General features: G+C 46.6%; 39 protein-coding genes and 2 rRNA genes. 14 read left to right on the top strand and 27 right to left on the bottom strand.

Features of this window, described 5'->3' with window-relative positions:
* Positions 1-163: 163 nt before the first annotated feature.
* From AK963_RS02830 to AK963_RS02795, 8 genes are all read right to left on the bottom strand, one after another.
* Positions 164-604 (bottom strand): H-NS family histone-like protein, encoded by a 441-nt coding sequence (locus AK963_RS02830; protein WP_066013960.1) that lies wholly within the window; start codon positions 602-604, stop codon positions 164-166.
* A gap of 449 nt (positions 605-1,053) precedes the next feature.
* Entirely contained in the window at positions 1,054-2,556 is a 1,503-nt protein-coding gene (locus AK963_RS02825; protein WP_066013959.1) for a SpoVR family protein, read from the bottom strand.
* Positions 2,553-3,830, bottom strand: coding sequence for a YeaH/YhbH family protein (locus tag AK963_RS02820; protein WP_066013958.1), 1,278 nt, complete (start codon positions 3,828-3,830; stop codon positions 2,553-2,555). Before AK963_RS02820 ends, AK963_RS02825 begins: the two co-directional genes overlap by 4 nt.
* Before the next feature lie 100 nt (positions 3,831-3,930).
* Complete coding sequence (locus tag AK963_RS02815) at positions 3,931-5,853, bottom strand: PrkA family serine protein kinase (protein WP_066013957.1); 1,923 nt, start codon at positions 5,851-5,853, stop codon at positions 3,931-3,933.
* A 494-nt stretch (positions 5,854-6,347) separates the two neighbouring features.
* Positions 6,348-7,439, bottom strand: a complete 1,092-nt coding sequence (locus AK963_RS02810; RefSeq protein ID WP_066013956.1) for a dihydrolipoamide acetyltransferase family protein — start codon at positions 7,437-7,439, stop codon at positions 6,348-6,350.
* A 203-nt stretch (positions 7,440-7,642) separates the two neighbouring features.
* On the bottom strand, positions 7,643-8,626 hold the full coding sequence (locus AK963_RS02805) for an alpha-ketoacid dehydrogenase subunit beta (RefSeq protein ID WP_066013955.1): 984 nt from the start codon (positions 8,624-8,626) through the stop codon (positions 7,643-7,645).
* Positions 8,619-9,743, bottom strand: coding sequence for a pyruvate dehydrogenase (acetyl-transferring) E1 component subunit alpha (pdhA, locus tag AK963_RS02800; RefSeq protein ID WP_066013954.1), 1,125 nt, complete (start codon positions 9,741-9,743; stop codon positions 8,619-8,621). Before pdhA ends, AK963_RS02805 begins: the two co-directional genes overlap by 8 nt.
* Positions 9,744-9,754: 11 nt before the next feature.
* A complete protein-coding gene (locus tag AK963_RS02795; RefSeq protein WP_066013965.1) occupies positions 9,755-10,801 on the bottom strand; it encodes a Leu/Phe/Val dehydrogenase in 1,047 nt (348 codons plus the stop codon).
* Positions 10,802-11,214: 413 nt separating this feature from the next.
* On the opposite strand from AK963_RS02795, the gene AK963_RS02790 reads away from it, so the two are divergent.
* Positions 11,215-11,586 (top strand): PilZ domain-containing protein, encoded by a 372-nt coding sequence (locus AK963_RS02790; RefSeq protein WP_175404417.1) that lies wholly within the window; start codon positions 11,215-11,217, stop codon positions 11,584-11,586.
* 68 nt (positions 11,587-11,654) lie between these two features.
* Here AK963_RS02790 and lrp read toward each other — a convergent pair whose 3' ends face one another.
* Positions 11,655-12,143: a leucine-responsive transcriptional regulator Lrp gene (lrp, locus tag AK963_RS02785; protein ID WP_020582577.1), complete on the bottom strand. Its 489-nt coding sequence runs from the start codon at positions 12,141-12,143 to the stop codon at positions 11,655-11,657.
* Positions 12,144-12,581: 438 nt separating this feature from the next.
* Here lrp and potA point away from each other — a divergent pair, with 438 nt between their 5' ends.
* From potA to AK963_RS02770, 3 genes are all read left to right on the top strand, one after another.
* Positions 12,582-13,742 carry a polyamine ABC transporter ATP-binding protein gene (potA, locus tag AK963_RS02780; RefSeq protein WP_066013952.1) on the top strand — a complete coding sequence of 387 codons (1,161 nt, stop codon included), beginning with the start codon at positions 12,582-12,584 and terminating at the stop codon, positions 13,740-13,742.
* 145 nt (positions 13,743-13,887) lie between these two features.
* Positions 13,888-14,838, top strand: a complete 951-nt coding sequence (locus AK963_RS02775) for an ABC transporter permease subunit (RefSeq protein ID WP_066013951.1) — start codon at positions 13,888-13,890, stop codon at positions 14,836-14,838.
* A gap of 65 nt (positions 14,839-14,903) precedes the next feature.
* Positions 14,904-15,707: an ABC transporter permease subunit gene (locus tag AK963_RS02770; protein WP_083232413.1), complete on the top strand. Its 804-nt coding sequence runs from the start codon at positions 14,904-14,906 to the stop codon at positions 15,705-15,707.
* A gap of 108 nt (positions 15,708-15,815) precedes the next feature.
* Here the strand turns inward: AK963_RS02770 and AK963_RS02765 are convergent, their stop codons facing one another.
* From AK963_RS02765 to AK963_RS02735, 7 genes are all read right to left on the bottom strand, one after another.
* On the bottom strand, positions 15,816-19,910 hold the full coding sequence (locus AK963_RS02765; RefSeq protein ID WP_066013949.1) for a macro domain-containing protein: 4,095 nt from the start codon (positions 19,908-19,910) through the stop codon (positions 15,816-15,818).
* 358 nt (positions 19,911-20,268) lie between these two features.
* The gene (alr, locus tag AK963_RS02760) at positions 20,269-21,387 is read right to left on the bottom strand and encodes an alanine racemase (RefSeq protein ID WP_066013964.1); all 1,119 of its coding nucleotides are present in this window, start codon (positions 21,385-21,387) and stop codon (positions 20,269-20,271) included.
* 276 nt (positions 21,388-21,663) lie between these two features.
* A complete protein-coding gene (locus tag AK963_RS02755) occupies positions 21,664-22,668 on the bottom strand; it encodes a TIGR01620 family protein (RefSeq protein ID WP_066013948.1) in 1,005 nt (334 codons plus the stop codon).
* Positions 22,665-24,113 (bottom strand): YcjX family protein, encoded by a 1,449-nt coding sequence (locus AK963_RS02750; protein ID WP_066013947.1) that lies wholly within the window; start codon positions 24,111-24,113, stop codon positions 22,665-22,667. Before AK963_RS02750 ends, AK963_RS02755 begins: the two co-directional genes overlap by 4 nt.
* Before the next feature lie 13 nt (positions 24,114-24,126).
* On the bottom strand, positions 24,127-24,972 hold the full coding sequence (gene pdxY / locus AK963_RS02745) for a pyridoxal kinase PdxY (protein WP_066013963.1): 846 nt from the start codon (positions 24,970-24,972) through the stop codon (positions 24,127-24,129).
* A 37-nt stretch (positions 24,973-25,009) separates the two neighbouring features.
* Complete coding sequence (locus AK963_RS02740) at positions 25,010-25,852, bottom strand: hypothetical protein (RefSeq protein ID WP_139117214.1); 843 nt, start codon at positions 25,850-25,852, stop codon at positions 25,010-25,012.
* 202 nt (positions 25,853-26,054) lie between these two features.
* The gene (locus tag AK963_RS02735; RefSeq protein ID WP_139117213.1) at positions 26,055-28,064 is read right to left on the bottom strand and encodes a hypothetical protein; all 2,010 of its coding nucleotides are present in this window, start codon (positions 28,062-28,064) and stop codon (positions 26,055-26,057) included.
* A 339-nt stretch (positions 28,065-28,403) separates the two neighbouring features.
* On the opposite strand from AK963_RS02735, the gene AK963_RS02730 reads away from it, so the two are divergent.
* The 3 genes from AK963_RS02730 (at position 28,404) to AK963_RS02720 (ending at position 30,534) form a co-directional block, all read left to right on the top strand.
* Positions 28,404-29,144 carry an outer membrane protein OmpK gene (locus AK963_RS02730; RefSeq protein ID WP_066013944.1) on the top strand — a complete coding sequence of 247 codons (741 nt, stop codon included), beginning with the start codon at positions 28,404-28,406 and terminating at the stop codon, positions 29,142-29,144.
* 242 nt (positions 29,145-29,386) lie between these two features.
* Complete coding sequence (locus AK963_RS02725; protein ID WP_139117212.1) at positions 29,387-29,824, top strand: hypothetical protein; 438 nt, start codon at positions 29,387-29,389, stop codon at positions 29,822-29,824.
* 317 nt (positions 29,825-30,141) lie between these two features.
* Complete coding sequence (locus tag AK963_RS02720; protein WP_066013940.1) at positions 30,142-30,534, top strand: hypothetical protein; 393 nt, start codon at positions 30,142-30,144, stop codon at positions 30,532-30,534.
* Positions 30,535-30,603: 69 nt separating this feature from the next.
* On the opposite strand, the gene AK963_RS02715 is transcribed toward AK963_RS02720, so the two are convergent.
* The 5 genes from AK963_RS02715 to AK963_RS02695 all read right to left on the bottom strand — a co-directional run bounded on the left by AK963_RS02715 (position 30,604) and on the right by AK963_RS02695 (position 34,241).
* Positions 30,604-31,155 (bottom strand): BPSL1445 family SYLF domain-containing lipoprotein, encoded by a 552-nt coding sequence (locus AK963_RS02715; protein WP_066013962.1) that lies wholly within the window; start codon positions 31,153-31,155, stop codon positions 30,604-30,606.
* A gap of 79 nt (positions 31,156-31,234) precedes the next feature.
* Entirely contained in the window at positions 31,235-31,687 is a 453-nt protein-coding gene (locus AK963_RS02710) for an Lrp/AsnC family transcriptional regulator (protein ID WP_066013939.1), read from the bottom strand.
* Between the two features lie 410 nt (positions 31,688-32,097).
* A complete protein-coding gene (locus tag AK963_RS02705) occupies positions 32,098-33,033 on the bottom strand; it encodes an SIS domain-containing protein (protein ID WP_066013938.1) in 936 nt (311 codons plus the stop codon).
* 230 nt (positions 33,034-33,263) lie between these two features.
* Entirely contained in the window at positions 33,264-33,833 is a 570-nt protein-coding gene (locus AK963_RS02700; protein ID WP_066013937.1) for a hypothetical protein, read from the bottom strand.
* A gap of 93 nt (positions 33,834-33,926) precedes the next feature.
* Positions 33,927-34,241, bottom strand: a complete 315-nt coding sequence (locus tag AK963_RS02695; protein ID WP_066013936.1) for a Rieske (2Fe-2S) protein — start codon at positions 34,239-34,241, stop codon at positions 33,927-33,929.
* Positions 34,242-34,341: 100 nt separating this feature from the next.
* Between AK963_RS02695 and AK963_RS02690 the strand changes: the two genes are divergently transcribed.
* Positions 34,342-35,049, top strand: coding sequence for a hypothetical protein (locus AK963_RS02690; protein ID WP_066013935.1), 708 nt, complete (start codon positions 34,342-34,344; stop codon positions 35,047-35,049).
* A gap of 3 nt (positions 35,050-35,052) precedes the next feature.
* On the opposite strand, the gene AK963_RS02685 is transcribed toward AK963_RS02690, so the two are convergent.
* Positions 35,053-35,235, bottom strand: coding sequence for a type II toxin-antitoxin system RelB/DinJ family antitoxin (locus AK963_RS02685; protein WP_066013933.1), 183 nt, complete (start codon positions 35,233-35,235; stop codon positions 35,053-35,055).
* Positions 35,236-35,715: 480 nt separating this feature from the next.
* Here AK963_RS02685 and AK963_RS02680 point away from each other — a divergent pair, with 480 nt between their 5' ends.
* The 4 genes from AK963_RS02680 (at position 35,716) to AK963_RS02665 (ending at position 41,605) form a co-directional block, all read left to right on the top strand.
* Positions 35,716-37,641 (top strand): transglycosylase SLT domain-containing protein, encoded by a 1,926-nt coding sequence (locus tag AK963_RS02680; RefSeq protein ID WP_066013931.1) that lies wholly within the window; start codon positions 35,716-35,718, stop codon positions 37,639-37,641.
* An 89-nt stretch (positions 37,642-37,730) separates the two neighbouring features.
* Complete coding sequence (ispG, locus tag AK963_RS02675; RefSeq protein ID WP_066013930.1) at positions 37,731-38,966, top strand: flavodoxin-dependent (E)-4-hydroxy-3-methylbut-2-enyl-diphosphate synthase; 1,236 nt, start codon at positions 37,731-37,733, stop codon at positions 38,964-38,966.
* Positions 38,967-39,057: 91 nt separating this feature from the next.
* A complete protein-coding gene (locus AK963_RS02670; protein WP_066013928.1) occupies positions 39,058-40,215 on the top strand; it encodes a M20 family metallopeptidase in 1,158 nt (385 codons plus the stop codon).
* A 136-nt stretch (positions 40,216-40,351) separates the two neighbouring features.
* Positions 40,352-41,605 (top strand): MFS transporter, encoded by a 1,254-nt coding sequence (locus AK963_RS02665; RefSeq protein WP_066013926.1) that lies wholly within the window; start codon positions 40,352-40,354, stop codon positions 41,603-41,605.
* On the opposite strand, the gene AK963_RS02660 is transcribed toward AK963_RS02665, so the two are convergent.
* Complete coding sequence (locus AK963_RS02660) at positions 41,602-43,989, bottom strand: penicillin acylase family protein (RefSeq protein WP_066013924.1); 2,388 nt, start codon at positions 43,987-43,989, stop codon at positions 41,602-41,604. The genes AK963_RS02665 and AK963_RS02660 overlap by 4 nt on opposite strands.
* Positions 43,990-44,269: 280 nt before the next feature.
* Between AK963_RS02660 and AK963_RS02655 the strand changes: the two genes are divergently transcribed.
* Positions 44,270-44,929, top strand: coding sequence for a 7-cyano-7-deazaguanine/7-aminomethyl-7-deazaguanine transporter (locus AK963_RS02655; protein ID WP_066013922.1), 660 nt, complete (start codon positions 44,270-44,272; stop codon positions 44,927-44,929).
* A 46-nt stretch (positions 44,930-44,975) separates the two neighbouring features.
* Here the strand turns inward: AK963_RS02655 and AK963_RS02650 are convergent, their stop codons facing one another.
* Entirely contained in the window at positions 44,976-45,362 is a 387-nt protein-coding gene (locus tag AK963_RS02650) for a hypothetical protein (protein WP_139117211.1), read from the bottom strand.
* Positions 45,363-45,582: 220 nt separating this feature from the next.
* On the opposite strand from AK963_RS02650, the gene AK963_RS02645 reads away from it, so the two are divergent.
* Entirely contained in the window at positions 45,583-45,984 is a 402-nt protein-coding gene (locus tag AK963_RS02645) for a PPC domain-containing DNA-binding protein (RefSeq protein WP_139117210.1), read from the top strand.
* Here AK963_RS02645 and AK963_RS02640 read toward each other — a convergent pair.
* The 3 genes from AK963_RS02640 to AK963_RS02630 form a co-directional block, all read right to left on the bottom strand.
* Positions 45,981-46,520, bottom strand: coding sequence for a chorismate mutase (locus tag AK963_RS02640; RefSeq protein WP_066013919.1), 540 nt, complete (start codon positions 46,518-46,520; stop codon positions 45,981-45,983). The two genes, AK963_RS02645 and AK963_RS02640, sit on opposite strands and share 4 nt — an antisense overlap.
* Before the next feature lie 368 nt (positions 46,521-46,888).
* Positions 46,889-47,004, bottom strand: a 5S ribosomal RNA gene (gene rrf / locus AK963_RS02635).
* Between the two features lie 178 nt (positions 47,005-47,182).
* Positions 47,183-47,290 (bottom strand): 23S ribosomal RNA (locus tag AK963_RS02630); the annotation flags it as partial.

The raw sequence follows: 47,290 nt of genomic DNA, 5'->3' as shown, positions 1-47,290 counted from the left end.
GATCATCCTGAGTTTTAATCTGACTGGCTATTTGATCTACCAGTTTTTCGTTGATTTCAACGCTCATTGTTATTCTCCATTTTGGAGTATTAACGACAAGCGTTTACACAATTTAAATTACATTCCCCTTTCTGGCCCTTTTTTACGAAAGATCAAATAGAGCTTACTCTTCGATCTGTTCCAAAGCGCAGTCCAGACGCTTCTTACCAGTACGTTCCAGGTAAGCCTGGAAATCACGTGGCAAACGGCCGGTAGTAGCACCTTCCCACTTGATGCGCTCACCAGATTCATTCTCATATTCAAAAGTATACTTTTGAATATTTCTGCGACGCTTTGGCGCAGCTTCGTCCAGATCCAGGTTTCCCAGCCCCAGGTCATTCATGGAAACACCACGGTCAGCCATAATCTGCTTGATGGCTTCAATGCTTTCCTGCTTCTTCTGACGCTTTTCTTCGTCTTTAGCACGAGCTTCCTGCTTCTCAGTCAGAACATCGTTCAGACGGGAGATGATACGTTCCAGGTCTTCAGCGTGTACATCTTTAAACAGTGAGCGAATACGGGTTTTGCTGCTGAGACGATGCAGAACTTCTTCAAAAATATTCATTTACTCTACGACTCCTTGGTCTTGATAGAACTTCCTACTTAGGAATAAAGATGTTCAATTCGATGAACTTTATACAGCAAGAATTTTTTAGATGGAAGTACCATTATATAAATTTTAAAAATAAAGTGAATCGCTGATAGTAAAAATTTGCCAGTTATTAATCCATAATCAAACGGCAATCTACATCAATCAGGTTATTTTTTTGATCAAATTACTAACAACTCTAATAGGAATAAGTTGTATAAATCAGACAGATAGTTCAAATGAAGTATTTGACTCAGGATAGAAGAGTTTCTCTGGCAATTTTGACATGGTTCATGCCTTTAAAATGCACCAGGCAGAAACATCAAGAAAAGCACCTTTGAGCGACAAAAGTCATTTTACTGATGAATATCTATCAGGAAAAAGTGGTTTGTCTGCACCAAAAAATATCTGCAATCGATAGACTTTTATTTTCTCTTCTTATTCTCACTGCACTGCCAGCTTTGAGTCACTGCATCATTTTCGAACGACTCAATCTCTACATCAAACTGCCAGATCCGGTGTATATGTTTCAACAGTTCATCTGTTTCTTTTCCCAATGGTCGACCTTGATGCTGATAGTGACGGAGCGTCAGCATTCGATCTCCTCGGACATTGACATTATAAACCTGAATATTTGGTTCTCGATTACCCAGATTGTACTGAGCTGCCAGTGACTCACGTATCGCTTTATACCCTGCTTCATCATGAATACTATCCACTTCGAGATAAGATCGGGACTCATCATCCAGAATAGAAAAAAGCCTTAAGTCTCTCATTACTTTGGGGGAAAGAAACTGCAGGATAAAGCTTTCATCCTTAAAGTTTTTCATGGCAAAGTGAACGGTATCCAGCCAGTCACTTCCGGCAATGTCTGGAAACCACTCTCGATCTTCATCCGTAGGATTTTCACAAATACGGCGAATATCCATAAACATATTGAAACCAAGAGTATATGGGTTGATGCCACTGTAATGTGGGCTATCAAAAGAAGGCTGATAGATAACACTGGAATGAGAGTGAAGAAACTCCAGCATAAAGCCATCAGAAACCTTTCCCTCGTTGTATAGCTCATGAAGAAGATGGTAATGCCAGAAACACGCCCACCCCTCATTCATCACCTGAGTCTGCTTCTGAGGATAGTAGTACTGAGCAATTTTTCTGGCAATTCGCAACAGCTCTCTCTGCCACGTTTCCAGCAAAGGCGCATTCTTTTCCAGGAAATAGAGCAGGTTTTCTTCCGGGTCTTTTGGAAATCGCTCTTCCTTTTCCTGCTCTTCTTTCTCAACCTTTGGAATTGTTGTCCAGATATCGTTTAATGTTCTCTGGATATATTCCGCCCTCTCTTCCTGTCTGGCCTGTTCCTGCTCAGCCGATAAGGGCCTGGGTCTTTTATATCTATTTACCCCCTGATTCATTAATGCGTGACAGGCATCCAGTATCTCCTCAACCGCCTCAATGCCATATTTCTCTTCACATTCAGCAATATACTTTTTAGCAAATAACAGGTAGTCAATAATGGACTCTGCATCAGTCCAGGTTTGAAACAGATAATTCCCTTTAAAGAAGGAATTATGCCCATAGCTGGCATGGGCTAATACCAAAGCCTGCATGGTCATCGTGTTCTCTTCCATCAAATACGCAATGCATGGATTCGAGTTGATCACAATTTCATACGCCAGCCCCATTCTTCCCCGTTGATAGTTTTGCTGGGTATGAAGAAAGTGTTTACCAAAACTCCAATGGTTATACATTAATGGCATACCTGTTGAGGCATAGGCATCCATCATCTGCTCGGAGCTGATAATCTCAATTTGATTCGGGTAGGTGTCAAGACGGAAACGGTCAGCAAGACGGGAAAGCTCCTTATCGTATTGTTGAATCAGCTCAAAAGTCCACTCCGGGTCACTTGAGATCAACTTGCTGCTCATGCATTTTCCTTTTTTTCAAACAGTTTGCGGAAAACCGGGTAAATATCACTGGGAGATTTAATCTGCTGCATGGCAAAGTGATCTTTAAACTTCTCGGCGACACTCTGGTACTCACGCCATAAATTCTGATGAGCACGATCAGTGATTTCTACATAACAGTAATACTGAACCTTCTGCATAATCTGTTCAGTCAGAATCTTGGTACAGACACTGGAGTCTCCTTCCCAGTTATCTCCATCCGAAGCCTGAGCAACATAGATATTCCAGTCAGCGGGGCTGTAACGTTTATTGATAACATCCCGAGTCATTTCCAATGCGCTGGAAACAATGGTTCCACCGGTTTCTCTTGAATAGAAAAAGTCATCTTCATCCACCTCTTTGGCCGCCGTATGATGTCGGATAAAGACCACCTCAATCTCTTTGTAATTACGCTGTAAAAACAGATAGAGCAGAATGAAAAACCGTTTGGCCATATCTTTGATGTCCTGAGTCATGGATCCAGACACATCCATCACACAAAACATAACGGCCTTATTACTGGGAGAAGGTACTTTGACCATGTTGTTGTATTTCAGGTCAAAATCATCAATAAACGGTAACTTTTTCAGCTTGGCATTGAGCTCTTTGATTCGTTCCCTTAACTCAATAACCCGTTGCTGATCCGTTTCATCCGGGCTAACTTCCATCTCCCTGAGTTCTTTTTTAAGAGCCCTTATTTCCCGGCGATCACCACCGGATAATGCAATTCGGCGGGCATGGGCAGAGCGTAATGAACGCACAACATTTAACCGATCAGGTGAACCTGCGGTTGTATAACCAGCCTGACGGATCTTGAACTCCGTCATATCCTCAAGCTGCTTTCGAACCAGGTTTGGCAGCTCCAGGTTGTCAAACATATGCTCCAGAAACTCATCATGATTAATCTGGAAACTGAACTCATCCATACCTTCGCCGCTGTTGCCAGCTTTCCCCTTACCACTACCCGAGCCACTACCACCGGATGGTCGCTTTATGCGGTCACCACTGACAAATTCCTTATTGCCTGGATGGACCTGCTTATAACGTCCACCCTGACCATGGTGAAATGTTGGTTCAGAGAGATCTTTGGTGGGAATGGTGACTTCACTGCCAGAAACGACATCAGTAATGGAGCGTTTATTCACAGCATCGGACACTGCTTTCTTGATATGCTTCTTGTATCTTTCAAGAAACCGCTGGCGATTGACGGTACTTTTGTTTTTTCCATTCAACCGTCGATCGATAATAATACTCATGAACACGCTCCTTGTGTGCTCTTTATGAAGAACAGGGCAGAGAGCAGACAGGGTGATAATCCTTTCACCCTGTTAAGCTAGTACTCTGCCTGGACTGCAGTTACTGCGACTTGCGGACGCGAATATACCATTCAGCCAGCAGTCGAACCTGCTTCTCGGTATACCCTCGCTCTACCATGCGTTTTACAAACTCATTGTGTTTACGCTGATCATCCTGGCTGCCTTTGGCATTAAAAGAGATAACCGGCAGAAGATCTTCAGTATTTGAGAACATTTTTTTCTCAATCACTGTGCGCATCTTTTCGTAGCTAAGCCAGCTTGGGTTTTTCCCATTGTAATTAGCCCTGGCCCTGAGCACGAAATTGACTACCTCGTTACGGAAATCTTTTGGATTTGCGATACTGGCAGCCTTCTCAATTTTTTCCAGTTCGTCATTTATAGCCGAACGATCCAGAATATCGCCGGTTTCAGGGTCACGATACTCCTGATCCTGAATCCAGAAGTCAGCATAAGTAATGTATCGGTCAAAAATATTCTGACCATACTCTGAATATGACTCAAGGTAGGCAGTCTGTATCTCTTTGCCCAGTGACTCAATATATTTGGGAGCCAGGAACTCCTTCACATAGCGCAAATAACGCTCGTGCACCTCTTTTGGATACTGCTGCTGCTCAATCTGCTGTTCCAGGACATACAGCATGTGTACTGGGTTAGCTGCAATTTCCGTGGGGTCAAAGTTAAAGACCTTTGAGAGAATCTTGAAAGCAAAACGGGTAGACAAGCCTTCCATGCCCTCATCAACACCGGCTGAATCCTTGTACTCCTGCAGTGGCTTGGCATTGGGGTCCGTATCTTTCAGGTTCTCGCCATCATAAATCCGCATCTTTGAATAAACATTGGAATTTTCCGGCTCCTTGATTCGCGACAAGACCGTAAACTTTGCCAACATTTTCAGCGTATCTGGCGCACAAGGGGAATCTTTCAGAGAGCTGTGAGCAAGAAGCTTCTCATAGATATGAATTTCTTCGGTCACCCGGGTACAGTAGGGCACCTTGACGATATTCACCCGGTCAATAAAAGCCTCATTGGTCTTATTGTTTCTGAACGTTTGCCACTCTGATTCATTGGAGTGAGCCAGAATAATCCCATTATAAGGAATGGCCCCCATACCTTCGGTACTGTTGTAGTTACCTTCCTGAGTTGCTGTCAGCAGCGGGTGCAGTACCTTGATGGGCGCCTTGAACATTTCCACAAATTCCATCATGCCCTGGTTAGCACGGCAGAGTGCACCGGAGAAGCTATAGGCATCAGGGTCGTCCTGGGAATATTCTTCAAGCTGGCGTATATCAACCTTACCCACAAGACTGGATATATCCTGATTGTTCTCATCGCCAGGTTCAGTCTTGGCAATAGCAATCTGGTTGAGAATACTCGGATGCAGCTTCACCACCTTAAATTTGGTGATATCACCGCCAAATTCATTTAACCGCTTAACCGCCCAGGGTGACATGATGCCACCAAGGTAGCGATTGGGGATACCATACTCTTTCTCAAGAATGTCGGCATCTTCACCAGGATTAAAAAGATTTAGAGGGGACTCAAAAACAGGTGAACCTTTTATTGCGTAGAACGGAACTTTCTCCATCAACGCCTTCAGCCTTTCAGCCAGAGAAGACTTACCACCACCGACGGGCCCAAGAAGGTAAAGTATTTGCTTCTTCTCTTCTAACCCCTGAGCAGCGTGCATGAAGTAGGAAACGATCTGTTCAATCGCCTCTTCCATCCCATAAAATTCACGGAACGCTGGATAACGCTTGATCAATTTATTGGAAAATATACGACTGAGCCTTGGGTCCCTAGAGGTATCAACCATCTCAGGCTCACCAATGGCCATAAGCATACGCTCAGCCGCATTAGCATAAGCAGAAGGATCTTTCCTGCACAGTGCCAGATACTCTTCGATGGTCAGCTCTTCCTGCTGGGTTGATTGAAATCTCTGCTGATAATTATTGAAGATGTCCATGCCTTCACCCGCCTTTGTCTGCTTGATTTCCTGGAATAGTTACCAGGAACGTTTGACCGATAGCTAATCTGGAAGCCCACCCTTCTCAAGTACGCTATCGGCAGAGTCAGAACTTTGACCACATTTTTTTATAACTTTTATCGAGCAGCTCTGAATGCCAGAAAGCAGTTCATACTGATCAAAAATGCTATAGAAAAAGGTGACATATAACGCCCGTCAGACAAACCAGAGAACTCTGTGTCATGACCGGCAAAAGCGGGATACGAAAATTCAGTCTAAAAAATCTGGCCTACATTGATGCACTATTTATAACAACTGACTTCCTTGCAGCATGCTGGCAGAGATATTATCCTTCATCGCTCGCAACTTCTGATGGTCTCGCACTTAGCCTTCTCGTCCTGGAAAAGCTGCCCGACAAACATTGCACTATCAAAACATCCCCTGTTTGATAGCGCATTTTTTCTTGCCCCAGATTTTATAATGTGGATTTTTGACTACTTCTGCAACTGTTGAATCATTGCATGGAGGAAACGTGTTGCTTCACCACCCGTTGCTGCACGGTGATCAAACGACAGTGACAAAGGTAAAGTACGGTGACTCTCAGGCTTACCATCAACGCTGACTATTTCTTCTCTCAACCTGCCAACACCGATAATACAAACGGTTGGAGGCACAACTACCGGCGTAGCATATTTCCCGGCAAAGACACCAAAATTACTCAACGTGATAGTTGCACCCTGAAGCTCTGAGCTTGGCAGACTTCTGTCTTTCACTCCTTCTCTAAGCTTATTAATACTTTCACGTACATCCTCTTTCTTCATTCTTGCGACGTCACGCAAAACTGGAACAAACAACCCTTCTTCACTGTCAACCGCCAGTCCCAGGTTAACAGAATCATGAAGCTCCCTGCTCATTGAAGCGCCATCAAACCAGGCATTAAGCGCAGGCTCGACTTCACTGGCACTGGCAATCGCCTGAATCAGGCGAACAGTGATGTCTTCCTGATCTTCCCAGTGATCAATATCCACATCATCAAACAACGTGACCTGGACGACTGAAGCATGAGACTCTGCCATGGTGCGGGCCATATGCTTACGGACACCTTTCAATGGCTCCGGATTTTCCAGGGGGTAGGAAATTGTATTTTGTACAGCGTTTCTACGGTTTGTTACAGCGCCAAGATCTACCTGAAACTGCTCAGCCAGTGATTTAAGTCCACTTTGTGCAATATGAGATGAAGACGATTGCTGAGCCTGTCCATCTGCTGGTGAGCCAATAATAAAAGAATCATCTCTATTGGTGCTGAAATCATCACTGGCCAGTTTACCAACTACAGTACCGCTATCTTCTTCATCGGTTACAAATTCAACCAGAGGAGCTCCTGTGAGAATAGTGTCTCCAGGCTGACCACAGAGACGGGCAATCACTCCTGTGCAGGGTGCAGGAACTTCAACAATGGCTTTGGCTGTCTCGACAGAGACCATGGGCTGATCTTCCTTGATGCTATCCCCTTCTCCCACATGCCATTCGACAATGTCTGCTTCAGGAATACCTTCCCCTAAATCTGGTAAATTGAAAAAGCGCATGACTGTACCCTTTTATTATAAAAATACTGTCTGTTTTCAGTTCTACAGTTCTACAGTTCTACAGTTCTACAGTTCTACAGTTCTACAGTTCTACAGTTCTACAGTTCTACAGTTCTACAGTTCTACAGTTCTACAGTTCTGACAGTATTTGCCGCTCAGGGCTATTAAAATAATGATGCAGGTATTAGTAATAATCTGCATGACTAGTGTCTGGCAAGGCTCTTGATTGATGCTCTGACAATATCATCTACCTGTGGCAGATAATGATCCTCCATTCGGTAGTAGGGCATCGTCGTATCAAAACCAGTGACACGCTCAACGGGGGCCCTTAGATCATCAAACGCCCTTTCCATGAGACCGGCAGAAATCTCAGCTCCCACACCAAAACTCCGGCAAGCTTCATGAACAATTACACAGCGCCCAGTCTTCCTGACTGAAGTCAGAATAGTCTCCATGTCGAGGGGCTTGATGGTAGCGACGTCAATCACTTCTGCAGCAATGCCATGACCCTCCAGAACGTCGGCTGCCTCCATGGTTTCACGAACTGATGCTCCCCAGCTGACCAAAGTCACATCCTGACCCACTTTTAAAGTGAAACAGGTATCCAGTGGCAGAGGATCACTGGAAGCGTCAATCACCTGCTTACTTGCCCGGTATATACGCTTTGGCTCCAGGAAGATCACCGGATCAGGTTCATTAATAGCAGAACGAAGCAAACCGTAGGCTCTGACGGGTGATGATGGGATTACCACTCTTAACCCCGGAATATGGGCAAACAGCGCTTCAGTGCTTTCCGAATGATGTTCCGGGGCATGGATACCACCACCGAAAGGGGCCCGCAGCACCAGAGGACACGCCAACCGTCCCCGGGTTCTGTTTCTCATGCGTGCCGCATGGCAGATTAACTGTTCCATTGCAGGAAAGATGAACCCCATGAACTGTATTTCCGCCACTGGTTTCATCCCCTGGGCAGCCATACCCACACTGATACCCGCAATAAGGGTTTCAGCCAGTGGTGTATCCATAACCCGCTTCAGACCATACTTATCCCGCAATCCCTGAGTTGCCCGAAAGACACCACCATTGACCCCAATATCTTCACCAAGCAACACAACATCCGGATCAATGTCCATAGCATGATCAAGCGCCAGATTGACGGCCTCAACCATGGTCAGTTTATTATCCATTTAGATGACCTCCGGCTGAATTCATGCTTCCCTGACGCTGCTTTTCTCTGGCAAGTGCATCGTTTTTCTGCTGTTCCAGCTGAGCTGGCATATTCGCGTAGTGATAATCAAACAGGTCTTCAATAGCAGGAAGCGGCGTGTTCAGGTAGGTTTCCACCGCCTGCTCAATAATACGATCAGCTTCTTCTTTTAAAGCCTGCTCTTTCCTCTCATCCCACAAACCTCTGTGATGCAGGAAGTTACGAAGACGTTTGATGGGCTCTTTATGCCAGGCATCCTTGAGTTCTTCACTACCACGGTAACGACTGGCATCATCAGCAGTGGTGTGATCGCAAAGCCGGTAGCTGACAGCTTCTATCACGGTAGCCCCCTTACCCTGCCGGGCACGATCAATAGCAGCGCTGACCACTTCATGAAGGGCTATGACATCATTTCCATCGACTTGAAAAGAAGGTAACCCAGCGGCCAGCCCTTTCTGTGCCAGCGTCGGCGCACCTGACTGAATTTTTCTGGGGACCGAAATAGCCCACTGATTGTTATTAATGATATAAACCACTGGCAGCTGCCAGGCACCTGCCAGATTCAACGCTTCACCAAAATCCCCTTTAGACGTAGCACCATCGCCCAGTGCACATAATGCGACCTTCAAAGGGTCACCGGCCTCGTGCCGGATTTTAATGGCTGTTGCTATACCTGCTGCGTGGCCAGCCTGAGTAGCAATGGGTACACAATTGGGTAAATCCTGCCCCCAGGCCGGGCTGGCACTCCCTCGCTCATCACCGCCCCAGTAGAGCATGACATCACTGAGAGGGATGCCTCTTCTCATCAATCCCGGAAGGTCTCGATAATAAGGAATCAGAACATCTTCTTTTTCCAACAGGGCAGCACAAACCGTACTGATTGCTTCCTGTCCAAGACAGGAAGGGTAAGTACCCATCTTACCGGTTCGCTGCAACGCTACCGCTTTATGGTCCCCCTGACGGGCTATCACCATGGTTCGATAATAATCAATGAGAGTCTCTTCATTACTGACCCAAGACGGCAGTTTTTTTATGACTTCGCCTTCAGCATCCAGAAACTGCTCCATAGAGAGCGACGTGTTTTCTGCTAAATCCATTCCTGCTCCCCCTATGCCGTCAACTGTGAAGCGTCATCACCATAAACAATGGCTTCTGCCATTTGATCAGCGATAACACTGGCGGGTAACCCAGCCTGATTCTGTCGGCTGAAAATCTGCAGCAGGGTGTCATGAATGCCACGAAGGCGCCGGTGCATATCATTCTGACTGCTTTGCAGGTAAGTCATGGCAACAAAAATCAGTCCACCAGAATTAATCAGGTAGTCCGGGGCAAAGAGAATTTCACGGTCAAAGAGGGCAATACCGTCTTCCTCAGTCAGCAGCTGATTGTTCGCTGAGCCAGCAACAGCAGCACACTGTAACTGACCAATGGTGTCGCTATTAAGAATGCCTCCAAGGCCACATGGGCTGAACAGGTCGCAGGGAACAGAATATATTTCATCCGGTGCAACCGCTTTGGCACCAAACTCGCGGACACACTGATCGACACGATCTTGATTGATATCTGCAACAATCAATTGTGCGCCATCGTTAGACAGGCGCTCACAAAGGGAATACCCAACATTACCCAGCCCCTGAACGGCAACGCTTAAGCCTTTCAGGTGATCAGGCAGCGCAGGATGCGCTTTAAGGCAGGCAAGCACACCATAATAAACCCCTTCCGCGGTAAACGGTGCCGGGCTTCCGCAGGAGGAAGTACAGGTCACATGGGGTGACTGAGTGGCGATGGTGTCCATATCTGCCACCGTTGTGCCACTGTCCATAGCGGTGGCATATCGACCTCCAAGTTCATTGAGAAAGCGCCCGAAAGCTTCGAAAAGTGCTTTTCGGTCATAGTCACCTTCCGGTTCCATAATAACCGCTTTTCCTCCCCCGAGATCCAGGCCAGCAAGTGCTGATTTGTAGCTCATACCACGGGCAAGGCGAATGGCATCAGTGATGGCTTCGTCAGAAGAAGAGTAAGGAATGATTCGACAGCCACCGAGGGCAGGCCCTCTACGGGTACTGTGAATAGCGATGACGGATTTGAGGCCGGATTCTTCATCAAATTTACAATGAAGATCGTTAATACGCGCCTCGGTAATCTGTCTGAACATGACGGGATCCCTCCGTATGTTGCAGAGCAGCAGGCTCTGGTTTAATGCCATATCTATCGGCATCCCCAGGGTTAGGGCAAGCTGACAAAAATGGCTATTTATTTTTATTCTATACGTTAGAACTTTAATCACGGTCAGATCTTAAAGCTCTATCAACTACCAGGCTTTCTTATAACGCCTTATTCGATTACAGAGGAAGTTAAGTACTATTGTCAACAGTCAATAAGTTATAAAAAACTTCATCCCTTGCCGCTATTGGCCGCTATTTAAATCAAGTATTTGACTTAAAATCTCACAACTCTTAAAGCACGTTTTCATCAGAATCTGTTTTCGCAAAATCATGTAAAAGATGCATTTTGAAAACAAAAGGTGATAACTTAGTCCTTCCTTCCCTCTAATGCATGGAGGCCAAAATGTCGCAAATACAACAAGAAAAGCGTCGATTTCCTAGAAAAACACTGGAAAAAACCGCAGAAGTCCTCGATAACGACACCGGTCTGTCTCTTGGCATTCTTGAAGATGTCTCAAAAGGAGGGTTCAGCATACTGACAGATCAGGGTGTAAGACCCTCAGAAACCCGAAATGTCACGCTGATCCTTCCCGGACCACAGGAAAGTGCTTATCGAGTATCCATGACTGCAGAGTGCGTCTGGTGTCAAACCATCAGTGAACAGGCTGATTTTGCTGCGGGTTTTGTGTTACGCAGTATTAAAGACCAGGATGAGGTCGCACTGAACTACTACATAAGGGATTATCAGGTAGCGGGCGAACTCCAGGAAGGGTAAATACCTTCCTGAAGCCCTCAAACAAGAAGTAAGCACTCACTACAACCCTTTAACAAGTTAAATACTGGTTAGTCTGCAATTGGCAGACTGAGCGTTTCCTTGAGTTCTTCCATCACGATATAGCTCTTGGACTCCCTGACACCTGGCAACTTCAGAAGAATATCCCCTAACAGCTCGCGGTAAGAGGCCATCTCTGAAATCCGGGCTTTGACCAGATAGTCGAAGTGGCCAGATACCAAATGGCACTCCAGTACATTTGGCAGCTTGATGACCGCTTTCCGGAAGTCATCAAAAATATCAGCTGATTTGGTATAGAGGCTGATTTCAACAAACACAAGAAGCCCTGCCTGAAGATACTTCGGGTTCAAGCGTGCAGAATAACCCTGAATAATGCCTTCCCTTTCCAGGCGTTTGACTCGTTCCATACAGGGCGTCGTACTCAACCCGACCTTATCCGCCAGCTCTACATACGATATACGCCCCTGCTCCTGCAGGGTACGGAGAATATTGCGATCGATACGATCCAACTGGCGGACAACTTCTTTTCGGCTTCTCATGATTTCAGTCGTTTTTTGACAATGCGTGTTCAGACACTAACGAAAGTGGAACACGATAGCATAAGGGATTAGTGAGGTTTGTATTCATCTTTTTTAAGACAGGCCCTGATTAAGACAACCGTTCTTCTAATGTCAATGGGCAAATCACCTCCAGCTGAGGGAGGTTAGGGTACGAATGATGAATCTGCAAGTGAGCATTACTAATATCTTCTATCAGGGTTTATCGCAAAACCATTTTCAATCCCTGCATTTTTATGGACAATGCGCGGGCTTTTCACTTCCTTGAGGGTTTGAAGGCTCTTTTCATAAGCAAAAAACGCATGATCGCAGCAAGCGATCCTGAGTTTCTGACGATAAACTTATGTCAGCAGAGCCTATTAAAGCACACTCACCGGGTTCTACCCTGTTCTTTATATTCCGGGCTGGAGAAAATTTTAGATGAGTACAGCATCTGTCTCCCCGAAACATTCCCCAACGCCGTCGACACCACCGACAAAGGGTCGCTCAGGCAATGAGATACTGGTCAAAATCGACCAGGTCACCAAAAAGTTCGATGACATTATCGCTGTTGATAATGTCAGTCTGAATATTAAAAAGGGTGAGATTTTTGCGCTGCTGGGTGGCTCTGGATCTGGAAAATCCACGTTACTAAGGATGCTGGCAGGCTTCGAAACACCGTCTGAGGGCAATATTTACCTGGATGGGCAGAATATTACTCACCTGCCACCGTATCTGCGCCCCATCAATATGATGTTTCAGTCTTACGCTCTCTTCCCTCATATGACGGTGGAACAGAATGTTGCGTTTGGATTAAAACAGGACCGCCTGCCAAAAGACATCATTGCTCAGCGCGTCGAAGAGATGCTGAAACTGGTGCATATGGAAAAGTATGCCCGCCGCAAGCCACACCAGCTCTCAGGTGGCCAGCGCCAGCGTGTAGCCCTGGCCCGAAGCCTGGCAAAACGCCCTAAACTGCTGCTACTGGACGAGCCCATGGGTGCGCTGGATAAGAAGCTGCGCAGCCGCATGCAGCTTGAGGTGGTGGATATCATCGAAGAGGTGGGGGTAACCTGCATTATGGTGACCCATGATCAGGAAGAAGCGATGACCATGGCTGAGCGCATTGGCATCATGGACGCCGGCTGGATTGTCCAGGTCGGCACCCCTATCGATATCTACGAAAACCCGAACAGCCGTATGACCGCCGAGTTCATCGGCTCCGTCAATATGTTTGAAGGCGAAATCACCGAAGAAGAAGCGGGTTACGTCATCATTCAATCACATCAGGTTCAACAGCCTATCTACATCGGCCACGGTATAATGGCGCCACTGGAAGATCGTAAGGTCTGGATTGCAGTACGCCCTGAGAAAACCATGGTGACCCGAGAGCAGCCCGAAGGGAACTACAACTGGAGCAAAGGTGTGGTTCACGACATTGCCTATCTGGGTGGTCATTCGGTTTATCATATCCGGCTTCCATCAGGCATGATGGTGCAGTCCAACATGGCTAACGTGATCCGTACTGCTGATAACCCGACCTGGGGCGATGAAGTCTATATCAGCTGGGATGACGACAGTGGTGTCGTCCTGAATAGCTGATCACCGCTAATCTTATTCAGTATATTTTGTGTTTGAGAACAGTCTGAAGGCACTTCTGAGCTGAAGGCTTTCTATTTCGTAAACTATTCAGGCTTACCACCGTTTAATGTAAGCCACTGGTAACGGATATTTTGTGGAATCTGTCATGTCCAACCTGTTAACAAAAGGCGCCTCCGCGACAGCGTGGGGACCAGAGAGGGTAAACGCCTTAAGGGAACTTTGGGGACGTCGCCTCGTTCTTGGCGTCCCCTATCTCTGGCTGCTGTTATTCTTTCTTGTCCCCTTTCTGATTGTGGTCAAGATCAGCTTTTCATCGGCAGAAATTGCCATTCCGCCCTATTCGGCCATCGTTGAGTACTTCGATGAAGTACTGACGTTTAATTTAAATCTGGGCAATTACCTGTTCCTGGCCGACGATGAGATGTACCTGCAGGCCTATCTGACCTCGATCAGGCTGGCTCTGGTTGCGACCTTCTTCTGCCTTCTGCTGGGCTATCCTATGGCCTACGCCATGGCTCAGGCACCCGGAAGAAAACAAAGTTTCCTGCTCATGCTGGTGCTGCTGCCATCATGGACCTCTTTCCTGATCCGCATATACGCCTGGATGGGAATACTGAAAAATAACGGGTTACTGAACAACCTGTTGATGTGGTGTGGCATTATTGACCAGCCCCTGCAGATCCTGAACACCAATATCGCCGTTTACATAGGCATCGTTTATGCCTATCTGCCATTTATGGTGCTCCCTATTTATGCCAACCTGACCCAACTGGATAAATCACTGCTGGAAGCAGCCAACGACCTGGGCTGCCGTCCATGGGAGACCTTTTTCAGGGTTACCCTGCCTCTGTCCAAGGGTGGCATTATCGCAGGCTGTATGCTGGTCTTTATCCCTGCGGTAGGAGAATACGTGATTCCTGAGCTGCTGGGAGGACCTGAAAGCCTGATGATCGGTAAAGTGCTCTGGCAGGAGTTCTTCAACAACCGTGACTGGCCACTGGCCAGCGCCCTGGCCATGATCATGCTGCTGATCCTCTGTCTGCCTATTGCCTTCTTTAATCGCCAGCAGGCGAAGCAACTGGAGGCCAGCCTGTAATGACCACTGCAACTGAGCACACTAACCGCTTTGGGCGAATCAAAAAACCAGGCTATTCCACCATCATGCTCATACTTGGGCTGATTTTTCTCTATCTGCCCATGTTCATCCTCGTGATTTATTCCTTCAATGCTTCACGGCTGGTGACCGTCTGGGCAGGCTTCTCAACCAAGTGGTACGTGGAGCTGTTTCAGGATGAACAACTGATGGGCGCCGTATGGACCAGCTTGAGAATTGCTTTCTATAGCGCCTCCATGGCCGTGATTCTGGGCACGGTCTCTGCCTTTGCCATTGACCGTTTTGGCAAATTCCGTGGCAGAACCGCCTTTAACAGCATGTTAACAGCTCCACTGGTGATGCCGGACGTGATCACTGGCCTGTCGCTGCTGCTGCTGTTTGTCACCATGGCAGACCTGATCGGCTGGCCCATGGAGCGGGGCATGTTGACCATCTGGATCGCCCACGTCACCTTCTCCACCGCCTATGTTGCCGTTGTAGTTGGGGCAAGATTGCGGGAAGTGGATCGCTCAATTGAAGAGGCTGCGATGGACCTGGGAGCCACCCCATTCAGAACGTTCTTTCTGATCACAATCCCAACCATTGCTCCATCATTGGCAGCAGGCTGGTTACTGGCATTCACCCTGTCTCTGGATGATCTGGTTATTGCCAGCTTTGTCTCCGGCCCGGGCTCAACCACTCTGCCAATGGTGGTATTCTCATCCGTGCGTCTGGGGATCTCGCCCAAAATTAACGCCATGGCAACTCTGATCATTCTGGTCGTGTCTCTGGCTGCGCTGTTTGGATGGTGGTTTATGCGCCGTTCAGAAAGGGAAAGAAGAGCCAGTTTGGAGAGGTTTGGAACCAGCTAAGTAGTCTATGATAAACGTGATACCCCGAATTAAGGTCTGGGGTATCACATTCGCAATCGACATTAGGTAGCAACGCTTGGAGAGTTTTAATCCATCCAAGCTTTTTTATTAATAAATACCTCTGTCATTCACCTCTCCTTTTACTCGCTCCAAGTACCCAGAGTCAGGATAACCAAAATTTGCGGGCCCGCCATGGGTATTTGTTTTATGATGAATATCATTCCATGTTATAACACCTTCTTTCCCTGAAGTTGTTGACCTTCCAATCGTAAATGTTTGCCTTTGATCGAATGCTTTCCGTAATAAGCGTAAGACATCTCTTCCCTCACTATCATCAGGCAGGTAAGTCGTTCGGCTAATTCCTTTGTAGGATGCGCCCGGCTTAGGATGACCTGCTCCCTGTACTCCATCAGGAAAAGAGTAAGTAATGGTAATTATTCCCTTCCCCTCATAACCGGGTAATGAGGATGAAGCATCGAAATTCCATGACATTTTTCCACCAATAGGCTGATTACCTATCCAAGTTCCAGAAACGATCTTCTTGGTTACAGGACACTGAAAACACTGCTTCTTAAGGTATGAGTCTTGAACAGCGTCGACTGAAATATAGTAATTCTTGCCACCAATTTTATAGCTAAGCAGCTGACCATATTCAAAATCCTCGTATTCCATAAGCAAAGTGGGCTCTCTAACTTTTTCATCACCCTCAGGGCCTCTCTCATATGCTTCAATTGCTGGAATACGACGTACTATCTGAAATCTATGACTATCGCTAATAAGTCTTTCCACATTACTTTTCAGAGGATGGCTAGGGTTGACACATTTGAGCACCCCATCTCCATCAAGTATCACATCCTTTTTACGATCTGCCCGAGAATTTGCTGACGTACCATATTTTGAACCATCAGCAGCCGTCAAACTCATGCTCCCCAGGTCACGAGTAGCAGACACCTTCAGCGGAGTATGAGAAGCTGTCGATGAAGAGCTGCCATCACGACCAGAGTCAGGAGTAGTACTGTCCCACATTCCATATCTACTGGATGACCTCACAAAGGGAGCAGCAGGCTCAGGACTCGCACTCCGCCTGGTTGAGTCATGATCATCAAACAAGGAATGCATACTCTTTGAGTGGCTTCTATCTAACCGAGGACCAGCAGCCATTGGTGCATAATCATCATCTGACATTGGCGACGCCGGGGTTTTACGGACAACACAGAGCTTTGGAAGCCTGCCTTTTTCAGCCATCAATAGCACCTTAGGGTCTGAATAAGCCCGATTCAGTACATCGTTGAGCGCGCTCTCAGTGACCCCTTCAAGCTCATAAATCGGGAATAACAGCCTTTCTCCTGGGGAGGCATTCATTAATAGCGTAACCAGCCGCTCTGAAAACCCATGTCTATCCGCTATTTGTGGAAAGAGAACCGAATGAATTTTTTGACAAGCTTTGTAACCGTCAGTTTTTTTATAATCCCATGCCTCACATTGATAGTACTGCTTTCTTTTCAGGGCATCCTCGCCACCGCCCATGATCATATGCTCGATATACCCCCCCCTAACACCTCCTTTCGATGCCACCTCAGTATTTAGCACACTACTCACATCATGTACGGCATTAACTAATGAGAACGGCTTTTTGTTTCCAGAGCGCTTTCGGGCATAGCCAAGTACTCCTTCAGGATGGCTAACCTTCCTGGCAGTGACTACTCGCAGTAGTGAATCGGCAGGTATTGAAACTGGAGATGCTGGTCTTAAGCGGGGTGACAATCCTGCTCCAGATGGCGAATAAGGGGAAGGTTTTTTTCGAATGGCACCAGATCCTGCCGGGAATGCAGTTCCTGAGATACCTGTAGATGATGGGCTGGCAGGAGCTCCACCTGAGGGTAAATGTAATGGATAAGCAGTATTCAGACTATCAAAGATCTGAATAAACTCCTCATGAACCTTCCAGTCATCACCCTTCCAACCCACGAGTATTAATTTGGGTACTTTTGGTAATGCTTGTATACGCGGATGCTGATAAGCCGCATGAAGAGCATGAGCCATATCCATTCCACTGCCACCAAAAACAGCACAACCTATAAAACAACTGACAATGGTATTGCTACCTTTTTTATGAGCTTCAAGAAGAAGTGAAACAAAAGTGTTTGTGAAGTCCTGATGATAGCTTTGCTCATCAAAGCGCTGTTTCTTCCGTCCACCAGGACTTGGAACGGTATAGTCCTTTACATCTGGGGCTACTACGTTATGAATATACTGACAATGGCTCAAACCAAACTTAGGGTCCGAGCCATATCCATATGATTGAGTTGTATAACAACTGCCAGTTGGAACCGGCGCTTGAAGACCAGTATCCAGGTCAAATTGCTTGCCAAGATCTTTTGAAAATTGTTCTGCGATACCTCCACCATGTTTCATTTCCCTATTTGCTGCATTGACCAGATCAAATGGTACTCCTTGTTTCGAGAGCTCTTTGGCATAACCGAACATTCCCTTATCAGCGTTCATCACTACTTGCAGCTGGCCATTAATCAGCTCCCTTGGCTTATTGTAACCACTGCCAGCACCTGTTGTAGCGGTAGCGGTTGCAGCCCCGGTACTGGTAATTGAAGAGGGCATTTTTCCCGGTGAACGTGTTGAAGGAATTCGTCCGCCTAATTCATTCCACTTACTTTCAAAGTCTGCACAAACTGTTTTGTCATTATCTATAGAAGACATGCCCACCAGAATCAGTTCTGGTGCCTGCTTACCTGTTGCTTCAAAACCAGCCTTGGCTTCCGAAACAGCTTGTGCCAAGGCTTCTCCTGTTCCACCCGCACGACCACAACCGAGAAGAGGACAGAAAACGCGCTTTACTCCATTACGATCAGCCGATTTAAAAACCTCAAGAAAAGTATTTTTTAGCGCTGTTTTAAAATTCCGGTCACCCGCTAAAGGAACCGACACATTGTGAACAGTTCGGCAATTGCTTAAATCAGACGGTTTTTTGCCTCCACGTTCACAGTCATAAGTGAAACATTCTCCGTAATTTATTCGATTCTGACGCTGCTGAGACACCCGGTTATAATCACCCCAAGAGCCTCCAAACTTGTCTTTGATAATCTTCGCGACACCAGTATCCATCTGCATGCTCTGGTCGACAGAGTTCACTATTCCATAGGGCTTGCTAGCATTTTCACGGCCAGCCCATGCCAATAACCCATTATGACAGGTAACCATTTTCACACGACCAGGTAACGTTTTTTCGTTACCTGTACCTGCAACTGAAGAAGAGGCTGAAGTTCCAGATATGGGGCTGGTTCTTGTAAAAGGAGTTTTTAATCTACGCACTGGTGGACGCGTTGAAGAGGTTCGTCGGCCTAACTCATCCCACTTACTTTCAAAGTCTCTGCAAGCTGCTTTGTCGCTAGTTATGGAAGACATACCCACCAGAATCAGTTCTGGTGCCTGCTTACCTGTTGCTTTAAAATCAGCCTTGGCTTCTGAAACAGCTTTTGCCAAGGCTTTTCCTGTGCCACCCGCACGACCACAACCGAGTAGAGGACAGAAAACGCGACTTATTCTATTGCGGTCAGCCGCTTTAAAAAGCTCAAGGAAAATATTTTTAAGCCCTGCTTCAAAATTCCAGTCAGCCGCTAAAGGAACCAGCACATTGTGAATAGTCTGGCAATTATTTAAATCATAGGTTTTATAGTCACGGGTAGAATCATAAGTGAAGCATTCACCATAATTTATTCGATTCTGACGCTGCTGTGATACACGATTGTAATTACCAGCAGCCCCCCCAAATTTATCTTTGACAGCTTTCGCAACACCGGCATCTAATCGCATGTCCTGGTCGACAGAACTCACTATTCCATAGGGTTTGATGGCATTTTCACGTCCGACACATTCCAGTAACCCATTATTACAGGTAACCAGTGTCACACGGTCTGGCAATGGTTTTCTTTCAAAACTAGCAAGGTAAGCACGATAAGATGACAGATCACGTTTTGTGACATGTCTTGTTGAAGATAAATGTTTCAGTGCTGGATGTAATGACAGTTGATGACGCAGGCGCGCTTTATCTGCTTCCGTAACTGATCGCCCATGGAAAAATTTTATCTCTGTACTAATCCCACATTCTTCGAGATCAAGAGACGCCTTAGCCTCCACCAGATTACAGAAGTCTTTAACAGCAATATCCATTTTAACAGCAAGATCCATTTCCATCTCCTTGAGTAGCATTACAGAAGTTTTTTTATATTAAGGAATAAAGTAGAGGCTACGTAGAACGACGCCATTAATAGTTGGAGTGAAATTTGGAGATATAGTTCCAATAAGGTAGAACTTTTCATCCTATAAAACTGGAAGAAAAACAAATCGTTAGGAATTAGATTAAAAACTGTCACTCATACTAACAACCACGTTAGACTGAAATTAGCAAGCCTTGTGGAACCAGGAATCTCTGATCGATTGATAAAACAAGATCATCAATATTAGAATTTTTTATTTTTCGAAAGTGAATTGGCTTAATACATTAATTTATTTTTTGTTTTTCGGTTTGATCAATTTACATATTGATTCAGATTCCCACTTCATCAAAATCCGCATAATCAGGGATGAGGATACCTTGATACTGGACAGGAACACGGTTCAAATTACAAAGCAGCTGGTAAGGTATAGTACCTGCGCCGTGTGCCACTTCATTAATAGACAAGTCATCCCCCCACAAGATTGCACGATCTCCTATTTTTACATCTGGCACATCGGTTAAATCCACAGTCAGCATATCCATGGATACTCTGCCCACCAGCGGTACACGGTAGCCATTAATAAATACCGGTGTTCCGTTGGCAGCATGACGGGGGTAACCATCCGCGTAACCAATTGCAACCACACCAATTCGGGTTGGTCTTTTGGCTATCCAATGACTTCCATAGCCAACAGAGCTTCCAGCCGGAATGTCTTTAATGCTGATGATGGCAGAACTCAGTTCCATCACAGGCTTTATTTTCTGCTCAATGCCATGAGTTTCTGGAAATGGAGACACGCCATAAAGCAGCAGGCCAGGACGATTCCACTCCCCCCGAGCTTCTTTCAGTGCAACGAGTCCTGCTGAATTACAGAAACTGCGTTGGCCAGGCAGGTCATGGGTATAAGTATTGAAGGTTGTCAGCTGCTGTTGAGCATGATCACTGTCTGACTCATCTGCACAGGCAAAATGACTCATCAACACAATGTCTTTAACAAAAGTCAGATCATTGAGTTGCTCCCAGGCCGTGCGATACTGATCAGGAGCAAAGCCAACCCGTCCCATACCCGAATCCATCTTCAGCCACAGTCTTACTGGATGGTCCAGAGGATGGGCGACTAATGCATCAATCTGATACTGATGATGAATAACGGTATCCAGATGATACTGGTCAATCATCTCCAGCTCTGAAGGTTCAAAAAAGCCCTCCAGCAGCAGTATGGGCTGTTTGATCCCAGCAGCACGAAGCTCCAGGGCCTCCTCAATACAGGCAACTGCAAATCCGCTGGCAATATCGGCAAGCGCGGTCGCACAGGCAGTTGCACCGTGGCTATAGGCGTCCGCCTTTACTACAGCCATCACCTGACCACTACCAGACAGTTGTTGGGCAATACGATAGTTATGACGCAGTGCATCAAGGTTTATCGTTGCTGTTGCTGGTCGACCCATGCCTTTTGATATTCCCCCGAAAATGCCAGTTAAAGGCAGCATCCTATCAATTAATAACTATCAGCTCTTTATGTGTTTATCGAAATCGTTATATTGAATAAATAATACCCTTTAGCCGTATTTATCCATAGCTTTGATTGCTTTTTATTCTTAAATAGACCGGAAGAGCCCACCTGAAAAAGTCAGCTTCTCAGTAAAAATGCAGGAGTCAGTAGAAATAGAGATAGAGGAGCAACCTACAGCTGCAGGTGCTCCTTTAAAGAGACAGGGACAGGCTTATTCCGCTTTATTTTTGGGGTCATCTGTATTCCGGGACCGGGCTTCCATGGAAGAAAGGATGCGTCTGGCTAAACGACCAATGCCGGGCTTCTGATCATCAACAAAAGGAACTGGACGACAGAGCGCCATGGCCCTGAGTCCAATGCGAGCCGAATAGATACCTACGCCAACCCCGCTTGCAGCCTGGGAGCTCACTACACTCAGCAACTGGTTGGACGTAAAATCCGCCAGCTGATCAGACAGCAGCTCTGTAGTACCCGCCAGCGCCATCTGCTCCAGAACCATTTTTAACAGGTGGGTACGAGCAGGCAATGAAGGCCTAACACCATATACCTGGCAGATCTCATCGAGCATCCGAATACTGCGCCAGACAGACAGCAGCATATCGACAGCAGCAAATGGGCTGAGTGCCACCATCAAAGCGACTTGCTGGCTATGTTGTGAAATAAGGGTAAGTGCGTGCTGATCCAGTTTCTGGAAAAAATGGCTATCCAGGTAAGACAATAGCTCGCTGTCATCAGCGTAATCAGGCATCTCAGATAACACTTGTTCCAGCAGCACCTGCTGAGGCTTGCCCTGATAGAGTTTACTCAGCTGCCCAAGCCAATGTTTTTTTAATACTGCTGTTCTCTGATCTCGAAACTGTACAGCCTGCTCCTGCAGTTCGGTGATATGTTTGAAGTCCCGTTGATACAGGAAAAACTCGACAACGGCTTTAACGGCTATGACCGCCAGGGCCAGAAAAAGCACGGAAAACAGCAAGGCTAATGACCAGTGCAGTTGATAGAGAAAAAGGCCCAGTTCGACCGTTTGCCAAAGCACTAATATCAACAGCAGAGCCAGTAGCCCATACAATGCTGACTTCAGAAAGCGTACTGGTTTGGCTACCAGCTCAGGTCCTGTTAACACCCGATCCTGAAAACCATCACTGATGGAATCAGGTGTATCAAGGGGTTGCTCTGGTTCCAGAGGGATAAAGTATGGGTCGTGATGTCTGCTCATGAAAAACGGTCTCCCAGCAGATCATTAAGAATACTATCCAGGCGGATGTGGGGTAATCGTCCACCAGCGGTCAGCTGCAATCCCTCTGGCGGCATCAGTCGGCGCAGCTGCCACTGGCCCAAAGCCTGCCAGTCATCCATCACCGGAATCTGTTCAGGAATATCCGGGTGCAGCAGCACTCCCGGGCCCTGTTCTGTCATCCCCTGCAGAGCCTGGCGCCCCTGATAGTCTACATAAGTCGTTGAGCGAACGGCTGCAACCGCTTCGCAGCGGACATCAATAGCATTAAACGCCGCTCTGCGCCTTGCATCCTGAACCAGATTTGCCGTCAGCCCTCTGACCGCTTCATGCTGATCAGGCAGTACCTGGTCAATTTTACTGGCGGCGAAAACAACCCGGTCGATTCGTGGCTGAATTAATCTTCTGAGCAGACTGTTGCGCCCATAATCAAAACTTTGAAGTACCTGGGTCAAAGAGAAGCGAAGGTCATCAAATGCTTCCTGGCCACTGTTCAACGACTTGAGAACATCAACCAGCACCAGCTGTCGGTCGACCTTCTGAAAGGTATGTCGATAAAAGGGTTTGACTCGAGTTTCCAGATAGTGCTGATAATGCCTTTCACACACTTTGAATAAAGAGCTTTCTGTAGCTTCTCCAAGCTTATCTTCTGGAAGACCCGTCATCGAAAGCAGAGGAATAAATGGAAGTTTACTCTCATCACCTGAAGGTTCGGCATGAAGCCAGCGTCCGGGCTGAATCATGGTCAGACCAGCCTGCTGGCAAGCCTTGAGAAAGGTCAGTTGCTCCTGCCATAGCACCTGCAGTTCCAGCTCAGAAATGGTTTCCAGAGGATCAATGGACTTCAGCTTTTCTAAATAGCTCCGACCGATAGACAGGCGCATTGCACTGTTGAAAAGGCTATGACATTGAGCACACCAGGCACGGTAATCCATATCCAGCAACGGCAGATCCAGTAACCACTCTCCAGGATAGTCACGAATCTCCAGATAAAGACGACTGATCCCCGGTTTTCCCCGGCGAAATAACCCAGGCTGATTACGAAACTTGATCTCCAGCAGGCAGCCCGATTGATCCCTTGTCGCTTCCGGCCAACGACCTCTCGATAACGCCTCAATGCCTCGCTGATAAGGAAACAGTTCAACTCCATCCAGAGCAGACAGCTTTACTCCCAACAAACGATCCTGCAAAACCGGTGGAAAAGCAGCCAGAAGCGCACCTGGATAATGCTGTAACTGATGAATAAGGCTGGTGATCAGAGTGGTCTTGCCACTGCCACTGAAGCCAGTGACCCCGAGTGTAATACGTCGGTTAAGCAGCCGGTCGACGCCATTTTCCAATGAACTGGCCGCAGATCTGGCAAGATCCACCGCTTTGTCCTGCCCACTCTGGAAAGACTGCCTAACCTTATGCTTTATCGGTTTCATCGCAATATCCGGGTTAAAGGCATTGGGCAGTAAATACCAATGGCGGATTAACCAGTTTATCCTGGGCTTCAATCAGCTGAAGCTCATTACTCCCTGTCTGGCAGGCATGTTCAAACAATCCAAACATGACTCCCGCCGTATATTCAAGGGCAGGCTTCAGGTCTTTAACGGCCAGATATCTGGCCAGAAAAACGGCGGTTGCCACATCACCTGAGCCACCAATGGCACCAGGCTTTTCAAAAAATGGCGTCTGCACATACCAGGCATCCCGCTCAGTGACCACCATCATCCCAACCTTACTGTTATCGGAATCGTCAGGCATCACACTGGTCACCAGAACAATCTCTGGACCAAGGGCAGTCAGTGCCCTGCCAGCCATTTTTACACTATCCAGCGTTGAAGCCCTGAGGCCAGTCAGCAGCTCAAGCTCAAACTGGTTTGGAGTGACAATATCTGCCATGGGTATCAGAGAGTTAAGGAACCATGACGTCAACGCTTTATCAACATAGACTCTGCCATCATCACCCATAACGGGATCACAGCAATAAAGCAGCTCCGGGTTCTGCTGTTTGAAGCGCTTTACCGCATCACCCAGTACTTCTGCTGTTTCCGGTTCTCCCAGGTAACCGGACAGTATTCCATCACATTGCCCTACTACTCCTTGTGCATCAATGCCCTCCAATACGGCCTCCACCGTTTTTGCTGACACAGTGGAACCTTTCCGGTTTGGCCCGGAGTGAGAGAAAAGCACCGTATAGACTGGCCAGACATTTACCCCCATACGCTGAAGCGGAAATACCGCTGAAGCATTACCTGCGTGTCCCAGGGAAACATGGGACTGTATTGACAATATATTCATAGCTTCATCCAGACCAACCACTTTTCTGGTCAGTACATCATCTCAACTGCCACTTCTCTGACGATGCCAGAAAGCCATTGGCATAGACTGTCGTCTCTATCTGAAGGTTTCGTCCATTAATGACCAGATGGCGAACCACTTCGTTCAATATTCCGCCTGGGCTGTACTCGATCTCTTCTTCCGGTATATCTTTTGTCGACCTCGAAATACGCTTTCGATCATCCCCCGGACGGATACGCTGCACAGGCTGTGTGATAACTTCATCCACTGGCTGAATCGATGGCAATGGCTGGATAGGCAGTATTGGTAACGGTTGAATAATGGCTGGTGGTTCCGGCTTCTCTTCTTCCGGTTTGGCTGGCTCAACCTTTCTGACAAAATAACGCTGCAGATAGATCAGTTCGTTGGCACCAATATGCATAACCTCAATATCACCATCAGACCCGCGACTGTCCATACGGAGGAAGCCATCAACCTGATAGAGGCTGAATTTTTCTGAGTAGCGGCTCTTTCTTTCAGGGTTATAAATCTCGGAGCGAAACGTCATATCTCTACGGTAGTCGCCGTCAACATCCATATTCAGACTAGTCCTTCGTTCAATCTGGCGGGCATTGTTCTCACTGCCAACACAGGTCACACGACGAGCATCTCCCTGCCAACGTCTATCAACCTTTTTCAGGAAGGCCTGGAGGTTTCTCTGCTCCGTTGCAGATAATGGCTCCGCTGTTTTGTAATCAAAAATGTTGTCTCCCGCTATCACAGAAGGAGAAGGCTCATAACAAACGACAGCCTGAGAGGGAATAGGAGTTATCATCAGCCAGGCAAAAGCAGCCATCAGGAACGGTGGCATAGCGCCTCGGCAATAAAATAACTTGATCACAAATACTCCCCCACGATACGCAATACACTGACCACGGAATACTTATCTTCTTTCAACATAAAGGCCATAAGCTTCAGATGTAATGCAGTTTTAAAACGACGGGGTGAGTGTACGTTGCAGAAAAAAAGGGAGCAAATCCAAAATACCATGTTCTATTTAAACATTACTAATTATATGTTTAACCAGAGATAACGAGTTTCCCTTATCTGGGTAGTATTTGATTCCAGTCTCTTCTGGTTAACCTGGTTAAGCCGCAGTAAACTGCATTATTTTTGGGTTCCATCATAAGCTCAAAAACTTGCTTGGAGTAAGCCCCTCCAAACTCGCCTCTCAAAAATAATGCGAGCTCATCGATATCACTTTCTTTCGGTTCAAGAAGGGATCTTATCTCTGAATCATGAGCCATGTTCTCATGAAACAAATGCCCAATAATTTTATCCAGTAAACTTTGTTTACCTTCCCCAGCCTCAAAAAATGAAGCCATTAGAGCATCATCAGAAAAATCCTGCCTAAGGATCTGAAATAACGCAGGAATCAATAGTGTAAAATTGTCACAAATATCACCTGCCAGCTCATTAACATCCATGTTATGTGCAGTATCAGTAAAAATGACTGGGTGCTCTAAGGTAACGCCTTTCAATACTTCAAAACGTCTGAGAGACAGAGCTGAAAGCTGCAGCCTAAGATATGGCATATTCAAACCTGAAGTGCGATAAGCAATGAGTTTTTCTAAACTCACTCTCTTTTTTCGTAATGCTTTGCCGCCCTCAATTAATTGACTTTTAAGCTCTAAAGGAATGATACCAGGGGAAAAACTGTTGGCTAGCACAAGGCATTTCAGCCATTCTTGCTGTTCTTCACTCAACCTCTCTCTGCTATAGGTGATAGAATCTACAAGGAGTGGGCGAAAGTCTGCTTCATCAAAATGATTCGTTCCAACCATTTCTGTATATTTGAGCACTACATCCTTCAGCGCCATTGGAGATAAAACCCTCTGTAGTTTTTTACATAAGTCCCTGGCTACAGAGTAGTAGCTATATGCCTGCAAATCATGGGTTAGACTTCTGCCAAGCTGCTCAATTTTTACTCTTTCCGCAATGACAACAGGGTTATGCGTTGGTACGGCAGACTTCTTTTTGGTAGGTGGCGAAGTAATCACCTCAGGAAGTGGAGTGTCACCATCAGGCCTCAAAGGGAGATAAGTCTTTCCCTGCAAACTCATAAACGCTGCACTGTTTGCTCCTTCCTGAACCAGTGGGCGATCAACACAGCTGATCCATTCAAATAATGGTTTGGGTACCGGGCCACAGTATAGAAGCTCAACAGGCTCATTAGGAGAACTCACCCAATCAGTGTTGTTCAAGTCATAAAATGGCACCTTCAAGGACGCTTGTAACGCCTGAAGCCGTTCAAGACTTTCCAGCGGACTCAATATTAAAACAACCGTTTTCTCGAATTCTGAAGTATGGCTTTTAATGGCACCTGAAAGCAGTCTTCTAATAATCACATCATGTGCAGGCTCCAGTATCCGATGATGAATACCATAAACTGGAAGTAAATGAATTCTGCCTTCTTCAGTATCTCTCAACACTTTTTCCAGACGGGCTCCTCTTGAGTCACCCTTCATAAGTTCAGAAATATCCGGCTTTTTGGGTGTGTAAAGAATCTGATAGTTTGCCAATGATGGAAGTTCCAAGCTTTGATATTCCCCATCTTTCCGTTCAATCCTTGGCATCGTATTTGTCCACTTGAAGGGAGGGATAACTATGGCAATCTTCGACTGCAACCATGAGCGATTACCCCTCATGGCCCAGAAACCAAGCGGTTGCTCCAAAGGTCTGTGGTTAATCCTGCAATGATCTTCCAAATGTTTAAGAGGAATGCATTCACAGTCAAGGCCAGAATAATGCAGAGCCTGAACTCCATCATTATCAAGGTTAAATTCTGGAATGAATAGCTGGAGCTTTTCCTTCATCTGTACCCATTCATTATCATCATCAGATTTCAGAACCAGCTCCACTCTGCCTTTAAAGCCAAGGCGAGCAAGACTTTCGATAATACTGAATGCGGCTGTATGGTCTCCCTGGCCAGGTGCTTCGGTAAGCCCCACCCGGATAACAGGAATGGCACCCAACTTTTTAGACAGGCTCCTTATAGCAGTATCAACCTTCCTCTTACCCAGTTTGGTCAATGTTCTTTTTCTGAGGCTCATTAACATAACCAGATACATACTCGCTGGCAGCTGTAGCTCTAATGAATGAATGACCTGAAGCTTCCGAGGGTCGCTTTTTCCCCCCATCCATCGATAACTTGATCAGGGTATTTACAGAAAGTGCGGAGTCCACAGCTAAATCCGATTAACAAAAGTGCCTCAATATAGCTCTTCCCTCATAAAGCTGCTCTGACAAGCCCGAAAGTGGTACTAACAATTAACAGCACTAGCCCTCTCCTGCTCCTGACAGGCTCGTTTTAGTACGTATTGCCCAACGTGCATATTATATGTACAGTCAGTCAACATTTTTCATGCCAATCCTATATACAGAGATGTTCTATGGGCTTCCTGCGTAAATCTACCCTTGCTGCAGCGATCATTGCTGCGGGTTTCTCAACCACCGCCAGCGCTGATTACCAGTACGGTTTTGGTAATGTCAGCATTAACTATCTTGACTGGTCTAGCGGCACTGAAAGTCGTGCCAAAAAGAAGGACTTCATGTTCCTGGAACTGGAAGGTGGTGCAGGATTCAACTGGGGAGAAGTTTACGGCTTTTTCGATCTGGAAAACCCACACAAGAACAACGAAGAATCTGATGGAAACGGCCGCCGCACAGCTATGAAAGGCACCATGCGTTACTATCTCGGTAACACCGGCTTTAACATCTATGGTCACATCTACGATCTTAGTTCTGCCGGCTTTGATGAGCAAAACCGTCTGGTTGGTTTGGGCTTCAATTACCAAAATGCCAACTTCTTCTGGAAACCTTTTCTGGCGATCAACAACACCAATGCTACAGGGTTTAGCGGCTACAATGGTCTGGTTGCAGGCTGGGTAATGGGCTATGGCTTCAAGCTGGCAGGACAGGACTTCATGTTCAGCAACTGGCACGAGTACGAGTTTGACCGCGATAAGCAGTACCATGATGGCAAGAAGGATGGTAACAACGGCGCTGCAGCCCTGTGGTGGAATGCCAATGAGAAGATCACCGCTGGTATTCAGTACCGTTATGCTGATGACAAACTGGGCTCTAACAGCTACCAGAATGGTCTGGTCTACACGCTGAAGTACAACTTCTGATTACCGATGTAGACGTTTATTCTGTCAGTTCACCAGCCTGGTGAACTGATAACCCCTTTAAACAGAAACAACAAATAAAAAACAAATCCTCCCCTTATGGTCTACTTTTCCATACGGCGTTCCTGCTGCAGCATAAAATATCAACTGAAAAGTTAGGTTTAAAAAAGTAACACACGGGATTCTGTTTCCAGCTGTGGTTATGGCCGCTAATTCAATCACATTTAATGAATGGTCTGATACCCATGAAACGTTTGCTGAAATCCATACTTCCAATATCACTGTTTTCAATTGCACAGTTCTCTACAGCTGCTCCGTATCTGGACATGCCTCCAAGCTATGAAGATGCAACTACCTATACGATTCATCTAAAACCGGGTGATGACAAAGAAATCAACATGAGTGAGTTCTTTCGTCTTTCCAGTGAAGGTTATACGTCAATAAGAATCAAAGTTGCTGGTACCAATACCAGGGGAAATAGAACAAAGCCAACCAGACTGCACCCGGTTTTCCATAACTATACAGCTGAACGAATACCTCATTGCCGCCTGTTAAGGCAGCATGACTATGATGATAATTATCGGGTATTACTGGACAACACCATTTATGAGTCCAATCTCAGTTATGATGATGCCATTTTACTGATTGGCAAACTCGTATCGGTTAACTCCTGTACATTCTGATGTCTATGAGCACGACTTCAAAAAAATCCTGCCCTGGCTCTTATTGATTGAATCAGGGCATTAAACACTATAACCCATTGATTATTTTGCTATTTCAGACTTTTCAAACTGAATACTAGTTCCTGATTATTCAGAATATATTGGCGATAGGGCTTAATAGCGTTAACAATCTCATCAAGCTTTCTATAAAAACAGTTCTTGTCTCGCACTCATTCTCTTCAGCTTTCGAAAATGGAACCATTATCCAAATTATCAGTCTGATGTTAGTGAAATACGTTTAACTTTTGATATTTGAATAATTTACAAGGACTGATCCCATGAAACACCCCCGCTTACTTTTCAGGCTATTCGCCCTGGCTCTATTTATTATTGTGCTGCCAGTGAAGGCGGTTGAACCCTCTGCGCCAGCTTTCAATAATGAGTTACCGCCCAGCTATGAAGATACAATGGCCTATTCCACGTATACCATTCAGCTCAAGCCTGGAGACAGCAAATACATCAGCCTCGTTGAGCTTTTCGGTCAAGGTTTCTATAACCTGAGAGTCAATGTTGCCAGCGACTTGAAGCGTCCACACTGCCGTCTCTTTAAGCAGGATAATGGCTATTACCGGGTTCTACTGGACAGCATGACTTATGATTCAAATCTAAGTTATGACGATGCCATCTTATCGATTGGTAAACTCGTCTCTGTGAGCGCCTGTAGATTCTGACGTCTGTGCGGAGTGCAAATATAGGGAGTATCATTACTCCCTATATCAAAGAGTGATACAAAGACTCTATTATTTATTGATTCTACTGATTTTAGAGCCTTCAAGGGTCAGGTTATACATTAGCCCCTTATTATCCAGAATAAAGCCGATAATGGGTGCTTTTGCAGTTTCAGTAGTGATTGTCCCCCCTACGCCAAACTCAGCAATAGCCACGCTGCCATCCACCCCTGCCTCCCAGCCATCACTACTCTGAAAGTTCTTCAGAGCACTGCCGGTCATAAACATAATGACCTGAGATCGAGCCTGAGCCCCAAGCTGAAATCCTATGGAGGCGGAAATGGTACGGTAGTAGGCGCTGATACGATTGTTAACCAGAAGTGCGCCATCACCAAACTCACCGCCAATTCCGATTCCACCTTTGACCACCGTAGGGAATACCAGAATACCTTTAGCCTTTGCACCCAGCTCTTTTGCAGCAGGTCTCTCCTGATACAGCTTTTTCAGGGTTGCCCTGACTTCAGCATTCAACTCTTCTTTTGAAGCAGCGTGTGCACTCATCATGGGGAATGCAATTGCCAGAACGAGAAAAATGGACAGTATGGATGTTATCTTGAGCTTCATAACGAATTTCTTTTTCTGAAATGAAAGGTGCACTGCATTAAACGCCCCTTCCAAAGAATTATCAATCATCTCAAAATATTCACAAAGGAAGTGCTGTCGTGTACTTCATCTGTTCCATGGCAAAGCTGGAGGTGACATCGGTCAACCCCTCTACCGTATTGACCAGTTCCTTATAGAAACGATCAAATGACTGAATATCTTTCACAACAACTCTGAGTAAATAATCATATTCACCACTCATCCGATAGCATTCAGCAATTTCCGGATAGCTGGCCACTACCTTTCCAAAAGACGCCAGCCACTCGCTGTTGTGGTGACGGGTTTTAATATGAACAAAAACAGAAACCCCTAACCCAACCTTTTCAGGATTTACCAGAGCGACACGCCTGGTGATATATCCTTCAGCCTCAAGACGCTTAATGCGCTTCCAGCAGGGAGTTGGTGACAAACTGACTTTCTCGGCCAGCTCAGCCAACGAGGGAGTCGTATCCTCCTGCAACTCCCGTAGTATGTTTCGGTCAATTTTATCCATTAAGCCAGCTTCTTCATTGAACAAGTGAACGACACTGATCGAACTGAACGGCAGGTACGAACAGGGTTATGAGCTTAACAGATTTAATCGCTAGGGGGCGCTCTCAATTAGTCATGAGACCAGTTGATCACACAAGCTCTCAGGCAAGGCGAACGGCGCTGGTAATGGTGGTTCCATGTTCAAGTCGTTCAACACGGCATGAGTGCTTGTGTGATCAACCCGAAGGGCCGCCCACGGTTTGCGCCATTCATCGTTGCTCACGGCTTATGTGGAATAACCACATTGCGCAGTTCGCGCCTTGTCTGGCATAAACCGTGGGTGGCTGGTCACATGTCTAATTGAGAACGCCCCCTAGTAAAACCAGGTTTGGAGATACCGCTCCATACCATTCGTGGTGGGGACTGTACTACCTAAACGCTGTCAATGGTCAGAAGACCAACCACATTCTGGTCACGATCCTTCACCACCAGCGTATGAATGCCCTGCTCTTTCATTAAAAGCCGAGCTTCTTCAGCACTGATATTTTCCTGAACACAGATCGGTGTACCATTCATAATATTTCTTGCCTTGATACCCTGAAGACTCTCAGCACCCGCCAGATTACGGCGCAGGTCACCATCGGTAATGATGCCGCACAGCAAATCTCCTTCCATGACAAGACAGAGGTTGGTTCGATGGCTGGTCATGGTCTGCATGACCTGTCTGAGACTGCAGTCGGGCGTTACAACAGCAAGGTCACCACGGCGAACCACGTCCCGTACCCACACCATTTTCTGGTCACTTTGCTGCGCTTCGGGAGAACTGAACATGCGTCTACGAATCAGGGTTTCAGCCAGTAGATCGCCAATAGCCAACAGGACTGTAGTATAGGTCGTGGGAGCCTGCTCTCTGTCTTCACGGCTCTCAACCACACTGGCGTCCAGCACTATATCTGCCTGCTCAGCAACAGGTCCCACTGGGTCACCGGTGATGGCAATCACTTTATTGCCCATTTGCCGGATTGCAGGATAAAGGCGTAGCAGCTCTTCAGTCCTGCCACTGTAAGACAGCATGATAATAACGTCCCCAGGACCAATCATGCTCAGATTGTCTTCCCAGGTTTCAGCAGCATTCAGTATGTGCGTTGACAAGCCTGTGGCATAGAGCGTTGCAGCGATTTTCTGACCCACCAGACCAGACTGTTTCATACCAAACATGATGGCGCGCCCACGACACTCGGCCAACAGTTCAAGAGCCGCACTGAAGCTACCATTGATTCTGGCTTCCAGTGACTTTAGTGCTTCGATCTGTCCGGCAACACTGTTGCGCATGACATCAGAAACCAGCTGATTTTGGTCTAAATTCATAGTCCATCTCTTCTAATCATTTCCCATCAGTTTGACACAGAGGTATTGATAGATAATTGATCAGGAGCATTGATCGTGGACGTTTAATACTATTCAAGCTAACCAAGGAATTGTCCTTTAATAAGTTCCCCATTTCCATTCACCCTGGGCCCGTCGAAGGGTGGTGCCACCGGTCTTCCACAAGCTCAGTCCGAACAGAGTCCGGACATGAAAACAGGGAAGTTATTTCATTAATTCCTAACTGCGGGTTCGACGGATCGCGAAGTCCGTCCCGTTATTCTATTTAATTGCTCAGTAAAATAATCGTATCCTGTTTTACCTGGCTCGGGAGATTTGAGCATCATGTTGGTGTATCTGGTCATGTCGGATAATTCATCCCAAATATCCATTGCTGACCTAGTTACATCGCCATAAAGAACATTTTGTTTCAGAAGGGCCTCACGGACTTCAGGGCTTTCATCATTTACAATTTGACTTAGCCTTTCCGTATAGTCCCTGGTAGTCCAGCAGGCCCCTTTACCCTCAAGCTTATTTGCAGCTGAACTTAAATCGGACATAACTTCGTAGGGAGTTTGTTTCGCCTTTTCAGCTGATCCTGCCATGCACAGCCTACGGGCAAACGTGGGGTACAACCAGGTCAAAGAATCGCCTTCAGGCCATATGGTATTAGGTGCGTTATACGAGATTGATATATCCCTTCCGTTATAGGAACGAGATGTTTGACTTTCTACGGACCGAGCATCACTTGCATCGTGATTAGTTGTTGGATTACTGTGTTGATTGGCCGACATCGGATCCATAATTTTATCCTCCTTAGTTAGCGTTCTTGGTTTCCACTCACACTTATAGGACAAAAGACTAAATAAGAAGTTCCGCTTCGTTATATTCGATACTTATTTCAGGTAGACAACTCCCTCTCTGACTTCGCACTCCAGAGCTGTCAACATATCTCCCGGACAAGGCCCCGCGATACACTCCCCTGTCTCAATCAGAAACTGAGCACCGTGGGTAGCGCACTGGATCAGTCGCTTATCAGCATCCAGAAACTGATCCGGCTGCCACTCAAGGTTGATACCGTAATGTGGGCAACTGTTTTCGTAGACATACACCTGATCGCCTTTGCGTACCGCAAAAACGTGTCCACGCTCATTATGGAAACCTTTACTACCGGGATCCTGAAGTTCATCGATAGAACACAAACGAATCATTACTTCCCCTGAAATTAAGTCGCTAACCCCATGGCCAGCCACTTACAGACTTACGTGAAAGGTCGATAAAAGATAATACCACCCCTAACCAGAATACCCGATGCAAACCATCGACATCCTGTCCGACAAACAAATTGCGAAAGCTATCGATCAGATCGATGAACTCGCTGATCACTGGGAACAGCGCAATATCCAACTCCCATTTTTTACCCTGGGAGCTGCCAGCTATCTGGACAGTTCCAGAGTGAGTAATAGCCGATATTATGATAAAGCAGCCCGACTAAACCCGATCCTGCTAAACCAGTTTGCATGGCTTTACGATCTGGTGGTTGATGGCTTGAAACAAGCCACTGGCAAAAATTGCCAACTCAGTGATAGTCAGGCTCTACCTGGTTTCCACATTTTTCTGGCCCACAAGCAATTTCTCAACCCGGTTGCCAGCATGCACATCGACCTTCAGCACAAGACATTACAATGGCCAGAAGACCAGCGCATTGACCTCGAAGCAAACACTCTGTCCTTTACTCTGTCGCTGGAATTACCAAGAAGTGGGGCAGGCCTTAATACCTGGCCTGAGGGTCATGAAGACCTTATGGCAATGCCCTTATGGTCCACTCTACTGGGCAACACGGAGATTAACAGCGAATGTACATTTATTGACTACCATACTGGTCAGATGGTTATTCACTCTGGAGAACTTTTGCACCAGATTGCCCCTCTCAGGGATTACCATTTTGACGACCGGCGTATTACTCTTCAGGGACACGCCGTACTTAGCCATGGTGATACTTATCTGCTCTACTGGTAAGCATTATTTTTTTACAGACTCTTCTGGCAGACGAACATCAAAAGGCATACCCCGCTGCAACACAATCTGACTGAAATAGAGGTTAATTGCCTGGGAAGTGGTTAGCCCAAGTTGGCGCAGAATATCTTCAGCCTCTAGCTTTAATGACTCATCAATTCGTGCCCGCACAGTTGTTTCTTTTGCCATATTTACTGCACCTCATTCATCTAGTTATTGGAATATTTTTTTAAATACGAAAAAGTTCTAAAAACATAAAATCTAGCAGGAAAACCGTACTTTACATGTAGCCCTAAGGTCAGCAACTTTTTAACACTCCCAAAGCTACACCCTGGTATCAATCTGCCGATTGACTGTTATAAGCTCGCAAAATATAACAGTGTATAAAGAGTTGCCATGAGCAGTTCATAAAACTTACATCAGTGACGTCATAGTAAGTACCTGAACAATGTGTCAACAATATATGATTAGCAATCTACTGCTAATTGGCTGGGCTTTTATCAAACTAAGAGTAAGACAGGACGTTTTACGCAGTCACTAACAGGGACCATAGAGATTGAAGCTTTTGTTATGTCGAACAAATTATCTCATTGCTTAATCTTTACTTCATTTGCCATATCACTTCTGCTCCCGCAATACAGCCTGAGTAATGTGTTAGAACGTCAGCAAATGCTCTTTAAACATGTCGAAAAAGCACTGAAGACAGGCAATTATCAGCTTTACGAGAATTATCGATCCGAACTCAGTGATTACCCTTTGGCTCCCTATCTTGAGTATCTCAGCCTCGCAGACTACCTCAATCGTATAAGCCAGAGCGACATTGACCAATTTGCCAGCACATACCCTGATTTACCGCAGACCGACCAGCTCCAGCAACGATGGCTTCGCTACCTGGCCAGTAAAAATAGCTGGAGAGCCTATCTGGATGCCTATCAACAGGATGATGATGGCCGCTATCAGTGCCTGAAAGGCATAGCCCTGCAAAAACTGGGATATACAGAGCAAGCCTGGCAGGAGGCAAAAGGCCTCTGGTTGACGGGAAAGTCACAGCACAAGGCCTGCGACCCTTTATTTGAAAGCTGGAAAGCAGCAGGAGAACTAACCCAAAGCCTTATCCTTGCGCGCTTCTGGATGGCTGCAGAACAACATAACCTGTCTCTGGCTCGTTACCTGGATAAGTCAATTAAAGATACGTCGTTCAAGGTATCAACAGAGCTGTTCTGGGAAGTACACAAACATCCCGAGCTGCTTCACACAGCCCGCTTTAATGGTGACCTTGAACATCAGCGTATCATTATGATTCATGGCATCAAAAAGCTGATTTCCAAAGACCTGAACCTTGCCGTCAGTACCTGGTTAAAAATGCGTAACAACCATCCTTTTTCTTTGGAGCAGCGTTCAGCTGTCGACCAGAAGATTGCGATGAAGGCTGCCAAGAATTTTGTTGAAAACGCCGAAGAAATCATTGCCAGTATTGATCCTGACTTCCATTACCACAAGGTCACTGAGTGGCGAATCAGACTTGCACTGGCCAATCAGGACTGGGAAAGAGTACTGATACTGATAGAACATCTCCCAGGGGCTATCAGAAACGACAGCCGCTGGCGCTATTGGAACGAAGTTGCCCTCCTCAAGTTTCAGGAGGAAAGCTATAACATAGTAGGCATGCCCTTTCCAAAGAGATCCTCCCTGCTGAAAACTCCAACGCTCAGAGCGCTTGGTCAGGAACGGAACTTTTACGCATTTCTGGTGGCAGACCTGAAAGGGCAACCATTTCAACTTAACCATCAGCAGAAAGCCATTCGCCAGCAGGACCTGCAGAAGCTTAAGCAATATTACCCGGGCTTTAAGCGTATTCGTGAGTGGATTCACCATAAACGCTTTTATAACGCCCAAATGGAGATTAACCGGATAACCCCAAGCCTGGATAAAACACAGAAGCAGTTAATCCCCTATCTCGCCCATCAATGGGAATGGCATCATCAGGCTATTATGGCAGCAGCCCGCGCAACGCTCTGGGATGACCTTAGCCTGCGATTCCCGGCACCAGATGCAGAGATTTTCAGTGAGCAGGCTGAAAAGCGTGAGCTGGATTATCCATGGGTTCTGGCCATTGCCCGTCAGGAAAGTGCCTTCCACCCGATGGCACGCTCCAACGCCGGCGCAATGGGGTTAATGCAGTTGATGCCGGCAACTGCGAAACAGGCTGCCAAGCAGGCAGGAATACCGTACAGAAATAAATCAGAACTCCTTAAACCAGAAATCAATATAGCCCTTGGAACTACCCATCTGGCCTGGTTGTCAAAACGGTTTGAAGACAGTCGAATTCTGGCAACTGCGGCTTACAATGCCGGGAGTACACCAGTAAAGCGCTGGCTGAAGCAGAGAGGGCATCTGCCACTGGATATCTGGATTGAGACCATCCCCTACGACGAAACCCGTAAATACGTTCAGAACGTCATGTCTTATCGTGTCATATACAGCCTGCTGGAAAACCAGCCTGCACGTATGCTCTCATCTCAGGAGATGGCCTCCCTTAGCCTTAACCTTCAGGAATCCACTGTAATTGCCCAGAGAGAGCATGGAAAACCATGATAGAATCCTTCGGTTTATCGCTCAGGACAAATCATCAGGTTCTGATAAACTGATTGGTTCGAATTCTTATTATCTGGAGAACAACGTTTATGGACAGGCGTCATAAAACCCATGCTGTTCAGGTTGGACACGTCACCATTGGCGGTGATGCTCCCGTAGTAGTTCAGTCAATGACAGACACTGATACTGCTGATGTCCAGAGAACCATTGATCAGATTCGCCTGCTAGCGGATGCAGGCTCTGAAATCGTTCGTGTAACGGTGAATACTGAGGAAGCAGCGGCCGCTATTCCTGCAATCTATGAAGGTCTGGCCAAACACAACTGTAATGTACCTATTGTTGGGGACTTCCATTACAACGGCCACCTGTTGCTGACGAAATATGATGAAACAGCAAGACTGCTGCATAAATACCGGATTAATCCAGGCAATGTTGGCTTCGGCAATAAAAAGGATGACCGTTTTAATGCAATGATTGATGTTGCCATTAAATACGATAAACCGGTTCGCATCGGCGTTAACTGGGGTAGCCTTGACAAAGAGCTCTCTACCCAGCTGATGGATGAAAATGCAAGATCCGCAAATCCGAGACCGTCCCAGGAAATACTCCATGAAGCGCTGGTACTTTCTTCTCTGACCAGCGCAGATGCTGCTGTAGAGCGAGGTCTGGCAGCCAACAAGATCGTTATCTCCTGCAAGGTTTCCCGGGTACAGGATCTGATCAGCGTCTACCAGATGCTCGCAGATCGCTGTGAATACGCCCTTCACCTTGGCCTGACCGAAGCAGGTATGGGCAGCAAAGGCATCGTGGCATCCAGTGTCGCCATGGGCATTCTTCTGCAGCAGGGCATCGGTAACACTATCCGGACCTCTCTGACCCCGGAGCCCGGTGCATCCCGTGACAAGGAAGTGATTGTATCCCAGCAGATCCTGCAGGCTCTGGAGGTGCGCAGTTTTGCTCCGGAAGTCACTGCCTGCCCTGGCTGTGGTCGAACCACCAGCACGTTCTTCCGGGTTCTGACTGATGAAGTGGATGGTTTCCTGCGCAGTAAAATGGTGAACTGGCGTCACCAGTATGTAGGCGTGGAAAATATGAAAGTTGCCGTGATGGGCTGTATCGTGAACGGTCCAGGAGAAAGCAAGCATGCCAATATTGGTATCAGTCTGCCCGGCACAGGCGAAGCACCTTCTGCCCCGGTATTTGTTGATGGCGAGAAGTACACCACATTAAAAGGCGAGAATATCGCCGAAGACTATAAAAAGCTGATCGAAGAGTATGTTCAGAAAACGTATGCTCCTCGGGAAAAGCTGATCGCCAGCCATTGATTAAGACGAAGCCGCCGGCCAGTGGCGGCTTCAGTATCAATATTTTCTGTCTAGCTTAATTTTCCAACCCATAAAAAATTATTGGTGAAAGATGGATAGCTCCCAGCCTGGTAATGATCATTTAGTGCGTGAAATCACCAATCTGACCTCGCAGTTAGTGAGCATACCTGCCCAGACGGATATTGATTCAGAAAAGGAAATTGCTGAATTTACCCACAAATGGCTCACCACTCATGGCCTTCCTGCACAAATCATTGGTCCCAAACAACACCCCTCAATACTGTGTGTTGTTAAAAAAGGGGATGGGCCGGTACTCTGGCTGGAAAGCCCCTTGGATACGGTACCCGCAGGTGATCCATCCAACTGGCAAACAGCGTCACCATTTAAAACCGAAATAGTTGATGGTCGAATGATTGGTCGTGGCGTCGCTGATGCCAGACTGGCCATTGCGATGTTTTCGATTCTCACCAGAGAAATATCTCAGGACAGTGCCTTCAAGGGAACGCTCGTTCTCGCATTTGATGCTGATGAACAGTCAGGCCGATTTACCGGTATTCAGCAAATCATCCAAAAAGCGCCTAAACCTGATGGTATTATCCTCGGGTATCAGGGCGCTGGCGAAATATCCATTGGAGCCCGTGGCATCTTGCGGCTCTGGATACATATTCAAGGGAAATCTGCACATCCTGGCTCCCGCAGCCGTAAAGGGGTGAATGCCATTAATCGGATGGCACAGGTGTTATCCGCATTGAGTGAAACCTCACTGGCTAGCCATACCGAACCCTACTTTCCATTTGGCAGTCAGCTACAGCCTACTTTGATCAACGGTGGGGACGCACTCAACAAAGTGCCGGATCAATGCTCAGCCTTTATCGATGTACGCCTTCTTCCATCCATGGATAAAGCGCTAGTTCTTACCCAAATAGCAGCCATTATTGATAATATTCATGATGGTCATTATGAGCTGGAAGAAGTTCAGCATTACCCAGGATTTATAACCCCTCCTGACTCCAGGCTGGTTCAGATCGTACAGGAGGAAGCAGAGCAAGCTTCCGGCAAACAGCTACCTCTGGTAGCCAGTGGACCCACCAGCGTGGGCTGTGTTCTGGCTGATCAGGCTCCCGTGATTAACTCCTTTGGTGTTGAGTCAGGGAATGTTCATGCAGACAATGAGTGGATGCTGCCAGCCGACATTCCTGCCGTTTACCAGACGTGGTATCAAACGGTTATCCGATTCTGCTCTGGATAACCGAATCGATACACCATTTTCCCAAAGCCAAATTGACAAAGTAGACAACCCATCTAATTTCAAAGCTGGCAGGGCTTTTGTTTTCCCAGCCAATGCACATCCAGCTTCATGAAATAAGAAAAACACAGGTTGTCCTATGAATTTAACACTTCGCCTGAGAGTGGTGACCACTCTCAGTGCGACCCTCGAGTTTTATGACTTTACCCTGCTGATTTTTCTGGCAAATGCCATTTCACTGAACTTTTTCCCGGTTGCATCCGGCATGGGAAATATCATGCCGGTGTTAATGGTATTTTTTGCCGGTTATCTCGCCCGATTTATCGGTGGGCTTATCTACAGCCACGGAGGTGATAAGCATGGACGCAAACCTTATTACATGAACTCAATGATTCTGATGTCATTGAGTACCCTGGGTATTGCTCTGATTCCCGGGCACGACACCATTGGCTACATAGCTCCGTTACTGCTGCTTTTCTTCCGGCTTCTTCAGGGAGCCTCTCTTGGTGGAGAAGTACCTGGTTCCGTTGTCTATGCATCGGAGTATTCAAGGGAAAACAAAAGAGGACTGGTAACCGGGCTGATTGTCAGTGGCCTGACTTTCGGGAATATACTGGCCAGTGGTGCAGTCTGGTTCATTCATACCTGGTTTGGGGAACAGGCGGTGAACGCATGGGCATGGCGCATCCCTTTTGCCTTAGGGTCAGTCATTGGGTTGATCAGCCTCTGGCTTAGGCATTCTCTGGCGGAAACGCCGGTTTTCGAATCTTCTGACCATTCCAGACGTGAAACCATTCCTGTTATATCCCTGTTAAAAAACTATAGAAGCCAACTGCTAAGGGGAGTTAGCCTTGCCGCAGCACCAGCAGTCACAATATCTGTCCTTTTTTTCATGCCCAGATTTCAACAGGAGTACATTCATCAACCACCATCCCGGTTTATGGGAAGTTTTGTGTTCTTCACCATACTGGCCTCTCTGAGTTTTATTTTTGCTGTCTTGTCAGACCGTATTGGCAGACTGCCCCTGATCCGGTACGGCTCCATCATGATCATTGCCACAGTGCCTGCTTCGATCTTCTTTTTACTGCACGGTATTCTCAACCCAGTGATGGCCATGCTTCCTTTACTGATAGCACAGGGCATGATTAATGGGGTCTATGAAGCCTCTATGGTAGAGCTGTTTCCTACCGGAGCACGCTATAGCGGGGTGGCATTCTGCCATAATCTGGCATTCTGTATTTTCGGAGGAGCCACTCCCATGTTGCTGGAGTGGCTATGCAACCACGGCTGGCTATTATCACCAGGGCTTTGGCCGGCCATGGTCAGCTTTGTCCTGATGGGTCTTTCACTTCATTGGAAAGATCGTTACCAGGACAAACTTACAGAGATTTAGGGCATCAGTGTGAGGGTATACTTTGCATCTCCCGGCAAGAACGGACTGGCTTTCCCTTCCACCCAGTCCATATAACCTGCCGTAAAGAAAGGAGAGAGAGGATGACCACTCTGACCACCCGGCATATGAAAGATTGCTTCATCTTCACGCCCGGGAGAAACCACCATCCGTTCAGACACGCCTTGATCTGAACGCTGAGCCTTGGGCATCCAGATATCGCCTGAGAGAGGTACGGCGGGCATATCCAGCAAGTTGCCAAAAACAGGAATGGCACCACTCAATGGGTGACGAATGTCAGCCGTATTTCTTTGTCCCCAGGTGGCAGTGGCCAGCTGATCTACTCCTCCCAGTTCACTCACTACCTGATCCACGGTTTCGACCAGCAACTCATCCCAATGTTCGTACTGAGGACTCAGCCAGTTCATTGGGCGCTCTTCCAGAAGACGCCATATCATTTCGCTTTCATGATTCAGCTTCTGCATAAAGCCATCTTCAACATCGTCTCTGGCTTCAGGAGAAAGGGAAAGAAAGTAGCGTCCCAGTGAAGACATGATCTTTAGCTTAAGAGCATCTTTATACTCACGAACCAGACGATAACCCACGTCATCAGTCGCAGCCTTTCCAGACCAGTTTTTCACATAATGATGAAACTGCTGACGCGAAAGGCTGCCGTCTATCACCTCTTCAGTGAGTGTATTCAGAATCAAACGACGCCAGTTATCCATATAAATAGCGCGGTGATCCAAAGCAATTTCTAACATAGCCTGTTCATCAGCACGTTCAAGCGTCATTAACGCATCGCGGATCTGAATCTGACGAGGTCCGAGTGCATAGCCTCCATTTCCCATCTTTTTGTAGTCATCCCCACTTACGATACGGGCATTGGCGGTCCAGACTCTTTTATCCACAGGGTTATGAACCCGGGGATAATGTACATCAGGAAGCCAGCCATCCCAGTTATCATCAGCCTGCTGCCAAGGCAGTGGATAAGTGGAATCGATACCTGAGCGGTTTGGAATCTGCCCGGCAACGGTCCAGCCAATATTTCCTTCCCGATCACCTGTCGTAAAGTTCTGCGGTGGAATTCCACTACGGTTGGCAATGGCCATTCCCTGTTCTACATTGCGGGCAACTTCCAGGTACACCAGATTAACGTTGGTCGCCTCCGGCCGGTGCGCAGTCCAACGCAGGGCATATTGGGTATCATCGTAGGCCGAATCAACAACGGGCCCCCAGTGAGTTCCTGAATACTCAACGCTGACCGGTTCCTGACCTTTGATATTGATGGTTTCAGTCCAGCGCTCAAGAGGTCTCAGGCCATCATTGGTCATGTACTGGTCATCATTTATATCCAGTTCCACCAGATCCACCCAGTCACCAGCGGTATTTGTAAAACCCCAGGCAATATGTGTATTACTGCCAACTACAATGAATGGGGTTCCCGGTAATGTAACTCCGGTAATACTGACTTTTTCCTGTGGCTTGTCTGGGTGTGGATAACTCAAAGACGCTCGATACCAGATTGTGGGCACCCGATGGCTCAAATGCATATCATCTTGAATAATAGCCCCACCATGCTCCGTTAACTCCCCAGATACCGCCCAGTTGTTACTTCCAATAAGGCTGTCTTCCAGAGTTGTTCCACCCAGATTGGCATAGAGCCCAGTATCTTTGCTGCGTAGATCCACCAGCTCTGACCCAGGGGTTGGCACATCAGGTAACTCCCCTGGCTGCATTGGTGAATCCCAGCGTGTTTTCAATGGGGAAAGAAAATCGATAACAGCAGGCACCGTCACCCGGCTGAGGAAACCTTTCAGGTTATCCAGTTTGACTTCATCATCATTCAGATCCATATACATGCTGAAGATCGACAGATAGGAATCCTCATTTCTCCACGGCAGGGGCTCTACTCCAAGGAGCAGGTATTCAAAAGGCTTCTGCCCAAGATCTTCCAGCCCTTGGTTCACACCATCCGTATAGGCATTCAGAAGAGCCTGATGCTCAGCGGTCATAATCTTAACCGCCTGCTGAGCTACCTGACGGAAACGATGTTTTCTCTGACGCTTATCATGATCAAGCGCCAGTTCACCCACCAGTTCAGACAGTTCACCCGCCGAGTTGCGACGATTCAAATCCATCTGAAAAAATCGCTCCTGGGCATGAAGATATCCGGTAGCAAAGGCCACATCCTTACGGTCACTGCCGGATATCAAGGGAATTCCCTGGGCATCCCGTTCAATGGTAACCGAAGCACTCAATGAAGGAGCCTTCACTTCACCTTCCAGGACGGGAAGACTCTGACGAAGAAGAACAAAAGCGGTAAGAATGATAAGCAGAGATATTGATACAAGGAGAAAAAAACCTCTCCTTAACCAGATCAGCATTGATGCTACTCCATTATTCTTATTATATGAGGCAGTGAAAATAACACAGTTTTACAAAGCTGCCCATTGCATCGTAAAACCAGTACTGAAAATACTCTGGTCATATTCTGGTGCTCTAATTTTCAGTCTTCATCAAAATAGCATCATACTCTTTCAAAAATTATCACTTTGTCCAAAGCTGAAAATCCCGATAGAATACTGCCCATTTTGAATGGCGCTAACGTATGAATCACTAAATGTTACGCCTGAGTTCCCTCACCTCAGCTAAAAAGGACTTGCCATGCAAACCAGCAATCGCGGCCTGAACATTCTGTTTTTATTATCGATATTTCATATCGTTACCATTACTGCCAGTAACTACCTGGTACAAATACCTTTCCAGTTCTTTGGTATGCATACCACTTGGGGAGCATTCACTTTTCCGTTTATTTTCCTGGCCACAGACCTAACCGTAAGGGTCTATGGATCTGAGCAGGCCCGGAAAATTATCTTCTCTGCCATGTTCCCGGCACTACTGATCTCCTATCTCGTGTCAGTACTGTTCGTAGATGGAACTTTTCAAGGATTAGAGAGCCTTGCCAGCTTTAATGTCTTTGTGGCCAGAATTGCCGTTGCCAGCTTTGCTGCATACCTGATTGGCCAGATCATGGATATCACCGTTTTCAACCGCTTGCGTCAAAATGCAATGTGGTGGGTAGCACCAGCCTGTTCGACCATTGTCGGTAACCTGATTGATACCCTGAGCTTCTTTAGCCTTGCCTTTGCGGGTTCATCAGACCCGTTCATGGCGGCACACTGGATGGAAATTGCCCTAGTGGATTATGGCTACAAGCTAGCCATCAGCATGCTGTTCTTCCTCCCTATGTATGGTGTATTGCTGAATTTCCTGGTGAACAAGTTGAATGTGCCCATTCAAATGAATTCTCAACAAACGGCATGAAGACCTGCGCATAAAGAAAAGCCCCGTTAAACGGGGCTTTTCTTTATCAGCTGGCCGTAAAGTATGTTCGGTCTTCGGCGGTCGCTGCCTCATAACACTCTCCTCTGACCTGGTATAATTCCTCAGAGAAGTTGCTGCTCAGCTCGATAAAGCCATCCCGGCAATAGCCCGTCATCGCAACCTTATTATCGAGCATGGTATAAATCAGATGATTAATGTGATTCCACGGTGCCTTCCAGCCCTTTTCCTCCAATTGATATGCGTTGGTGAGCTTCGGCGAGGGATAAACGATATAGTCGAATAACTTTGTACCATCTTCAGTAATACGGGTAGTGAACGTTGCAGACTCTTCTGCAGAGCTACCACCGAAACTGGCGCAGCCACCCAGTAAAGTAGCTAATGTAATCAACGCAAAGCATTTCTGTATTACCATTTCATCCATCCCTGACTGTACAGTCTGTTATTCTTAATTCTGGATATACTGACTTATGTACTACTTTAGTGGACTAGCATTTGGAGCAATATAACAATCCGTTCACTCCAAAGTATCCCAAAACAATGACACAATTGTCTTAAATTGTAATTTCCATTTTCTCAGCCCCCTCCATAAATCGTATGGCAGGATAGGCTGATTAGCTGAGTCTAATAAATCAATGATTATCTCAGTATTAGCAACCCGCCTGACCCAAGGCACCGACCTGAAAATAGCAGTACAGGAACTCGTTAATAAGCACCGAGTTTCCGCAGGCTCACTGGTTTCCTGTGTTGGCTGTCTGTCCAAAATAAATCTGCGCCTTGCAGGTGCTGAAACGACGTTAGTTACTGAGGGCTCTTTTGAAATCGTCTCTATCATGGGAACGCTGACACCAAGTCATCAGCATATCCACATTGCTGTGGCTGATAGAAAAGGGCATGTTATGGGTGGACACCTGTTAGAAGGAAATATCGTTGATAGCACCGCAGAGGTGATTATTCACAGTTATCCACAGCTGAACTTCTCAAGGACTTTTGATTCATCCACAGGCTACACCGAAATGGTCATTGATAAGTGCTAGTTTTTGATCAGACGTATCATCTGAAGGCTTTCAAACATTTTCTTTTTATCGTTTTCGGACAAGTGGGTTGTATTAACCGTCCTGACAAAGTCTTTCTGCATTTTATTATCAAATGTCCCCCCATCCTTAAGGTATTCACTGATTTGTATCACGATCTGATCACCGAGCTCCAAAAGCTTGGGTCTGACCTCAGATGCCAGGTCACGGTACTTTTTATTTTCAGGACTGGCAGACAACCACTCCGCCATATATCGGTACTGAATAGCCTTGGCCGCATCCATCTGAGCCTGAAAGAAATCAGCGATGGAATCTGGTTGTAAACCTACCTGCTGAGCATCAACCAATGCCTTCTCAAGCACCTGTTGCTCTCTGATCAGATCTTCAACAGCACTATGATTCCTGGCCTTAAATAAGGCCACATCCTGCATATAAGTAAGCCGCTGGTTGATTAACTCAAAGATTCCATTCGACATTGTATCTGCAACCGTCAAGGTAGAGAGTGTCAAACAGAGCAATCCAGTTACAACAAGCTTCATGGTTTCCTCAATAATTCTCTGAGCTTAGAACCAGTTTCATTCCATTGATTCCGCCGTGACACCCTGATTATATTTTGTCCAACAACTATTAGAGTATCTGCCAGAATCACCAGCACTGAAGTAAAGCTAAGCCTGTCTTGAAAATGCCAAAAAATAGAAATAGTTCAGTACCGGTAATTACAAGTTGAAAGAGTTTAGCAGCTACAGGAACAGTGAATGGATTTTCTGATTAGAGGAAGAGCCAAGAGAGCCAAGCAGAAAGGCACCTGCTGAAAGTGTATTTAGCTAACCTGTCTGAAGTGGATTTATTTTTTACCACCCACAGCAAAAACCCCGACAGATTGCTCTATCGGGGTTCTCTAATTGGTGCCTGGCGATGACCTACTCTCACATGGGGAAGCCCCACACTACCATCGGCGATCGGTCATTTCACTACTGAGTTCGGGATGGGATCAGGTGGTTCTAACCTTCTATGGTCGCCAGGCTTAACTGGTTGAACTCAAAGCCTTCAGGCTCTCAGTTCTGGAATCCGACCTCCATGGATGGAGGAAGTGCTGAACAACGTCTGGAACGTTGTCAGTGCTCTTTAAGCTGTTTTCTTGCTAAACACTCTATTTGCGTATGGCTGTGTATTTCTACACGCTAAATCGCTTTGGCGTTATATGGTCAAGCCGCACGAGTCATTAGTATTGGTTAGCTCAACGCCTCACAGCGCTTACACACCCAACCTATCAACGTCATAGTCTTTAACGGCTCTTCAGGGGTATCTA

Origin of the sequence: Endozoicomonas atrinae (genome assembly GCF_001647025.1) — a bacterium.
Taxonomy (GTDB): Bacteria; Pseudomonadota; Gammaproteobacteria; order Pseudomonadales; family Endozoicomonadaceae; genus Endozoicomonas; species Endozoicomonas atrinae.
This window is presented reverse-complemented; position numbering and strand designations above follow the sequence as displayed.

Bases quoted from the DNA above. Each gene is read 5' to 3' on its own strand.
- AK963_RS02830 (WP_066013960.1), bottom strand. From the start codon at position 604: ATGAATATTTTTGAAGAAGTTCTGCATCGTCTCAGCAGCAAAACCCGT.
- AK963_RS02825 (WP_066013959.1), bottom strand. From the start codon at position 2,556: ATGAGCAGCAAGTTGATCTCAAGTGACCCGGAGTGGACTTTTGAGCTG.
- AK963_RS02820 (WP_066013958.1), bottom strand. From the start codon at position 3,830: ATGAGTATTATTATCGATCGACGGTTGAATGGAAAAAACAAAAGTACC.
- AK963_RS02815 (WP_066013957.1), bottom strand. From the start codon at position 5,853: ATGGACATCTTCAATAATTATCAGCAGAGATTTCAATCAACCCAGCAG.
- AK963_RS02810 (WP_066013956.1), bottom strand. From the start codon at position 7,439: ATGCGCTTTTTCAATTTACCAGATTTAGGGGAAGGTATTCCTGAAGCA.
- AK963_RS02805 (WP_066013955.1), bottom strand. From the start codon at position 8,626: ATGGATAATAAACTGACCATGGTTGAGGCCGTCAATCTGGCGCTTGAT.
- pdhA (WP_066013954.1), bottom strand. From the start codon at position 9,743: ATGGATTTAGCAGAAAACACGTCGCTCTCTATGGAGCAGTTTCTGGAT.
- AK963_RS02795 (WP_066013965.1), bottom strand. From the start codon at position 10,801: ATGTTCAGACAGATTACCGAGGCGCGTATTAACGATCTTCATTGTAAA.
- AK963_RS02790 (WP_175404417.1), top strand. From the start codon at position 11,215: ATGTCGCAAATACAACAAGAAAAGCGTCGATTTCCTAGAAAAACACTG.
- lrp (WP_020582577.1), bottom strand. From the start codon at position 12,143: ATGAGAAGCCGAAAAGAAGTTGTCCGCCAGTTGGATCGTATCGATCGC.
- potA (WP_066013952.1), top strand. From the start codon at position 12,582: ATGAGTACAGCATCTGTCTCCCCGAAACATTCCCCAACGCCGTCGACA.
- AK963_RS02775 (WP_066013951.1), top strand. From the start codon at position 13,888: ATGTCCAACCTGTTAACAAAAGGCGCCTCCGCGACAGCGTGGGGACCA.
- AK963_RS02770 (WP_083232413.1), top strand. From the start codon at position 14,904: ATGCTCATACTTGGGCTGATTTTTCTCTATCTGCCCATGTTCATCCTC.
- AK963_RS02765 (WP_066013949.1), bottom strand. From the start codon at position 19,910: ATGGATCTTGCTGTTAAAATGGATATTGCTGTTAAAGACTTCTGTAAT.
- alr (WP_066013964.1), bottom strand. From the start codon at position 21,387: ATGGGTCGACCAGCAACAGCAACGATAAACCTTGATGCACTGCGTCAT.
- AK963_RS02755 (WP_066013948.1), bottom strand. From the start codon at position 22,668: ATGAGCAGACATCACGACCCATACTTTATCCCTCTGGAACCAGAGCAA.
- AK963_RS02750 (WP_066013947.1), bottom strand. From the start codon at position 24,113: ATGAAACCGATAAAGCATAAGGTTAGGCAGTCTTTCCAGAGTGGGCAG.
- pdxY (WP_066013963.1), bottom strand. From the start codon at position 24,972: ATGAATATATTGTCAATACAGTCCCATGTTTCCCTGGGACACGCAGGT.
- AK963_RS02735 (WP_139117213.1), bottom strand. From the start codon at position 28,064: ATGAGCCTCAGAAAAAGAACATTGACCAAACTGGGTAAGAGGAAGGTT.
- AK963_RS02730 (WP_066013944.1), top strand. From the start codon at position 28,404: ATGGGCTTCCTGCGTAAATCTACCCTTGCTGCAGCGATCATTGCTGCG.
- AK963_RS02725 (WP_139117212.1), top strand. From the start codon at position 29,387: ATGAAACGTTTGCTGAAATCCATACTTCCAATATCACTGTTTTCAATT.
- AK963_RS02720 (WP_066013940.1), top strand. From the start codon at position 30,142: ATGAAACACCCCCGCTTACTTTTCAGGCTATTCGCCCTGGCTCTATTT.
- AK963_RS02715 (WP_066013962.1), bottom strand. From the start codon at position 31,155: ATGAAGCTCAAGATAACATCCATACTGTCCATTTTTCTCGTTCTGGCA.
- AK963_RS02710 (WP_066013939.1), bottom strand. From the start codon at position 31,687: ATGGATAAAATTGACCGAAACATACTACGGGAGTTGCAGGAGGATACG.
- AK963_RS02705 (WP_066013938.1), bottom strand. From the start codon at position 33,033: ATGAATTTAGACCAAAATCAGCTGGTTTCTGATGTCATGCGCAACAGT.
- AK963_RS02700 (WP_066013937.1), bottom strand. From the start codon at position 33,833: ATGGATCCGATGTCGGCCAATCAACACAGTAATCCAACAACTAATCAC.
- AK963_RS02695 (WP_066013936.1), bottom strand. From the start codon at position 34,241: ATGATTCGTTTGTGTTCTATCGATGAACTTCAGGATCCCGGTAGTAAA.
- AK963_RS02690 (WP_066013935.1), top strand. From the start codon at position 34,342: ATGCAAACCATCGACATCCTGTCCGACAAACAAATTGCGAAAGCTATC.
- AK963_RS02685 (WP_066013933.1), bottom strand. From the start codon at position 35,235: ATGGCAAAAGAAACAACTGTGCGGGCACGAATTGATGAGTCATTAAAG.
- AK963_RS02680 (WP_066013931.1), top strand. From the start codon at position 35,716: ATGCTCTTTAAACATGTCGAAAAAGCACTGAAGACAGGCAATTATCAG.
- ispG (WP_066013930.1), top strand. From the start codon at position 37,731: ATGGACAGGCGTCATAAAACCCATGCTGTTCAGGTTGGACACGTCACC.
- AK963_RS02670 (WP_066013928.1), top strand. From the start codon at position 39,058: ATGGATAGCTCCCAGCCTGGTAATGATCATTTAGTGCGTGAAATCACC.
- AK963_RS02665 (WP_066013926.1), top strand. From the start codon at position 40,352: ATGAATTTAACACTTCGCCTGAGAGTGGTGACCACTCTCAGTGCGACC.
- AK963_RS02660 (WP_066013924.1), bottom strand. From the start codon at position 43,989: ATGCTGATCTGGTTAAGGAGAGGTTTTTTTCTCCTTGTATCAATATCT.
- AK963_RS02655 (WP_066013922.1), top strand. From the start codon at position 44,270: ATGCAAACCAGCAATCGCGGCCTGAACATTCTGTTTTTATTATCGATA.
- AK963_RS02650 (WP_139117211.1), bottom strand. From the start codon at position 45,362: ATGGTAATACAGAAATGCTTTGCGTTGATTACATTAGCTACTTTACTG.
- AK963_RS02645 (WP_139117210.1), top strand. From the start codon at position 45,583: ATGATTATCTCAGTATTAGCAACCCGCCTGACCCAAGGCACCGACCTG.
- AK963_RS02640 (WP_066013919.1), bottom strand. From the start codon at position 46,520: ATGAAGCTTGTTGTAACTGGATTGCTCTGTTTGACACTCTCTACCTTG.